Raw genomic sequence first — 57,671 nt, forward strand, 5'->3', positions numbered from 1 at the left:
GTAGCCAGCATCTCTTCTTGATAAAACAGTCCCACTAAATGTACTAATTTGTTCTGGCTCACCTGTTTTAAATATTGGGTTGAAAACTGGATGTTATTGAGGCTGTATTTATCAAGGTAAAGCATGTCATATAACTCTTTGGCACGCTGAAACTCTTCATCAGTGGTCAGTGGCCTAAACTGCCAATCTTTATCATTAAGCAGTTTGAAGTCTTTCGTTAAATCTCGGTTGAAGCTGAACGCCTGCCAATCATCAAGTAAATACACTTGTCGTGTTACCAAGCTTTGCCATTGCTGCTGCTCTAATCGCTGAATAAAGCGTGATTGTTGACGTTGGTTAATGGAGCGAAGCACCAAGGGAAAGGTGGGGTATTGATCGAGTGCGACGCGACGCAGTTCATCGAGATTTAAGGCTGCCCATTGTTCGCTATACATATTGGTGGACAAGCACTGATTGTTGAGAGTTTGGACTTGATCCAATCCAGCCAATGATAAGATTGGTTTAGTCATATTAATAAGTAACTTACATACCCATCGAACAGCCACATTTTTGACTTTGTGAAGCTCTTCTTCGGCGTAGCCACTAAGCAGTGTCATAGGGGACACGGCATAACAGTTGTTTGGTATTTTTGGTGTTACGGAGTAGGGAATGGCAACATCATCGATATAGTAGCAACCAAAGCTTGCTGTGCATTCATCAATGGGATTCGACTGCATAAGAGTGATAAAGGTTTTATGCCATTCTTGAGAGGAAAGCGTCATTAGTTCAATGCCTCTCCATTCCACTCAATATCAACGGTAGAAGCGTTGCTCCACTTCGTCTTGTTCTGCCTAGCTAACCGGAGTAATTCAAACATACTCCGGATTTGGCTCCCGACCGGTAAGTTATGCTGTTGCATCACATTCACTCCAGACCACCAATCTTGCCAAGTTCGAGCCTTGAACAGGGATAACCCTCCTTCAGCGATGAGTGTTATTGGCCCTAAATGATGCAGTCGCTGTTTGGAAGGGGCAGTAAATGCCATATTAGGGAGCAGTTGACTGCATCTAGACGAGAGTAGGTGCAAACCACTAGTGGCTCTTGGGTTACATTCAATCACGTAGAGTTCATCTTGTGATTTGATGAAGTCAAACGACACTTGCCCATGATAAGTATGACGTTTACCAAAAGTTGCGATAAATCTATCTAGTCGTTCGCACGAGATCGGCTGAAAAGCACTGGCGGCCGAGCTGTTTACACAGTATTTCGGTACATAAGCTTGGTGTGCTTTAAGTTCACCATGTTCAAAAATGGCATAGTTACACACCGGAGTCCCTTGGATTTTTTGTTGCTGAACCCAAGGAAAAAGGGGCGATATCGTGGCGGCAGAAATAGACTGAGTCGTCACATCTCTTATGACTTGCCCGCCAAACCGAGAGTAAACGGGCTTTAGAACGGTCCTCTTATTAATTTCAATCTCACTTTTATCAGCGACCAAACGAGTTTTTGGAAGTGTGATTTCTGGCAAACCCTGAAGCTGTTCAAAGACGGTCAACTTGTTGTGCAGGGCATTGAGTAGTCCCACATTGGGCAGAAAAAAATCTACTTCTGGGCATTGTTTGGCAACATGAGCCAAGTAATAAACTTCTTCACAAGTGGGTATCACTATATCAATACGCATCTGAGTAATGATTTTTAGGATCTGTTGTTGATAGGTGGGAAACGCAAATCGAGGTGAAGCGGTGGGTATATAAGACTCGATACCTCGCAAAAACGATCCCAGAGGCTTTTTTAGCGAATCGGTGAGAATTACTTCATGCCCATGATGCATACACATGGTTGCCCACTCTAGTGCAACTGGTGCTCGGGCTCCGGTGATTAAGACCCGCATATGTTCACCACACGTCGTTGTTTATTCATTGGCGTCCAAATAGGCGCAGGGCGGTAACTAAATCTGACAGGATCAAGCCGCAATTGGTCAAACAACTTTATCAAGGCTTGGTGTATAACCCGATGGTGGTGAACATCCGCTTCAATTTGAATGGCTTGTGACCCTGTTTGGGTGATTCGGTAATCCACGCGACCTTTGGCAGATAGTGTTATAGCGCGGTAGATGAGATCTGGTAACACCGTAACTGGGACGTGGTTTGCGTTTAGCGTGAGGCGATCACCACATCGTCCGGCAATCGTGCCAAGAGGTTCAAATACGCCATTATCCTGTTTATTCTCAATAATATCGTCGAGCTGATAACGAATAATGGGCTGAGTTTTACGACGAAAATCGGTGATAATTGGGCTGTAATGAGTACGTTCGGTATTCAGCCAATGTTTTTCGATGTAAATAACATCCTGATTCCAGCGCATTTGTCCATGCTGATCAGTACATGCAAGAAAACCTTCGGTACATTGATAGACTTCATGGAGTTCGCTGTCGAACCGTTGAGAAATAAAGTGACGGTCACTCTCAGTTAGGACTTCTGCACCAGAAATGATCCGCTGTGGTTGAATTTCGGGTTGACCAAATTGACCGCTGAACTGGGCGCAGAGCTGAAGAGCTTGCGCACTACCAACTAAAAGCGTGGGTTGGAACTCATCTAGCTCTTTTATCCATTCTTGGTAAGGTTTAGTTAAATCCGCATAAAAGAATGTGACAGGGCCTTTCGCGACGGATTTATACAGTGGGCTGTTGGCGCGCAAGGCTAGCGCAATTCGGTGCTTTTGCCATAGGTTGGGCAACAGGCGAGCCAATATATTGCCAGCCCACAGTTGCGTTTCCTGTTTGTCAGCAAGAAACAACCCGCGTATGCCTGATGTGCCCGAAGAAAGCCCAACAGTAACATCGCCAACTTTCGAAGCGGCGAAGTTGCGTGACTGTTCTGCTTCGAGTGCTTGTTGCATTAGCTGTTCAGCATCTAAGCCTTTCGTATTCAACTCTGAAAGGTTCTCCATCATGGTTTGCTTATTCATGATAGGGAAATCACTGAGTGGTGCACCTTGAAGTGAGCGGTAATACGGTGAATGACGGCATACCCAATCCAAGTGTTGCGTTAAGTGTTGTTGCTGCCATGTTTCGACTTGTTCCCTTGAGCCGAAGGGGCGGTAGCGGGTTCGCCAGAATTCTGAGATAAGCGTTCTCACTTCATCCATCCTTCTTTGATTAGCTGCTGGATAGTTTCCTGACAATGTGAAGGCACGAAGCGAACAAAGTGGTGGGTTTGTTGGTAGCAACTTCTCAACTCGGAGAGGGTGTTTTTATAGGCTTTTGTATCATCGCAAAGCATGTTCGCCAGCCAATGTTGATCGATATTTTCACTCAAGCTCTCGATTAACCAGCATGCATCGGCGAGTAAGAACAGCCAACTTTGGTCTCTTTTAACTAGCAAGCCCACTTGACCCGCAGCATGGCCTGGCAAGCTAACCATATAAATGAATCCGTCGTCGAACATGTCTTTACAGAGCAAATTAACACCTTGGCACTGAGGAATAATTTGGCTGATTGGTACGGAAAAATCACTATGAATGAATAAGTTAGATTCAAGTTGTGGAGGAAGTAGAGCTTTTAGGTATCCTTTTCTTACGCCTCCAATTCGACCACTCTTAGTAATTGCATCCACCCCTTTTTGTTGGCAATGCAATTGAGAGTGGGAAAACTCAGACACGGCAGCAATGTGATCAGCATGGAAGTGGGAGAGTACTAAGTGTTCAATATCATGAGGTTTGAGACTTTCTTTTGCTAACTGCGCAACAATTCCGTGTTCTTTGTTATAGCGACAAGGTGTTGTCCAAGCATAAAAACGTTCAGGGAAGGGACGAGTCGCGCTAAAAAAATGCTCGTGATATCCCGTGTCAAACAGGATGTTGCCTTGTGTTGGGTGCTGAATTAACGCAACGGCTGCCGGAAATGCTCTAGGCTTGATACCAGAACCTGGTTTGACAACAAAGCCTGGGTGTACGCAGTGTCCAACCTCAAAGATTTTTATTTTTAGACCAGTTTGCATACTGCTGTATTCCTTCTTGAATTGAAAAAAGCGGTTGGTAATTCAGTGTTTGTTTCGCCTTGCTGATATCCAGAGTTTGATGATAGTTAAACAATCCTGCGCTGTATGAGGTGAGCCTTGGTTCTGGCTGATGTGGTAAGTGCCTTCGTATTTGCTCACTGAGCTTTAATAATGGTGATACAACGCCGTATGGTAATGATTGTAACGTTACTTTTAGGTTTAACCCCTCACATAAAGCTTGCAGAACAGTCTCAATTGGCATTGGTTCGTTGTTGGAAATGTTGAACACATCACCATGCTGAAGTTGGCCTGCCTGAGTGCAAGCGAGCATCGCTGCATGGGCAACGTTGTCTACATAGGTCAGATCAACCACAGGATTTCTACCCGATGGCAGAAGCAGAGTGTTGTTTTTTATCGCCTTAAGCACTCTTGGGATAATCGCGCGATCATTGGGTCCAAAAATGCCACGCGGTCTTAAAATGATCGCTTTGCTTTGGCCTTTTACGGCTTCAATTTCCGATAGGTATTTTGTGTGTGCGTAATCATTACACCAGTATGAAGCTATGGCGTCGGTTTCTCGAATATTCCAACGGTCTTGATGGTCAAAGTAGACGCTGGTGGAGGAAATATGGATAAAACGCGAGATTTGATAGGTATTAGCCGCATTGACGAGGTTTTTGGTGGCATCTACATTGGCTTGATAAAACGCCTGCCACTTTCCCCATGGGCTTGAGAGAGCGGCACAATGGATGATTGCATCCATACCTTGGCATACCGCATGAACTGCTGAGTGGTCTCTTAAATCGACTATATGTCGGATAACATCGAATTGCTCGGCGAGTTGTTTAGCGATGACTGTATTTCGTGCTGTAAAGTGCAGTTCATGCTGCTGGTGAAACATTCTCAGAATTGCGCTACCCAACATCCCGCTGCCACCAGTGACCAATATCTTCATAGTTTTAGCACTCCCATCCCTAGTGACAACCCTGCGGCGGTGCCAGCTAATAACACATGTTTTCCTGCGGCTTCTGGCTGATTACGCAGCCAGTGTAAGTTAATTGGGAGTGAGGCGGCGACTTGGTTTCCCAAAGTCGAAAAGTGATTAACGGTTTTCTCTGTTGGTAGCCCGGTGAGTGAAGGCAGTTTTTTTAATCCATGCGCGCTGGCTTGATGAGGAAGAAAATAATCAATATCGCCGAGTGTTACCGGAGAGGCGTCAAACCCTTTTTTTAGAAACGCTGGTAAGGCTTTACGCACATGTTTAAAGAGTGCTTTGCCCTCCATCTCAAACTGGCAACTTTTTAAATAGGCTTGATGCTCGGAGGTATGCGGATTGATATGACTACCTCCGCCCTTAATTTGACAAAATGAATACCCGGTATGATGCGTTTCAAAGTGACTGGTGAGCAATCCATCATCGTCGTGTTCTTCGAGCAAAAATGCGGCGGCACCGTCCGCGAATAAGGTTGCAACTTCTGGTTTGAGCGTAAAATTTCGATTCAGTGTGATGCCAGTGGCGAGTTCGCTGGTGACAATAAGAATCCGACGGTACCGTTTTGCTAAGAATAGACTCTGAGCAAGATCAAGCGCAGAGAGAAAGGATAAACAGGTGCTGTTCAAATCAAAGCTTTCTAGCCATGTTGGAGCGTCTAACGCGGCGAGAACCGCTGAGGCGTCGTAGGGTAGAGACTGGTGGTGTGTGCCGCTAGCGTAGATAAGAAGATCAACGGAGCTTAAGGTATGTGTGTTTCCTAAACACTGCTCTATTGCCTGCATTGCCATGTAAATAGCGGTCTCTTTTGTATTGGCTACATGACGATATTCAACGTCGAATTTATTTCGGCAGGTCCCTGGCGCTAATTTTAGGAAGCGATCCATCTCTCGATCAGACCATTGATTCGTTGGCAGGTAGCTTCCACTGGAAACGATGTTAAAGCCCATTATTCTCTATACACTTATTAAAAACGTCGTTCAAAATAAACCACGTTGCATATTGAAGCTATGGCGAGCAAGATGAAAAATAAACAGAACAAAACAAATGGGAGTAAGAGCACGCTTTGGGTGCAATGCTGAGAATGAATTTTCAGGAATGAGCCAGGCTTTTATTTGCTGGCTCAATTTGAATAGAGTGAGGGTTACTTCTTAAATTTCGCCAAAATACGATCCAAATGGTTTGCAAATTCGCGTCGATCGGTTTGAGAAAGCGCGGCGGGCCCACCTGTCTGAATTCCGCTTGAACGCATGGTTTCCATAAAGTCGCGGATATTTAGGCGAGCTTTGATGGTGTCTTTTGTATAGAGCTCGCCACGAGAACTGAGGGCTTGAGCGCCTTTAGAGATAACCTCATCTGCAAGCGGAATATCTGACGTGATCACCAAATCGTTGGCTTCCACACGCTTGACGATTTCGTTGTCTGCGATGTCAAATCCCGCAGGGACTTGTAGCGAGTGGATGTTGTCTCTTTTCGGCACAGGGACAACGTGGTTAGCGACAAACGTACATTCAATCCCCGTACGCTCGGCGGCACGCACAATGGTTTCGCGAATAACTTTCGGACACGCGTCTGCATCTACCCATAACTTCATGATGACTTCTCACTGAGTTTCGCTTCTAACTCTTCAATACGAATGGCTAGCATTGTTACGGTGCGTTCTAGGGCTTCAAGACGATCATTATCGGTGTGGTGTTGTGCTGCGATTTCAACCTTGGGTACGCGTTGAGCACTCTTCCAACTTTTTATTGCGGTGATTAATGCTGGCATTGGAACTGGCGTTTTCAAGCGTGCTTTCACTAACGCTACGGTTGGCTCTTTTCCTTGTTGTTGCAACTGTTCCATTGCCGCTTCTAATTCTTTAGTAACGTCTTGAGTTAACATTTTTAATCCTTAACAACGATATATCTATCATCATACGTTGAGTGCGCTAATTTGGCGAATGGCATTTTGGAGAGTGTAGTGTGAGAGATCTCTTACATAGGTTGTGAGAGAAAACGATTTCGTAAGCGGAAAAAGAGAAGCTGAAGAGCTTAAGTTTCTGATAAATAATGATTTAACAACTTGTTAACCAATGTGAGAGCCAAATATTTATCTTGGATAGATTGTCTATTTTTGGAAAAGGCGTAAATTGAGAGTTGTCAGCAGGAAGCAGACATGGAACAGGAAAGCACCAAGGATTTGGTTATCGTCAGGAAGACGATTTGGTTGGTCAGGATGATTAATCAAGCATGGAGCGTAGGACATTGTAAGGATACGATCATCAATAGGATGTTGATGACTAAGGATAGACAATGGACCCCTCTAGGATTGAGGTTATGGACAGCATCAGGAAGATGCAAGGGACACCGCTCAAGGAACAAGTGACGTGTGCTAACGAGGAATGTTAGCAGTCAGGATGATAAGGACACCGCTAGGACGGCGACGTAAGGAATAAGCTGACGGAATCAGCCACTATTATGGATGATGCATGGAGCACTTTTAGTAGCCGGACTGCTGCGAGTAAGACCATGACCCCGATACTTATGTGTCGGGGTCTTTCTTATATAAAAACGATATCCAGTGTTCTCATTGAATTAAGCATCTCGATGTTATTTGGGGATATCAATATCACAAAATATATAAATTCCTAATAACACTTAATAAAAAACAACTCAGATCAATATCCTTTCCAACCTGTTGGTTTAACTTTCGGCTTCTCTACAAGGTGTTATGCCCGCAATCATTGAGCATGTTCAGCTCATCGAGTTTGTGATCTGCGGATAGATTAAGTTTGTTGTAATCAAGGAACAGATGTGGCCATAGTAACCAGAAGAATGCTTCTTCTACCCTACAATGAGTCGTTGCAACTAGAATTCGTCATGCTGAATTGCTGTGCGAAAAACCGTGCTGAATTGAATGGTCCGTATACAGTTGCGTCCGCCAAACAGATGTTTGAGAAAATACTGGATGATGAGAACATTTATAGTATGGCAGTGCTAGAGAGCACCAGTCGTGACTATATGGGGCACGTGTTTATTGCTAATCTCGATTCCGAACCTGAATTAGGGTTTATTTTTGATAAATCATATTGGGGTAAAGGGTTAGCAACAGAAGCACTAAAAGCATTTTTCCCCAAAGCGTGCCGTGAGTTGGGCTTGAATAAGGTGAAAGCTAACGTGAATAGCAATCATCAGGCTTCTATTGCGGTACTGAAAAAGCTGGGATTTGTTAAAACAAAAGAAAGTAAGGATGTATATGGTCCTTACTTTGAAATGGAATTTACAAGCGATGCGGTGGTAGGTGAAAGTTCTGCGGCCTGAAACCGACCATGGTTAACTCTCCTTGGTAGCAATCGTCACCAAGAGATGAAAACTCAAATTGATACACCGTATGCCAACGCCAGACTCCGTCTGGCGTTTTTAGTTTATGGGCACCAAAGGCGATGCTGATTAATTGGAGATCCAATTGCTCACATTTACGCGTGATGGCCGCTTTTGCGAGTTCGGCTTGGCGACGCTGTTGCCAAAACAGGTAACAGAAAAAGCAGAGCCCTAAAATTGCTAAAAGATCACCAATCATTCCTGAACCTTTCTTAGCTTTTTGTTGCTTGTTGTAAGCTTACTAGCGCATTTGCTAGTTCCTCTGATGGGTTTGAATGCAGCAAAGGCAATAACACCATTCTTAACTCTGGCAGCATCACTAAATCGGCAAATAACTGATTAAATAGGGCTTGATTACCGGTTTGAGCTAAACGCAGCAAAAACTGTTCTGCTACCTTTTCATTGGCGAGTAAGTGCCAAGCGCGACCCGCCACACCAATCAATACCTCCTGATGGCTTAAACGAGGGCTATGCAATATCGCATCTAATACTGGAGAGGCGACTTCTGTTGGCGCACCAGCAAGGGCTCGGATAAGTGCTGAAAGTAGGAAGAGATCAGGTTCGCTACTTGCGATTTCTTGCTGTGCCTTTTCCGCGATACGTTCTGCTAAACGCTCTTGAAGCTCTACATGCTCAAGCGCACCTAATAGGGCATAAAGTGGCTCATTTGGTAGGTGGTTCAACGCTTTGCGTATCATTACCCCGTTTTGCTCTTTGTCCAGGCGAGCGGCTATGTCTGTGATACCTTGCAGACCTACAGTTTGCCAATTATCCCAGCCTAAACCTCCAGAGAAGTAATGCTGGGTATGCTCGTAATATTGGCTGGTAGGAAGATTGAGGTTTGCGCGGACCTGGCTATGAAACACGGCCATTTTGTCTTCGGAAGGTTTGAACGTATATGGGTTATTAGACAGCTTTTGCTGTTGCTCTTCAGAGATATCATCATTGAGGCGTGTTCCCATGGCTTCCACTACGTATTTAATGAAATTGCCGATATCTGATTGCTTTAACAAACCGCGCTCGTCCAATTCAAACTTTAGAAACCAAATCCAAGGTTGCTTTTGTTCATTCCAATAAGCGATGGCAAGGTGTGCTTTACGCTGCATTGGGAATGGGTACGGTGCTTGACCTTTTTCTACATCGGCAAACTCTTTCTTAGCGATGGTTTTGATACGACGACCAAGATCGAAGATTTGATAATCACAGCGGCTGTTGTTCAACAGTTGAGTGAGGGTTTGAATGTTTTCCATTAAATACGACGTCCTAACGTTCTTTTCACAAGAAATGGTATCATTCTCGGCTAATTCAAGGTTCGAGATAGAATTAATGGTAACAAATACTCAATTGGTCGACTTACTTCACCAACTTGAAGCGCAGCTTAGAGAGCATAACTTATGGCAATATACTATGCCTTCAGAGCAAGCCTTACAAAGTGCGGAGCCATTTGCGATTGATACGTTGCATCCTCATGAGTGGTTGCAGTGGATTTTTATAGCCAGAATGCACGCACTAGTGGAAAACAATCAACCACTGCCAAGAGGGTTTTCTCTCGAGCCCTATTTTTCTGAAGCGTGGAAGCAGGAACCGCAGTTCGCAGAGCTGCTTGTTACAATCCGAACCATTGACGAACTGTGTAAGTAAACTAATGCTAGAACAAAAAATAGCGCGATCTTCAGAACCAGTTGAGCTGGAGATCGTTTATCAGGATGAATATTTTGTAGCGGTCAACAAGCCTGCAGGCATGTTAGTGCATCGCAGTTGGTTAGATAAACACGAAACTCAGTTTGTCATGCAAACTTTGCGCGACCAAATTGGTCAGCATGTGTTCCCATTACATCGTCTGGATCGTCCAACATCTGGTGTGCTCGTGTTTGCGTTGTCGAGTGAAGTCGCATCACAAGTCATGCCGATGTTTGCTGAACATAAAATGGAAAAGACATACCACGCAATAGTACGCGGTTGGATTGAGGAAGAGGGCGTTTTGGATTACGCGCTCAAAGTCGAGTTAGACAAGATTGCGGATAAGTTCGCTTCACAAGAAAAAGAGGCGCAAGAAGCGGTGACGGAATATAAGCCGTTGGCTAAAGTGGAGGTTCCCTATTCGACGGGTAAATTTCCTACAACGCGTTATTGCTTAGTTGAGATGAAACCTAAAACGGGGCGTAAGCACCAACTTCGTCGTCATATGGCACATCTACGCCATCCGATCGTGGGTGATACAACGCACGGGGATGGAAAGCACAACAAGCTGTATCGCACAGAGTTTGAATCTCATCGTCTGCTACTGCATGCTTCAGAGTTACGGTTCGTCCATCCATTTACCGATCAAGAGATTGTCATGACGGCCAATCTTGATGAAACTTGGCAGCAATTGTTCACTCGATTTGAGTGGGATGAATCGATGATTAACAGATAATCGGTGCAGTTAGATCTAGATAATGATTGGGTACAAATAAAAAGGGTTAGCATCAATGCTAACCCTTTTTTAAAATTTAAGACTTAACGTTTACTTTAGTTTTTCAAGATCCGCTTCGATCTCTGCGATCTTACTCGAAACGACTTTTTCTAAATGACGAAGGTCTGAAAGAATTTTCTCTTTTACATCAACCTCAGGTTGTTTCGTTGGCTTAGTGATTTTATTCAGTTCATCAATGACTAATGTGAGGTTACGGTTGATTTCCGTTACTTCTTTATATTTGTGACTGCCACTATCAACAAGAACATTTTTGATTTGGCGTGGGTATTTGAATTTAACGCTTTTAGCGAATAGTTCGCCTTTTTGCTTGTGGAAATAGATCTTGAGTACGTCTTTGTGTGCTTCTTGGCGTAGGGAATAACGTTCAATCTGCTTAGGGTCGTGAATACCCAAACCAGTGAGGTGGGGATACATAGGCTACCTCTATTACATCGAATTGATATTGATATAACTGTAGCAGCCTATGTATGAGCTAGATAGCTGATATTTAGCCAAAATGCTTAACTTGTGGGCAAGATCGCTCTCGCCCTGAACCGAAAAGATTGGCAGGTTTGATCTAAGCTGCGACCTCATCAGATAACTTTTCGATCAATCTCTCTCTTAGCTCATCCTGTTGTTCTTCACTTAATCTTCCCCCTGCATCACTGGTTAAAATAAACAAGTCTTCTGCTCGCTCACCAATGGTGGTGATTTTTGCACCATGAAGGTTGATATTTAAATCAGCAAACGTACGGCCTACTTTGGCCAACAGCCCTGGTGTGTCTAGCGCGACAAACTCCATTAAAGTGTGTTTTTTACCTTTGGTTGGTAAGAAGTCGACTTTGGTTTTCACGTTAAAGTGCTGAAGTTTGTTCGGAGTACGGCGCGTTTTAATCTTGGTTGGTCGGCCTGCCTCCAGTACATGAGTGAGGTGTTTAATCACCGCGGCGTGACGAGACTCATCGATCGCTTCGCCATGTTGATCGAGTACCATAAAGGTATCAATCACGTGCCCATCTTTGCTGGTCATGATTTGCGCGTCGTGTACATTAAAATTACGCCTGTCTAACTCCGCCACGACCGTCGCAAATAAAGCAGGCTGGTCTTTCGTATATACAAACACCTCAGTGCCGCCACGAGTGGCTTTTTTACTGATCAACACCAAAGGCTTAGTCGGATCTTCCATGCGAAGTAAGTGTTCGCAGTGCCACGCGATTTGCGTATGGGTATGACGAAGGAAGTAGTCAGCTTTGAAGCGTTGCCACAATACTTCAATTTCGCGCGCGGCAAACCCCTCTTTGCGCAGCATTGCGGAGGCCATTTGTTGATTGTGGCGAATTCGCTCACGCACATCGACAGGGTTCTCTAGGCCTCTACGTAAAGCACGTTGTGTGGAGTAATACAGCTCCGCAAGTAAAGTTCGTTTCCAAGCATTCCAAAGTTCTGGGTTGGTTGCACAAATATCTGCAACTGTCAGGCATACAAGATAATCGAGAGATTCTTCGTCTCTGACTTTTTTGGCAAACTCGGTAATGACATCAGGATCATAAATATCTCGGCGCTGTGCGGTGACAGACATTAATAGATGATGTCTTACCAACCAAGCGACAAGTTTCGCTTCGGGCTTCGATAAACCATGCTCAATGCAGAAGTCGTACGCTTCTCCTTCACCGATAATCGAGTGATCGCCGCCACGACCTTTCCCGATATCGTGGAAAATAGCGGCAATAATCAGCAGCTCTTTCTTTTGCATCCGAGGGTAGACGTCACAGCAAATAGGGTGCTTCGCATGATTTTCTGGGTCACTAAAAGTGTTGATGTGTTTAAGTAAGCGAATACTGTGTTCATCAACGGTGTAGGCATGGAATAAGTCAAACTGCATTTGACCAACAATCTGACTCCATTGCGGTAAATAGGCCGCCATAACCCCTAATCGGTGCATGAGGCTGAATGCTTTGTGAAGAGCATTAGGGTGACGACATAACGCCATGAACTTTTCACGCGCAGCAGGAATGGTGTGCAAAAACTTGTTGAGCCGACGGCGAGCGGTGCGCAGTTGACGCAGCGTTGGTGGGCTCACCCCTTCAATAGTTGAGTCGTTAGCAATATGTAAGAACATATCCAGAATAGTTTCTGGGCGAGCTTGGAACAATGCGGGTTTCCGCGCTTCAATTAAAGAACCGCGACGTTGAAAGTCCGTATCGAGAATCTCGGCACTTTCTGTCGCCCCACCATTAATGATCGCTTGGTCAAAGAGTTTGAGTAGCATTTTATTGAGCTCTGCCACACGACGAAGCGTGCGGTAGAACTCTTTCATCATCATTTCTACGCCTCGATTGCCTTCTCCGACGTAGCCTAGATTTTCCGCAACTTGTGCTTGATGGGCAAAGGTCAAGCGGTTGTCATAGCGGCGAAGCTCCATGTGCAGAGCGAAACGTACTCGCCAAAGGAAGTCCTGACATTCAACCAATTCTCGGTATTCTGCGTCAGTTAAAAATCCGTATCGGCTCATTTCTAACAATGAAGTCGCACCAAAGTGACGTCGAGCGACCCAGCTTAATGTATGAATATCGCGCAGCCCGCCAGGGGTTGATTTAATGTCCGGTTCTAAGTTGTAGGTCGTGTCGTGGTAACGTGCATGGCGTTCGCGCTGCTCTTGAATTTTAGCGCGGTAAAACGTCTCACTTGGCCAGAAGGAGTCTGATAACACGACTTTCTTCAGTGCCTGAAAGGTGTCCTCGCTTCCACACAGCAATCGCGCTTCTTGCAGGTTTGTCGCGACCGTTAGATCGGCTTTACCAATTTCAGCACATTCAGTAACGGTGCGAACAGCGTGTCCGACCTCGAGTTTTAAATCCCACAACAGCGTAATGAATTCGCTGATTTTTGCTTCTAACGCGGTTGGCAGTTTATTGTTCGACAGAATCAAAATATCGATATCGGAGAGCGGATGCAGCTCGCCTCGTCCGTAGCCACCAACGGCAACTAGGGAAATGTTGTAAATATCCTTGAAACCAAAATGTTGCCACAAACGATTGAGAAGCAGATCCATATATTCAGCTCTGGCTAAAACCAAGCTTGTTACCGGATGATGATTGAGAAACTCTTGGTTTTGATTAGAGCTAAACTTCTCTAATTCTTGTTTGAGTTCACCGATATTGATTTGTTCATCGGAAAAGGTAAGAGGGGACTGAAGTGTCATATTTGCCATCCGTGCAAGCTAATCTAATAACAATCTAACAAATTTGCGGCAGATAAAAAATATCCCCGCCGAAGCAGGGATATAGTAAACAACGAGTGGTTGTCAGCTTTACGCGTTTTTCATTAGGCGAGGAATCGTATCGTCGCTACGAAGCGTCAGTACTTCACAACCTTCTTTTGTTACTACAATGGTATGTTCCCATTGCGCAGAGTTCTTGCCGTCGCCCGTGTAAACAGTCCAGTCATCTTGTGCATCAACAGAGCAACCAAATTTACCTGCGTTAATCATCGGCTCAATAGTAAAGCACATGCCTTCTTTTAATACGCGGCGGTCTTTGTTCTTGTAATGAACCACTTGTGGCTCTTCATGGAACTCATCGCCGATACCGTGACCACAGAAGTCTTTCACAATAGAAAACTTGTTGCGAGGATTGTTCTTGTTGTTCTCTTTGATGTACTTCTCGATAGCTGTACCGATGTCACCAACCGTTGAACCTGGCTTAACGGTACGCATACCAACATACAGTGCTTCTTGAGCTACCATGCACAGACGTTTGTTTGCAGGCGAAACATCACCGACTAGGAACATCTTAGAAGTGTCACCATGGTACCCCTGAGGACGCACGCTCAGATCGGCATTCTCATCATTTGGAACGATTACGGTAATATCAACGTTTAAGATGTCACCATCTTTTAGTACCGCCGGCTTCATTTGGCCGTTGCTACCGATTTCGTCTTTTTCCGCTGGAATACCATGGCATACGATATGGTTGATTGAAGTACAGATCGACTTAGGGAAACCATGGTAATCAAGCGGAGCAGAGTATGCGCCTTTTTCTAGAGCGTACTCATGACAGATTTTGTTTAACTCTTCTGTCGTCACACCAACTTTGATGTGTGGTTCGATCATTTCTAGAATCTCTGCGGCTAGCTTGCCCGCAATGCGCATGCGTTCTATTTCTTCAGCAGTTTTAATCTTGATTGACATTGGCTTTCTCTACTTATTCCTATGCACGTAAACGTGCGAATGGCCGCATTCTATCAGACATCGGGGCGTTAACCCAAGTTAGATAGGAATATGCATCATTCTTAATTCGATCATATGTTTAAAGTTTTGCTTATAAATAGGAGAAAGTGGCTCGGTGAAGAAATAATTTTTACTAGCCACAGTGAGCTAAAATATGGTATAAAGCGCGCCGGAATAGAGGACTGTTCTCTTCGTTTAGCAAAGTTAAGCGGCGAAGCAAGCTTCATCCGAATAACCTTTTATCTTTAAATCACACACATTCCGTCACATATTCCGGGGTGCTGAGCAGAAGCTTGGTCGGAGTTATGGGGAATGTGGAGGCCTAACCCCATAGAGGATTTTAAAATGGCAACTGTATCAATGCGCGATATGCTAAAAGCTGGTGTTCACTTCGGTCACCAGACTCGTTACTGGAACCCAAAAATGAAGCCATTCATCTTTGGTGCTCGTAACAAAGTTCATATCATCAACCTAGAAAAAACTGTACCAATGTTCAACGACGCTCTAGCTGAACTAGCTAAAGTTGGCGAGAAGAAAGGTAAGGTTCTATTCGTAGGTACTAAGCGCGCTGCATCTGAAGCTGTTAAAGAAGCTGCAATCGCAAGCAACCAGTTTTACGTAAACAACCGCTGGTTAGGCGGTATGCTTACAAACTACAAAACAGTTCGTCAGTCTATCAAGCGTCTAAAAGAACTAGAGACTCAATCTCAAGACGGTACTTTTGACAAACTAACTAAGAAAGAAGCTCTAATGCGTACTCGCGAAATGGAGAAGCTAGAGAAATCTCTTGGTGGTATCAAAGACATGGGCGGCCTACCAGACGCTCTATTCGTAATCGACGCTGATCACGAACACATTGCAATTAAAGAAGCTAACAACCTAGGTATTCCAGTATACGCTGTGGTAGATACTAACTCTAACCCAGACGGCGTTGACTACGTAATCCCAGGTAACGACGACGCGATCCGCGCTGTACAGCTATACCTGAACGCTGCTGCTTCAGCAGTATCTGAAGGTCGTAACAAAGATGTAGCTGCAGTTGCTGAAAAAGACGGTTTCGTAGAAGCTGAATAATAGCGGCTCTGTGTCACACTTGGTCTATGTGAAACCTTTGTGTAGCATAAACTAAGTTATAGTTAGCAATGGGGGCCGACAATGTTAGGCCCCTGTTTTTTACCTTATTTCGAATCAAACGAGGAAGACAGAATGGCAACTGTAACTGCTGCTCTAGTTAAAGAACTTCGCGAGCGTACTGGCGCTGGCATGATGGAATGTAAGAAAGCGCTTGTAGAAGCAAACGCTGACATCGAACTAGCAATTGAAAACATGCGTAAATCTGGCGCAGCGAAAGCAGCTAAGAAAGCTGGTAACGTTGCAGCTGAAGGCGCAATCATCATCAAAGAAGAAAACGGCGTTGCTGTTCTTCTTGAAGTTAACTGCCAAACTGACTTCGTTGCTAAAGACGGTAACTTCACTGCATTCGCAGAAGAAGTTGCAGCTGCAGCTCTAGCTTCAAAAGCTTCTGTTGAAGAACTACAAGCACAATTCGAAGACGCACGTGTAGCTCTAGTAGCTAAAATCGGTGAAAACATCACTATCCGTCGCGTAGAATACGTTCAAGGCACTGCAATCGCTTCTTACCGTCACGGTGAGAAAATCGGTGTTGTTGTTGCTGGTGAAGGCGACGCAGAAACTCTTAAGCACGTTGCAATGCACGTTGCTGCTTCTAAGCCAGAGTTCGTTAACCCAGAAGACGTACCAGCTGACGTAGTAGAAAAAGAGAAAGCGGTTCAAGTTGAAATCGCAATGAACGAAGGCAAGCCTGCTGAAATCGCTGAGAAGATGGTTGTTGGCCGCATGAAGAAATTCACTGGCGAGATCTCTCTAACAGGTCAAGCTTTCATCATGGAGCCTAAGAAAACTGTAGGCGAAATGCTGAAAGAAAAAGGCGCTTCAGTTTCTACGTTCGTTCGCCTAGAAGTAGGTGAAGGTATCGAGAAGAAAGAAGAAATGAGCTTCGCTGAAGAAGTTGCAGCAGCTCAAAAAGGTTAATCCTTAGAGACTGTATAAAGATTAGACCGTAGCCAAGGCTGCGGTCTTTTTATGAGCAGTGAACGATTAGCCGTGATGAATAGCCATAACTGAAGTTGTGTCTATTCATGACTGTTAATCAACAACTCTCTTTGGAAGGTAAACTCCATGACTACGAACCCTAAACCAGCGTATCAACGTATTCTATTAAAACTGAGTGGTGAAGCTCTTCAAGGTGAAGACGGTTTTGGTATTGATCCTGCGGTCCTTGATCGTATGGCACAAGAAGTTAAAGAACTGGTTGAACTGGGTGTTCAGGTTGGTGTAGTTATCGGTGGCGGTAACTTGTTCCGTGGTGCAGGCCTAGCTGAAGCTGGTATGAACCGCGTAGTTGGTGACCACATGGGTATGCTTGCTACAGTAATGAATGGCCTAGCGATGCGTGATGCTCTTCACCGTGCATACGTAAATGCGCGCGTTATGTCTGCAATCCCTCTAAAAGGCGTATGTGACGACTATAATTGGGCTGATGCGATCCGTGAGCTTCGCCAAGGCCGAGTTGTCATCTTCTCTGCTGGTACTGGTAACCCGTTCTTTACAACGGATTCTGCTGCTTGTTTACGTGGTATCGAAATTGAAGCGGATGTTGTACTAAAAGCGACGAAAGTTGATGGTGTATTTACTGCTGACCCTGTAGCAAACCCAGACGCAGAGCTGTATGATAAGCTATCTTATGCAGAAGTTCTGGATAAAGAGCTGAAAGTTATGGACTTGGCGGCGTTTACGCTAGCTCGTGACCACAAAATGCCAATCCGCGTATTTAATATGAACAAGCCAGGCGCACTACGTCGCGTGGTTATGGGCGAAGCAGAAGGCACGCTCATCAACGAATAAGCTTGGCTTAAGGTGCCACTCCAAAGCGTTAGGGTGGTGCTTGCTTTGCTCAACCGTTTTAGGCTTTCTTCAGGAAAGATGACATTTTTAAGGTGAAACTGTGATTAACGAAATCAAAAAAGACGCGCAAGAGCGCATGGATAAAAGCGTTGAAGCGCTTAAGAACAACCTTTCTAAAATTCGTACAGGTCGTGCACACCCAAGCCTACTATCTGGTATTTCTGTAGAATACTACGGTGCAGCAACACCTCTAAACCAAGTAGCAAACGTTATTGCTGAAGATGCGCGTACACTTGCAATCACGGTTTTTGATAAAGAGCTGACGCCGAAAGTAGAAAAAGCGATCATGACGTCTGACCTTGGTCTAAACCCTATGTCAGCTGGCACTATCATCCGCGTTCCACTTCCACCGCTAACGGAAGAGCGTCGTAAAGACCTAGTTAAGATCGTTCGTGGTGAAGCTGAAGGTGGTCGTGTTGCTGTTCGTAACATCCGTCGTGACGCAAACAACGATCTTAAAGCGCTTCTAAAAGATAAAGAAATCTCTGAAGATGAAGACCGTAAAGCACAAGACGAAATTCAAAAGCTAACTGACGTTGCAGTTAAGAAGATCGATGAAGTTCTTGCTGCAAAAGAAAAAGAGTTGATGGAAGTTTAATACTCCCACACACATCACTGTTGGAAAACGCTGTGCTCACAGCTCAGCGTTTTTTTATGTTAGTCTATCCAACTGATGGAACTCAATTAACTCCCTATGCAAAATTCTCAAGCCTTCTCTGATTCCCTTCCTAAGCATATTGCCATCATTATGGACGGTAATGGCCGTTGGGCTAAGTCCAAAGGAAAACCTCGCGTATTTGGTCATAAAAAAGGCGTTAGTGCCGTTCGTAAGACCGTGGCTGCTGCTTCAAAACTAGGCATTAGAGCCATGACGCTGTTTGCTTTTAGTAGTGAAAACTGGCGTCGTCCGGAGGAAGAAGTGGGTCTTTTGATGGAACTGTTTATCACGGTCCTGTCTAGTGAAGTAAAAAAACTACACAAAAATAACTTACGGTTGCGCGTGATCGGTGATACCAGTCGATTTAGTGAGCGTCTACAAAAGAAAATTGTAGAAGCAGAAAACCTAACGGCAGATAACACGGGTATGGTGATCAACATTGCAGCCAACTATGGCGGTAAATGGGACATCACAGAAGCTGCTAAAACGTTAGCGCTAAAAGCACGTAACGGTGAAATTCGTGTAGAGGATATCAATGAGCAGCTAATCACTGAGCATTTGACCATGGCAGACCTACCGGAAGTGGATCTTTTAATTCGCACCAGTGGAGAGTGCCGCATCAGCAACTTTATGTTGTGGCAAATGGCTTATGCAGAAATGTACTTTACACCAGAGTACTGGCCAGAATTCGATGAAGACAGTTTGGTAGAAGCTGTGACTTGGTTTATCAACCGAGAACGTCGTTTTGGCTGTACAGGTGAACAAATAAAGGCATTGATGGCAGCTCAATAAGGACTAGTTAGTTTGAAACAGAGAATAATAACAGCACTAATTTTAGCTCCCCTGGTTATTTTAGGCATTTTTAAATTACCGCTAATGGGCTTTATTGCCGCTTTAACTGCAATAACGCTATTAGGTTTTTGGGAGTGGACTCAGTTTACAGGAAGCAACTCTCGCATTGCTGCCCTTGTGCCGGCAATCATTATTACCGGACTTAGTTTTCTATACATCTCGCCTGATGCATATAGCCTCAATCACTTAACGACACCTCATTATGTCGTCTTGGGTATTGGTTTTGTTTGGTGGATTATTGCTAGCTTAATGGCGATTACTTACCCCAAAACGACGAAATCTTGGCAAAGTAATTTTGTTTTACGTCATGTATTTGGTTTTCTGACATTAATCCCATTCCTTTGGAGTGTGATTATTCTCAGAGCGTATGACATCACTGTAGATCCATACCACGGCGCAAAGCTTGTGTTGTACGTTTGTTTCTTGGTATGGGCTGCAGATAGCGGCGCCTACTTTGCAGGCAAAAGCTTAGGCAAACGTAAGATGGCTCCTCATGTAAGCCCCAATAAAACTATTGAAGGGCTAATTGGTGGCATTATCACGGCATTAATCGTAGCGTGGGCATTTGCTGATTGGTTCGACATCCAGTTCACTAGCCCTGTCCATATGGTGCTGATTACGCTAGTGACTGTCGTTATTTCAGTGCTTGGTGATCTGGTTGAAAGTATGTTCAAACGTGTCTCAGGCATTAAAGACAGCAGTAACATTATCCCAGGGCACGGTGGTGTGCTAGATCGTATCGACAGCCTAACCGCAGCATTCCCAGTTTTTGCTCTTCTTTACTACGTATTCTAATTTATCAGGAGCGGCGTCGTCGCTCCTGAGCTTTCTAACGGTCTTACAACATGCAAAAGTTAACGATTCTTGGTGCTACTGGATCAATTGGTGCAAGCACGCTTAAAGTGGTCGAACAAAACCCAGATCTGTTTTCTGTCGTTGCCTTAGCGGCAAGCACTAACGTTGAAAAGATGATCGGTCTATGTCGTCAGTGGCAACCTAAGTATGCGGTCATGGCAGATAAAGCTGCGGCGTCTCAACTTCAAGCTGAGCTACACTCGGTTTCGCCAGGTACCGAAGTGCTAGGTGGTGTTGATGCGCTATGCCATATTGCTTCGCTGGACGAGGTCGACAGTGTAATGGCTGCTATTGTAGGAGCAGCTGGCTTATTGCCTACCATGGCTGCCGTGAAAGCAGGTAAGCGAGTCTTGTTGGCAAATAAAGAAGCACTTGTAATGTCAGGCCAGCTATTTATTGATGCTGTAGAAGAATTTGGCGCAGAGCTACTTCCCGTCGACAGTGAACACAACGCCATTTTCCAATGTTTACCACAGCAAGTACAAACCAATCTAGGTCGTTGCAATTTACAAGAACATGGCATTTCTCATATTTTGTTGACTGGATCTGGTGGTCCTTTCCGTTACACTGACATCGCAGAACTGGAACAGGTGACACCCGCTCAGGCGATTGCTCATCCAAACTGGTCGATGGGGCCAAAAATTTCTGTTGACTCTGCCACGATGATGAATAAAGGCCTTGAGTATATCGAAGCTAAGTGGCTATTTAATGCTGCTCGCGAACAACTGAAGGTGGTTATTCATCCTCAATCGGTAATTCATTCTATGGTTCAGTATCGTGATGGTTCGGTCTTGGCACAAATGGGAGAAGCGGATATGGCGACGCCAATTGCGCTCACAATGTCATACCCGTCAAGAGTGGAAGCTGGGGTTAAGCCGCTAGACTTCACGAAAGTTGGTGAGCTGACGTTTTTGCAGCCTGATTTTGCTCGTTACCCATGTTTAAAACTCGCAATTGATGCCTGTTATGAAGGTCAACACGCAACAACAGCATTGAACGCAGCTAATGAAGTCGCTGTTGATGCATTTTTAAATAACAGACTAGGTTTTACCGATATTGCTCGCATCAATGAGTCTGTGTTGAATAAAATCAACGCAAGCTGCAAAGCTGAGAATGCGAATAGCTTGGAAAGCTTGCTCGAGCTAGATAGAATGGCACGAACTATTGCCCTAGAAACCATACGCGAGCGTAGCTGATGACTGGTATATTGTGGAATCTCATTTCTTTTATCGTCGCACTGGGCATTCTTGTTGCCGTGCACGAATTTGGGCATTTTTGGGTTGCTCGCCGTTGCGGCGTTAAAGTTGAAAAGTTTTCAATCGGTTTCGGCAAGTCTATTTGGAGTAAAGTAGGCAAAGACGGAACGGAGTACAGCATCTCAATGATCCCTCTCGGCGGCTATGTGAAAATGGTTGATAGTCGTGTCGATGAGGTGCCAGAACATGAGAAGCACCTAGCGTTTGATAAGAAGCCGTTATGGAAGCGAACCTCTATTGTTGCGGCTGGCCCCATCTTTAATTTTCTTTTCGCAATTTTTGCCTATTGGCTGGTATTTCTAATTGGTATCCCGGCTGTTAAGCCTGTAATTGGTGAAGTTACGCCCAATTCGATTGTTGCGGAAGCTGGAATTGAATCTGGAATGGAACTTAAATCGATATCTGGTATCAAAACTCCGGATTGGGAATCAGTAAATATGGGATTGATTTCTCATATTGGCAATGATTTGATGACGGTAACACTAACGTCAGCGAATGAAGTTGGTTCAGAAGTAACGAAAACGCTCGATTTACGTGAGTGGAAGTTCGACCCAGAAACTCAGTCAGCGATGCTGTCGTTAGGTTTTGCTCCGTATACACCGGAGGTGTATCGAGTTATCGAGCAGGTCTCGCAAGGTGGAGCGGCGGAAAAAGCCGGTGTGCTTCCAGGTGATGAGGTTGTCGCAATTGGTCAACAACGCGTAACCGAATGGAAGCAAGTGGTTGAAGCGGTTCGTTCTAATCCTGATACACCGCTTGAATTGACGGTGTTACGTCAGGGTTATGAGCAAACATTGACGCTGACGCCCGGTAGCCGTGAGCTCGCTAACAAAGAAGTCGTTGGTTTTGCAGGTATTGCACCTAAAGTCGCAGAATGGCCAGAAAGTTATCGCTTCGATCTTCAGTTTGGTGTATTCGAGTCAATAGGTAAAGCAGTAGACAAAACTGGCCAAGTCATTGGTTTGACAATCAGCATGCTTAAGAAGCTGATTGTTGGAGACGTTGGTCTGAATAATCTGAGTGGACCAATATCAATAGCCAAAGGCGCAGGCGCGACAGCAGATTATGGTTTGGTCTACTTTTTAGGTTTTCTCGCTCTAATTAGTGTTAACCTAGGTATTATTAACCTCGTTCCTTTACCAATGTTGGATGGCGGTCATTTGTTGTTTTTTGCAATTGAAGCAGTCATTCGACGTCCTGTTCCTGAGAAAGTGCAGGAAATGGGCTTTAGAATTGGTGGTGCGATCATCTTCTCGCTCATGGCGTTAGCGCTATTTAATGATTTTACTCGTCTGTGATAGTTCAGAGACAAAAGCAGTAGCAAGGAATAATTAGAACAAGTATGGCGATTAAGCGAATTCTATTTGCAAGTTTACTGGCGACCAGTGTATCTGCAAATGGAGCAGAGAACTTCGTAGTTCAAGATATTGAAATCGATGGATTGCAGCGTGTAGCACTGGGTGCTGCATTGTTGAAAATGCCTGTACGTGTCGGTGATACCATTGGCCAAGGCGATGTTGCAGAAATTATCCGCGCCCTGTATGCATCTGGTAACTTTGAAGATGTGAAAGTGTTGCGTGACGGTGGTGTTCTGATGGTTCAAGTCAAAGAACGTCCTACCATTGCAAGCATCTCTTTTTCAGGTAACAAAGCAATCAAGGACGAGCAGCTACAAGAAAACCTGAACGCGTCTGGCGTTCGTGAAGGTGAAGCGCTTGACCGCACCACGCTAAGCAACATTGAAAAAGGCTTAGAAGACTTTTACTACAGCGTAGGTAAATACAACGCAACAGTAAAAGCGGTGGTTACTCCACTACCACGTAATCGTTCTGACCTTAAGTTTGTCTTTACTGAAGGTGTGTCGGCAAAAATTCAGCAAATCAACTTTATCGGTAATGAAGTGTTCAGTGATGAAGAACTGCTTTCGCGCTTTAACTTAAATGTTGATGTGCCGTGGTGGAATTTCCTTTCTGATGAAAAGTATCAAAAGCAAGTCCTTGCAGGTGATATTGAAGCACTCAAATCATTCTACCTGGATCGTGGTTACTTAAAATTTAACGTTGATTCGACACAAGTTGCAATCTCTCCTGACAAGAAAGGGGTATACATTACTCTTGGTCTAGAAGAGGGCGAGGTTTACACCGTTAAGGACGTGAAGTTCCGTGGTGATTTGATTGGTGAGGAAGCGACGTTCGAAAGACTTGTGCCATTTGAAGACAATGAGACATACAACGGCTCGTTGGTTACTTCAATGGAAGAAGGAATTAAGCGTGTGCTTGGTGAGTCCGGTTATGCTTATCCTCAAGTGAACACCATTCCTGAGTTTGACGACGAGAATCAAGAAGTTTCTTTGGTCGTTAACGTAGATCCGGGTAACCGAATTTATGTTCGTGATATTCGCTTCACGGGTAATAACTCAACCAAAGATGAAGTCCTTCGTCGTGAAATGCGTCAGATGGAAGGCAGTTGGTTGAACTCGAAATCGATTGAAACGGGTAAAACTCGTCTAAATCGTTTGGGCTACTTTGAAAATGTTGAAGTACAGACGGTTCGAGTTCCTGGTAGTGATGATCAAGTTGACCTAGTTTACTCTGTCAAAGAAGCGAACTCTGGTAGCGTTAACTTCGGTGTTGGCTACGGTACAGAATCGGGTGTGAGCTTCCAGGTTGGCCTGCAACAAGATAACTTTATTGGTAGCGGTAACCGTGTTGGTATCAATGCGATGATGAATGACTACCAGAAAAACATCAGTCTAGATTACCGTGATCCGTACTGGAACTTAGACGGTGTAAGCTTAGGTGGTAAGGTTTTCTATAACGAATTTGAAGCGAAAGAAGCCAATATCGTTGACTATACCAACGAAAGCTATGGCGCGAGCTTAACGTGGGGCTTCCCATTCGATGAGTTGAACCGTTTTGAATTCGGTGTCGGTTATACGCACAACAAGATCGGTAACTTATCGCCTTACTTGCAGGTAGAGCAGTTCTTACGAGCACAAGCAGACAACATTGATTCTAGTGGGGCGTTGAACACAAACGACTTCGACTTCAATATCTCTTGGACACGTAATAACTTAAACCGTGGTTACTTCCCAACGGCAGGTAACCATCAGCGTGCATTCTATAAAATGACCGTACCTGGCTCTGACGTTCAATACTTCAAAATGCAGTACGATGTTCGCCAGTATGTGCCATTGACTAAAAAGCACGAGTTTACCCTCTTGTTCCGTGGCCGCTTAGGTTACGGTAATGGTTACGGTCAAACGGATGGTAACGATAACTTGTTCCCATTCTACGAAAACTACTACGCAGGTGGCTTTACATCGCTTCGTGGCTTTGGCTCAAACTCTGTTGGTCCTAAAGCGGTTTACCGTGATACATCTGGTTCAAACAATGGCGCAGATACAGCAACAGATGACTCTGTTGGTGGTAACGCCGTAGCGCTAGCAAGTGTTGAGTTGATTGTCCCAACACCATTTGCATCAGAAGAAGTGCAAAACCAAATTCGTACCAGTATCTTCTTTGATATGGCAAGTGTTTGGGATACGGAGTTTGACTACCGCGATTCAGGTGCGGAATATGGTGACCGTTACTACTACGATTACTCAGATCCAACCAACTACCGCTCTTCTTACGGTGCGGCGTTGCAGTGGATGTCTCCAATGGGGCCACTAGTCTTCTCACTAGCGAAACCAATTAAGAAATTTGATGGCGATGATGAAGAGTTCTTCACATTCACTATCGGTAGAACTTTCTAAAGAGGAAAATATTTTGAATAAAATGATCAAAGCGGCTGGGATTGGCCTTCTTGTACTGAGCTCTTCAATGTTTGCAAATGCGGCAGAAGCTGCACAGAAAATTGCTTACGTAAATACAGCTCAAGTTTTTCAAGCTCTTCCTCAACGTGAAGTTGTACTACAAAAAATGCAGAAAGACTTCAAAAGCAAAGCTGATGAACTGAAGTCAATCCAAGCACAAGCTAAAACAAAGATTGAGAAGCTACAACGTGACGGCGAGCTTTTGGGTCAAGACGAAGTTGAAAAGCTACGTATCGATATCGCGAAGCTAGACAGCGAGTACAAAGTGAAAGCACAAGCACTTGAAAAAGCAAGTGCGCGTCGTGAAGCTGAAGAAAAAGCGAAGCTTTTCAAAACGATTCAAGATGCAGTTAAGAAAGTCGCAGACAAAAATGGTTACGATCTTGTGATTGATATCTCTGCTTTGCAGTACGGCAAGCCAGAATACAATATTTCTGAAGACGTAATTAAAGCTCTAAAATAAGAAGTTATGAAGACATTAACATTAGCCGAATTGGCGACAATTACCGGGGGTGAGCTGTTTGGTGACGAGTCTCTCGTTGTAAGCCGTGTTGCTCCAATGGATAAAGCACAAGAAGGTGACGTAACCTTCTTGTCTAACCCAAAATACGCAAAACACCTTTCTGAGTGCCAAGCTACCGTTGTTATGGTAAAGGCTGAGCATAAAGATCAATGCGTTGGAAGTGCGCTAGTGGTTTCAGACCCTTATGTCGCATTTGCTCGTGTGGTCCAAGCGATGGATACCACACCAACACCGGCAGACGATATTGCACCAAGTGCTGTGATTGCCGCTGACGTTAAGATGGGTGAGAACGTTACAATCGGCGCTAATGCTGTGATTGAAACGGGCGTAGAACTCGGCGATAACGTAAGCGTTGGCGCTGGTTGTTTTATCGGTAAGAACGCCAAGCTAGGGAATAACACCAAGCTTTGGGCTAATGTCACTATCTACCATGAAGTGTCATTGGGTGATGACTGTCTCGTTCAATCGGGTACCGTCATTGGCTCTGATGGCTTTGGTTACGCTAATGACAAAGGCGAGTGGATTAAAATTCCTCAGCTTGGTTCAGTGCGTATCGGTAACCGCGTTGAGATTGGTGCTTGTACTACGATTGACCGCGGTGCACTCGAAGATACTATCATTGAAGACAATGTCATTCTGGATAACCAACTTCAAATCGCGCACAACGTGCAGATCGGATATGGTACCGTGATGCCTGGTGGTACTATTGTCGCAGGCAGTACAAAAATTGGTAAGTACTGCCAGATTGGCGGCGCGTCTGTTCTGAATGGCCATATCACTATCGCAGATGGTGTGGCGATTACAGGTATGGGCATGGTAATGCGCAGTATCGAAGAAAAAGGCCTTTACTCATCAGGTATTCCACTACAAACGAACAGAGAGTGGCGTAAGACCGCAACTCGAGTTCACCGTATTGATGAGATGAATAAGCGCCTAAAAGCGGTTGAAAAACAGCTGGAACAGAAAGAAGAAATTTAGAACAAGTTATCTTTCGCTCTGTATTTAACACGAAGGCTAACAAGCTCTAGTTCCATATTCTGTACGAAGACTCGCGAAATGCGGGTCTTTTTCTTCTATAATGACGCGCTCTAAGTAGATTTAACTCCAAGATGGTGCGTATTTTGCTAGTATATTGTAAAGCGATTCGGCTTTACGACCTGTTGCCACGTTTGCCATCTTGGCGGCAAAAAATTGATATAGGAAGACGACTTTGACTACTGAAAAGAAAACGATGAACATCTCTGAAATTCAAGAGCTACTACCTCATCGCTACCCATTCTTATTGATCGACCGAGTGATAGACTTCCAAGAAGAGAAGTACCTTCACGCGATTAAAAACGTGTCGGTTAACGAACCTCAGTTCACAGGTCACTTTCCTCAACTACCAGTATTCCCAGGTGTTTTGATTTTAGAAGCAATGGCTCAGGCAACAGGCTTACTTGCATTTAAATCATTTGGTGCACCAACAGAAAATGAACTGTACTACTTTGCAAGCGTAGACGGCGCGAAATTCCGTAAACCAGTGGTTCCGGGCGACCAATTGGTTATTGAGGTAGAATTTCTGAAAGAACGTCGTGGCATTGCTGCATTTAGCGGTGTAGCAAAAGTTGACGGCGAAGTAGTATGTTCTGCAGAACTGAAGTGTGCTCGTCGAGAGTTTTAATATGATTCATGAAACCGCTAAAATCCACCCGGCAGCGGTGGTAGAAGAGGGCGCCAAAATTGGTGCTAACGTAACAGTAGGTCCTTTTACGTACATCACCTCTACGGTTGAAATTGGTGAAGGCACAGAAGTGATGTCTCACGTTGTGATCAAAGGTCACACAACTATTGGCAAAGATAACCGTATTTTCCCACATGCTGTCATTGGTGAAGAAAACCAAGACAAAAAATACGGTGGTGAAGACACAACTGTGGTTATCGGTGATCGTAACGTCATTCGTGAAGCGGTCCAAGTTCATCGCGGCACAGTGCAAGACAAAGCAACCACGATCATTGGTGATGACAACTTATTATGTGTGAATGCACACGTTGCGCACGATGTTGTTATTGGTAACCATACTCATATCGGTAATAACTCGATTCTTGGTGGTCACGTTACAGTTGATGATTATGCCGGTGTGATGGCACTGTCTGCGATTCATCCGTTTTGTACAGTGGGCGCTTACGCTTACATTGGCGGCTGTTCAGCTGTGGTGCAAGATGTCCCAGCTTATGTACTCGCGCAAGGTAACCACGCTACTCCATTCGGCTTGAACCTTGTTGGCTTGAAGCGTAATGGCTTTGAGAAACCAGAGATTCGTGCGCTACAAAAAGCGTATAAAGAAATCTACCGTTCAGGTAAGACGCTAGAAGAAGTGAAGCCTATTCTAGCTGAAATGGCTCAAGAGTGGCCAGCAGTGAAGCGTTTCTCAGATATTCTGGAAACGACGGAACGTGGCATTATTCGTTAATTGGCGAATGAACCAATAAATAAAAAGATCGTGACCGAATTTGAGGTTACGATCTTTTTGTGTTTTATGGATAAGGCAAACCGTTATCCATAGCGCACAGGAAAAATAGCGAAGTAGATATGGAAAGACCATTACGTATTGGCATCATTGCCGGAGAATTGTCTGGCGATACGCTAGGTGAAGGCTTTATCAAAGCAGTAAAGCAACAATATCCAGACGCAGAGTTCGTAGGCATTGGCGGTCCGAAAATGATAGCCCAAGGTTGCGAGTCTCTGTTTGATATGGAAGAGCTTGCGGTGATGGGATTAGTCGAGGTTTTAGGCCGCTTACCGAGACTTCTTAAAGTGAAAGCTGAGCTCGTTCAGTATTTTACTCAGAATCCGCCTGATGTTTTCATCGGGATCGATGCTCCTGACTTCAACTTACGCCTGGAGCTTGACCTCAAGCAAGCGGGCATTAAAACCGTTCATTACGTGAGTCCGTCTGTTTGGGCTTGGCGTCAGAAGCGCATCTTTAAAATAGAAGCGGCAACGAACTTGGTACTAGCATTTCTTCCGTTTGAGAAAGCGTTCTACGACAAATTTAATGTACCTTGCGAGTTCATTGGTCATACCTTGGCTGATGCCATCCCACTAGAATCAGAACAAGCGCCTGCACGTGAGTTGCTTGGTTTAGAACAAGATAAAAAGTGGCTTGCTGTCCTGCCAGGCAGTCGTGGTAGCGAGTTAAAAATGCTCTCAGAGCCATTTATTGAAACCTGCAAGTTACTCCATAAAAAATTTCCAGAACTGGGGTTTGTTGTCGCGCTTGTTAATCAAAAACGCCGTGAGCAGTTTGAACAAGCATGGAAAGTGCTCGCACCAGAATTAGACTTCAAGTTAGTTGATGACACCGCACGCAACGTCATCACCGCATCCGATGCCGTGATGCTGGCCTCCGGTACCGTAGCGTTGGAGTGTATGCTTCTCAAGCGTCCAATGGTGGTGGGTTATCGTGTGAATGCATTTACTGCTTTTTTAGCTAAACGTCTATTGAAAACGAAGTATGTGTCATTGCCGAATATCTTGGCGGATGATGAGCTCGTCAAAGAATATCTACAAGATGAGTGCACACCAGACAATTTGTTTACTGAGGTTTCTCGCTTATTGGAAAGCGACAATAAACCGATGTTAGATAAGTTTACGGAAATGCATCATTGGATTCGTAAAGATGCGGACCAACAAGCCGCAAACGCGGTTCTAAAACTGATTGAGAAATAGAGATTTATCATGGCTGTTAAACCAAAAGCGACCAAAACCAAAGTTGAACTCCCTCCGTTTGAATATCCGCAAGGTTACCAGCTTGTGGCCGGAGTCGACGAGGTAGGACGTGGCCCTTTGGTGGGAGACGTCGTCACCGCTGCGGTTATCCTTGATCCTAACAATCCTATTGAAGGGTTGAACGATTCGAAAAAATTGACCGAAAAGAAACGCATGGCGTTGCTTCCTGAAATCAAAGAAAAAGCATTGGCGTGGGCGGTCGGGCGTTGTTCTCCTGAAGAAATCGATCAACTGAATATTTTGCAGGCGACTATGGTTGCGATGCAGCGTGCAGTGGCGGGGTTACAGGTTCAACCTGATTTGGTGTTGATTGATGGTAACCGTTGTCCGGAGCTGCCAATGGATGCTCAAGCTGTAGTAAAAGGCGATCTACGTGTTGCCGAAATCAGTGCGGCTTCAATTATTGCCAAAGTCGTGCGTGACCAAGAGATGGAAGAGTTGGATAAACTTCATCCACAATTTGGCTTCGCGAAGCACAAAGGTTACCCAACTAAAGTGCACTTTGAAGCGATTGAGCAACACGGAGTGATCAGTGAACACCGCAAGAGTTTCAAGCCAGTAAAAAAAGCGTTAGGCATAGAATAATCAAACGATCTAATTGGTGTTATAAACCCAACCTCTTTAGGTTAGAATCCCCAACAAAATAGAGTTACACGGTACCTGTTAATGTCAGATCCCAAATTCATCCACCTGCGTGTTCATAGTGACTTCTCGATGGTGGATGGCCTCAACAAAGTTCCGCCAATTGTAAAGAAAGTTGCTGAGCTCGGTATGCCCGCAATGGCGTTGACCGACTTTACCAACCTATGTGGTTTGGTGAAGTTTTACGGTACGGCGCATGGCAGTGGTGTTAAACCGATCATTGGTGCTGACTTTAAAATGCAGTCGGACGAGTTTGGTGAAGAGCTGACACAAGTGACTTTGCTTGCGGCGGATAATGTAGGTTATAAGAACCTGACGTTATTGATATCAAAAGCGTACTTACGTGGACATGTTCAACACTACCCAGTGATTGACAAAGCCTGGTTGGCTGAAATGTCTGAAGGCCTGATTGTATTATCCGGCGGTAAAAGCGGGGAAATTGGTCGCGGCCTTTTGAAAGGCAACCGTCAAATAGTGCAAGGGTGTGTTGATTTCTATAAACAGCATTTTCCAGATCGCTTTTATCTTGAGCTACTTCGTACCGGTCGTCCAGATGAAGAAACTTATCTTCACTTTGCGGTTGAATTGGCAGAGCAGCAGGACTTGCCAGTAGTGGCGACCAATGAAGTTGTATTCCTGAGTCCTGACCTATTTGATGCTCATGAAATACGCGTAGCGATTCACGATGGTTACACATTAGAAGATCCGCGTAGGCCAAAAAACTACAGTCCGCAGCAATATCTTCGTACAGAAGAAGAAATGTGTGAGCTGTTTGCTGATATTCCTGAAGCGTTAGAAAACAGTGTCGAGATAGCGAAGCGTTGTAACGTGACTGTGCGCTTAGGTGAGTACTTCCTACCAGCTTTCCCAACCGAAGGGATGAAAGAGACTGAGTTCCTAGTCATGAAATCCCGAGAGGGGTTGGAAGAGCGTTTAGAGTTCCTATTTCCAGATGAGGAAGAGAGAAAACGTCGCCGCCCTGAATATGATGAACGTCTTCAGATAGAGCTAGATGTTATCAACCAAATGGGGTTTCCTGGTTACTTCTTGATCGTAATGGAGTTCATCCAGTGGTCAAAAGATAATGGAATTCCTGTAGGTCCTGGACGTGGTTCCGGTGCTGGTTCTTTGGTGGCTTACGCACTAAAAATCACCGATCTGGATCCACTAGAATATGACTTGCTGTTCGAACGTTTCTTGAACCCAGAACGTGTTTCGATGCCCGATTTCGACGTCGATTTCTGTATGGATAAACGTGACCAGGTTATTGACCACGTTGCGGAAATGTACGGTCGCGACGCGGTATCTCAGATCATCACGTTTGGTACCATGGCGGCAAAAGCGGTAATCCGTGACGTTGGTCGCGTATTGGGCCACCCATTTGGTTTTGTTGATCGTATTTCAAAGCTGATCCCGCCCGATCCAGGCATGACGCTAGATAAAGCGTTTAAAGCTGAACCTGCACTACCTGAATTGTATGAGGCCGATGAGGAAGTTAAAGAACTCATCGACATGTGTCATATTTTGGAAGGCTGTACGCGAAACGCCGGTAAACACGCTGGTGGTGTTGTAATTTCACCTACAACAATTACCGATTTTGCGCCAATTTATGCAGACGCTGAAGGTCACTTTCCGGTTACTCAATTTGATAAAAACGATGTTGAGACCGCTGGCCTAGTTAAGTTTGACTTCTTGGGTTTACGTACCTTAACCATTATTGACTGGGCGTTAGGACTGATTAACCCACGCCTAGAGCGAGAAGGGAAAGAACCGGTTCAAATTGAATCCATACCGTTAGAAGACCCTGCCTCTTTCCGTTTGTTGCAAAACTCTGAAACGACAGCAGTATTCCAGCTTGAATCTCGAGGCATGAAAGAGCTGATCAAACGACTTCAGCCAGACTGTTTCGAAGACATTATCGCATTGGTAGCACTCTTCCGTCCGGGTCCTTTGCAATCGGGCATGGTAGATAACTTTATCGACCGTAAACATGGTCGAGAAGCGATCTCTTATCCAGATGAAAAGTGGCAACACGAGTCGCTAAAAGAGACGCTTGATCCAACCTACGGCATCATCCTGTATCAAGAGCAGGTAATGCAGATTGCGCAGATCTTAGCAGGTTACACGCTAGGTGGTGCGGACATGCTTCGTCGTGCAATGGGTAAGAAAAAGCCAGAAGAGATGGCAAAACAACGTGCTATCTTTGAAGAAGGTGCGATAAAGAACGGTATCGATGGCGAGTTGGCGATGAAAATCTTCGACTTGGTAGAGAAGTTCGCCGGTTATGGTTTTAACAAATCGCACTCTGCTGCTTATGCATTGGTTTCTTATCAAACTCTTTGGCTGAAAACACATTATCCTGCCGAATTTATGGCTGCGGTAATGACAGCCGATATGGATAATACGGAAAAAGTCGTTGGCTTGGTCGATGAGTGTTTCCGTATGAAGCTTACCGTGCTGCCACCAGACATCAACTCTGGCCTATATCGCTTTAATGTTGATGAAAATGGCGCAATTGTTTACGGTATTGGTGCGATAAAAGGGGTTGGTGAGGGCCCTATCGATGCGATTCTTGAGGCGAGAAATAAAGGTGGTCACTTTAAAGACCTATTTGATTTCTGTGCTCGAGTTGATCTAAAACGCGTCAATAAACGAGTGATAGAGAAGCTGATTTACGCGGGCGCGTTGGATCGACTAGGCCCACACCGTGCGGCGATGATGGCGTCACTCAATGATGCGGTAAAAGCAGCAAGTCAACATCACCAAGCTGAGGCGTTTGGTCAAACGGATATGTTTGGTGTGCTAACGGATGCACCTGAAGAAGTAGAGCATAAGTATACGCAGGTTCCGCCTTGGCCAGAAAAAGTGTGGTTAGAGGGCGAGCGTGATACCCTAGGTCTATATTTGACAGGGCACCCAATTAACGCCTACGTAAAGGAACTAAACAAATACACCAGTTGTCGACTAAAAGACGCAACGCCCACTCGCCGCGACCAATCTGTCACGGTAGCCGGCCTGGTTATTGCCGCTCGTGTAATGACGACTAAGCGTGGTACACGAATTGGCATTATGACACTGGATGACCGAAGTGGTCGCATGGAAGTGATGTTGTTCTCAGATGCACTGGATCGATACGCTGAACTTCTCGAAAAAGACAGAATTTTGGTCGTTTCTGGACAGGTCAGCTTTGATGACTTCAACGGTGGCCTTAAAATGTCGGCGCGTGAAGTTATGGATCTCGGCAGTGCGCGCGAGAAATACGCTCGTGGTTTGTCGGTATCGATAGATGCAAATCAGATCAACGATCAGTTTTTTGAGCAGTTCAGCCGTATTTTAGAACCGCACAAAGCCGGAACCGTACCCGTCAATGTATACTACCAGCGTGCCGACGCCAGAGCGCGGTTAACATTGGGCACCGAGTGGCGAGTTACGCCAAGTGATACATTACTCGACGATTTAAAACAGTTGCTTGGCAAAAGCCAGGTAGAACTCGAATTTAACTAAAAATTCAGCGCAATATGTTAGACGCTGAGTAAACAAGGATTCATAGATGAGCCTAAACTTTCTTGAATTTGAAAAGCCAATTGCAGAACTAGAAGCGAAAATTGAAGCATTACGTGATGTCTCTCGTCACGGTGGTGATTCTGCGATTGACCTGGATAAAGAAATCGAACAGCTTGAGAAGAAAAGCTTAGAGCTGAAGAAAAAAACCTTCAGCGACCTAGGCGCATGGGAAACAGCTCAACTGGCTCGTCACCCACTACGTCCTTACACGCTGGATTACATCCAACACGCCTTTGAGGAGTTTGATGAATTAGCGGGTGACCGCGCATTTGCAGACGACAAAGCGATTGTGGGTGGCATGGCTCGCCTTGAAGGCCGCCCTGTGATGATCATTGGTCACCAAAAAGGTCGTGAGACCAAAGAAAAGGTGAAACGTAACTTTGGTATGCCGAAACCAGAAGGCTACCGTAAGGCTCTACGCTTGATGGAAATGGCAGAGCGTTTCAACATGCCGATCATCACATTTATTGACACGGCTGGCGCGTATCCAGGTGTGGGCGCAGAAGAGCGTGGTCAATCTGAAGCTATCGCGAAAAACCTAAAAGTGATGTCTGGTCTTAAAGTGCCAGTAATCTGTAACGTTGTTGGTGAAGGCGGTTCTGGTGGTGCACTAGCAATCGGTGTAGGCGACTACGTGAACATGCTTCAGTACTCTACGTACTCAGTAATTTCTCCTGAGGGTTGTGCTTCAATCTTATGGCGTGATTCAGACAAAGCGCCACAAGCGGCAGAGGCAATGGGTCTAACTGCTCCGCGTCTTAAAGAGCTTGAATTGATCGACGAAATCATTGAAGAGCCACTAGGCGGCGCTCATCGCGATCATGTTCAAATGGCAGCGAATATGAAAGCGACACTACTTCGTCAGCTAGAAGATCTAGAACAATTGGATGAAGAGACGCTACGTGAGCGTCGTTACCAGCGTCTAATGAGCTACGGTTACTGTTAATTTCGGTGATTGCTATTAAGCGTTAGCTGATATCTCAAGTGATAACAGTTAAAATAGAAAGGGTTGGATGAGAGTCCAGCCCTTTTTTTGTACCTATCGGATCGCTTATGGAATCGCTTTACCCGCATTTTGCTCAAGTTCTCGGCCGCTACTATCAATTAGGCACTAAGGTTGTCTTGGCGTTTAGCGGAGGAGTGGATTCACGTCTTTTACTCGAATTACTCACTCGCTACCAACAAGCGCACTCTGTAGAGTGTCACGCTGTGTATGTGCACCATGGTTTAAGCTCGAATGCCGATAATTGGGCCGATAAATGCTTACTTTGGGCACAACAAGTGGGGATATCGTGCTCGATCGAGCGAGTGAGCTTAGACATCAGCAATGGTGAAAGTATTGAACTTCTTGCTCGTGAAGCTCGCTACCAAGCCTTAACTAAGTACATTCAAGAAGGTGATATACTGTTGACTGGTCAACATGCCGACGATCAAATAGAGACTTTTCTCCTTGCGCTTAAGCGCGGCAGCGGGCCTAAAGGGTTATCTTCGATGGCGGAGAGTATGCCGTTTTCTTGCGGATCTCTAGTTCGACCATTGCTTACTATCAAGCGGAAGACCATCGAAGAAGCCGCTACTAAATTAGGCTTGGAGTGGGTGGAAGACGAAAGCAATCAAGATACCCGTTATGATCGTAACTTTCTTCGTCATTGTGTTATTCCTGAATTGTCTGGTCGCTGGCCGAGTATCCATCAAGCGGTTCAGCGCAGTGCAAGTTTATGTGCTCAACAAGAAGCGCTATTGGATGAACTATTGAGCGCGGTGTTTGAACGCGCTTTACAAACGGATCTAAGTTTGAGTATTGAAGAACTGGCTAAGCACAGTGAATTAGCGCGTGCGCGCTTGATTCGTATGTGGCTGGCTAAGCTTAATACTAGTATGCCGACTCAGGTACAACTCAATCTTATCTGGAATGAAGTCGCATTAGCTCAGCAAGATGCCAACCCCAAACTACAACTTAAACAAGGTGAAGTGCGCCGTTTTCGAAATCGTCTCTATTGGGTAACGGAAACGGCTGATGTCACTAAGTGGCAAAGTACGATTCAAGTTGATGCGACTTTGTCGCTGCCTGAGGGACTCGGGGAGCTGACCTTAACGACGAGTTCTAGTAACGCAACGATTGCGCTACCGAGTCAGCCAGAATTGCTTCGCGTGACCTTCAATCCGGAAGGTTTATCAGCGCATCCAACCACGCGTAATCACAGTCGAAAACTGAAGAAGTTATTCCAAGAATACAATGTGCCAAGCTGGCTGCGTCGTCAAATTCCGATTTTAATGTACCAAGACCGAGTCGTTGCTGTGGCAGATCTGTTCGTTGATCAGGCGTTTAATGGTCAAGATTGTGAACTTATTTGGCGCAGGTAATGAAAATTCATGCCACAATGTCGATTATAAAATATAAAAATCCTTAAATAATAATTGATTAGGTGAAGCAATGAAGAAAACAATCATGGGTGCAATGGTGGCGTTAACCATGTTCAGTGGGCAAGCTCTAGCTGCGGGAGATGTCGCAGCAGGTCAAGCAAAGTCGGGAGTATGCGCGGCGTGTCATGGCGCTGATGGTATTGCTGTCATTCCGGGTTACCCAAATCTGAAAGGGCAAAATGAGCAATATATTATCAGTTCAATTAAAGCTTATAAAAATAAAGAGCGAACAGGTGGGCTTGCTGCTGTGATGCAAGCTCAAGCTTCATTGTTGTCTGATGAAGATATCGCTAACCTAGCGGCTTACTACGCAAGTTTGAAGTAAACGCGAGTCTGAAAAAGCTTGGACGATTGGGCATTGAGCAGTCCTCATTGAGTTTTATCAACTCACGATATTCGCTATGTTAATTTGCTCAGCCTGGATTTTCGCTGGTGGATCAGAGACAAACATTGAATGTTGCGAAACGCTAAACGATAATAAGCGCAATCGATTGAAGCTTAAGGGATGAACATGAAAAAAATTGAAGCGATTATCAAGCCATTTAAACTGGATGATGTTCGAGAAGCGCTAGCTGAAGTTGGCATTACAGGGATGACCGTCTCTGAAGTGAAAGGCTTTGGTCGCCAAAAAGGTCACACCGAGCTTTACCGTGGTGCAGAGTACATGGTGGACTTTCTACCTAAAGTGAAGCTCGAAATCGTTGTAACGGAAGATGTGGCTGATAAATGCGTAGAGACAATCATTGAAACCGCGCAAACTGGTAAGATTGGTGATGGTAAAATATTCGTCACTGATATTGAGCGTGTGGTTCGTATTCGTACTGGTGAAGAAGACGAAGACGCGATCTAAGGTTTCTTGTCACCTGTTTCGTATTTATTATGCTAAAAGGGAGCCAAGTGGCTCCTTTTTTGTTGTTTGCTTATTAGTGAAATCATTTAACCCGAGATTGGTTGTTCTAGATTTCGGGTACCTACATTCAGGTTTGTCGTATGTTTAAGCGTTTTTTTCTGGCGTTAGCTTTTCTTATTATGGCGGTATTGGTCGGCTTCCAGGTTATTTTCACCGTACCAGATCAGCCGCAAATCATTACTCAAACAGGCTCAGAGTTGACGCAGGATATTAGGTGTATCGAATTTAGCGGCTCAAAAGCTCTGGATCAGGGCGGTGAAATCAATGTACTTGTCTGGAATATCTACAAACAGAACCGAACGAATTGGCAAAGTGCACTCAATGAATTCTCTGCTGATAAGCAGTTGCTCTTATTGCAAGAAGCCAGCATGACACCATCTTTTAAGCAATGGTTGGTGGATGGCAACTGGGTCAGCAATCAAGTGAGTGCTTTTAAGGCGCTGGGTAGCGGTGCCGGTGTAATTAGTATTGCTCAAGGGCAACCAGAAAAAGCCTGCGCTTACACCTCTAAAGAGCCGTGGCTTCGCTTACCTAAGTCTGCATTATATAGCCAGTATCACTTGAGTAATGGCGAGAAACTCGCAGTGGTGAATGTACATGCGATTAACTTCACCGTGGGTACAAAAGAGTATGTATCTCAGTTAACGGCGCTTGAAATGCTTTTAAAGCATCATGTGGGGCCAATTCTATTTGCTGGAGACTTCAATAGCTGGAGTGAATCTCGCGTTAATGCGATGAGGCAGGCCTTAAAGGCTGCGGACTTACAAGAGGTGACGTTCTTGCCGGATCATCGAGTCCAATTTATAACAGGGTTACCACTGGACCATGTGTTTTACCGAGGTCTGACGCTTAAGTACGCAAAAGCGCCGCAGAGCGACGCTTCCGATCATAACCCATTGTTATTGTCATTTACGTTAAATAACTAGCTTAGGTTACCACAATATAAAGTGCCCAAATAACGTAGAAGAATACCCATGGCAGGCTTGCTATCACCAAAGCTTGGCCACGTTCAAACTCCGTCCACGTCAGTACAACGCCGTAGCCGAGCACAATGTACCAAGGCAGAAGCAAAGGTAACGAGCTAGCGAAATGAGACCATTCGTTAGTAAGAGGCAGCTTTAATAGACCATTGAGGCTATTTAAATCGGCAGCGTAAGTCATTACCTGACCATGCTTGAGTAGCAAGCTCGCGTAGCTTGCTACATCGCCCAATACTGCTGGGAATAAGATAGCACACGATGCGGCAAACCATTTCCAGTAACCGTATTGTTGTTTGCTTGCCTTTGTTGCAAGAAAGAACCAAAGCGCGAGCAATAGTAAGGTGGCAAAGCGGTTGAATACATCATTGATGATCGCGCTTGCCATTAGCGTGTTTGGTTCTAATAGCTCAATCTGCTTCGGGTCGATTTGCTGAAATTGCGCAGCAAGTTGGTCACTGAGCCACGTGAAATCGACATTCGAAAAGTAAGCACCCCAGAATAAAAACGGACTAAGCATCAGGAAGATGAACGGTTGCCATCCCCATCCACCGCGTTGATAAAGCGCAAGAAAACAAGATGTTGGAGAACGAAAAATGTCCAACAGCATCACAAGTGGATTGCTTGATGGGTTCATACACTTACCTTCGTTACGTCAACGTACAACTTAAGCTTTTGACCTGGTTGTAAGTATTTTTTCTTGTGTAGCGAGTTCCATTTCACGATGTCGTTCGTTTTTACTTTGAACTTGCTTGCAATGCCGCTAATGGTGTCGCCAGAGCGAACGTTGTAGAAAACGGTACGGATCACAGAACCTTTGTCTGAATCCTTCCAAATCACTAGCTTTTGACCCACACGCAATGGATCTTTAGGGCCCATACCATTCCATTTTGCTAACGATTTATACGACACTTTATTGTTACGTGCGATTGACCACAAACTTTCTCCAGACTGAACGACATGGGTGAGTTTGAGTTGACCACGAGCACGAGATTGAGTCTTGCTTAATCGGTTTTGTGCCGTTAATGCGTATTTTGCATCGTCTTTTGTTGATGTAGGAATCAACAGGTATTGACCAATACGAATGTTGTTATTCGATAGGCCGTTGGCACGTCGAATGACTTTCGTGGTTGTGCCGTATTTATTAGCTAGCACGCTTAAAGAGTCACCAGATTTCACCTTGTAGCGAGCGACCTTCATCCCTTTACCGCGATTTTTCTCCACCTTGGTGAGAAAAGTCTCTTTTTTCTCTACGGGAATCAAAAGTTGGTGCGGCCCCTCAGGCGCTGTCGACCACTGGTTGTATGCTGGGTTGTAACTCTGCAACTCTTTTACGCTAATGCCGGCATAATCTGCGGCAATAGCCAGATCTAACTGCTCTTCTGGATCAACAAGCGTTAGAACAGGCTTGTTTGGAATTGCAGGAATATTAAGTCCGTACTTGTCTTGGTTTGCGATAACGTCAGCCAAGGCCAATAGCTTAGGAACGTAACTGCTGGTCTCTTTTGGTAAGTCTAATGAGAAGAAATCGATAGGTTTACCGAGCTTTTTATTCTTACGAATTGCGCTAGAAACTCGGCCTCCACCGCTGTTATAAGCGGCGATTGCATGTTCCCAGTTACCATCAAAACGCTCGTTTAGTTGTACTAGGTAGTCCAGCGCTGCATCCGTTGCTGCTGCCACATCTCTGCGACCGTCATACCAGTAGTTTTGCTCTAATCCCATCATTTTTCCGGTGCCTGGGACAAATTGCCACAACCCAGCCGCGCTACCATGTGAGTAGGCAAAGGCATCGAATGAACTTTCCACTACAGGAAGTAATGCAAGCTCCATTGGGAGTCCGCGCTCTTCGATACGTTTTGTGATCATGTATAGAAAAGGAGTCGCACGCTTAGATACCGTGTAAAGGTGATTTGGGTGCTTTAAATACCACGTACGGTAGTAGTCCACTTTCTTGTGGTTTGGGATATCCATGTCCAGCTGCATGGCGATACGTTGCCACACATCTTCTTGTTCTTGGGGGGAGAGAACTTTAGGCGCGTCGTTAGCGGATTTTTTTGCTAGTGACGATTTATTGCCCGGTTGAGCTTTTACTGCATTTTGCTTTGCAGTCTGCTCAGATTTATTGGTTTCTGGTGTAGAAGACGTTGAATCTGACTGAGTCAATTGACAGCCAGATAATAACAACGCCAACACCCAAGTATACTTCAAACGCATGGATTCAGCCTATTTAGGGCCTGTTTATCTTCACCTGCCTGTCGCGCAACGTAATGTGCGTGGCAGTCGCAAGATAATAGACATCTTTTAAACACTAACTAATTTATAGAGGCAAAGAGCTTCTAATTATGCAATGGGGAGAAATTCAAATAGATTTATATCAACCCCAAACGTAAGAGAAGCGCCAGTGGCGCTTCTCGAAAAATCAGTCCCTGATAATACTGGGGTCTTGCAAACTTACAAGCAGAAAATGGTTAAAATTCGTTCTTCCACTCGCGTAAAGCAGTAAAAACCGAGCATGGATCGCTATTTTTAATGCGACTAGCAACAGATTGAACCACGTCAGGGTTAGAGGTTCGCAAGAACGGATTAATCCACTTTTCTTTGCGTATTGTTGTTGGAAGTGTCGGAATGTTGAGTGCTCGCAGTCGGTTTACATCGTCGCGATATTGGCGAAGTTGCTCATTGTCAGGTTCAACCGCTAGAGCAAACGCCACGTTACTCGCGGTGTATTCATGCGCGCAGAAGACTTGAGTTTCTTCTGGTAGAGACGTTAGTTTGCTCAGTGATTCAAACATTTGCTCAGGCGTACCTTCAAAAATACGACCGCAGCCAGCAGAAAAGAGCACATCACCGCAAAACAGTTTTCCGTCCCCAACGTAACCGATATGGCCCAAAGTATGGCCGGGTAACCCAAGTACTAAGAAAATCTCACCAAACAACTCCAGCTTGTCGCCTTCTTCCATTGGTGTCGTTAGGGTTGGAATTGGCTCTGATTTTGGGCCCACAACGGCGACGTCAGGAAATGCACGCACTAAGTCTGGAACGCCACCAATGTGATCGTTGTGGTGGTGCGTAATTAAAATCGCTTCTAAAGTTAATTCGTTAGCCTGCAGAAATTCTAATACTGGCTTCGCATCGCCCGGATCAACGACTGCGCAGCGCTTATCGCTATTTTGTATCAGCCAGATGTAATTATCATTAAATGCGGGTATGCTTTTGATCTCTAACACGATTCGTTCTCCGTCACCCATTTTAGTCAGGTGGTTAATGAAACCAGCACTCAGCAACAAAACTATACCACACCCGTCGACTTGGTCAGCAATGAACAACGGTCCGTGGGTGCTTGAGTCAATCCAGACCCGACTTGATGAATGGTGCCCGAAACTCTTCGGCTACCATATGCTCAAACTGGGCGGGTTGAGCTGTGAGCTAACCAGCTGTAATTGTAACATTCAACACCAAGTCAACGTAGATATCCAGAACCCGTTGCATAATGTGATTGCAGATGGTTACGAATTACCCTTTTTGGAAAAAAGCTTTGATGTTGTGATACTCGCTCATCAGCTCGACTATGCAAGCGATCCACACCGTTTGTTGCGTGAAGTCGATAGAGTGATGATGGATGATGGCTATGTAATTATTACTGGATTCAACCCATTAAGCTTGACTGGATTAGCGAGTTTGCTTCCATGGCGTAAACATAATTTGCCTTGGAGTGGACGAATGTTTACGTCGAACCGCATCAAAGATTGGTTAGGGTTACTTAATTATCAAGTGATTCATTGTGATCGTTATGCGCTGTTTCCGATGAAACGTTACCGTACGATGTGGACATGGTTGGAAAATAGTCTTGGTGATTGGGCATCACCCGCTGGGAGTTTGTATTACATAGTCGCGCGGAAACGGACATACCCTCTCAAGCCTATCAAACCGCATTGGCGCTTGAAGAAAAAGCTCACACCACTTGGGGTGATGAATCGAGAGGGTAACACTATGAGGAAAGAATCTCGCTAAGAGGGTTGGTAACCTGTATCTTCCTCAGTTGGGTTTTCTGCAGCAGTCCGGGCTAGCTCATCACACATTTCGTTCTCACGATGGCCCGCGTGGCCTTTTACCCAATGCCATTCAACTTGATGGCGTGCGGTTTCTTTGTCTAGAGCTTGCCATAAATCGGCATTCTTCACGGGTTTTTTATCCGCTGTTTTCCAACCACGCTTCTTCCAGTTATGGATCCACTGAGTAATACCTTGGCGCACATATTGGCTGTCAGTCGTTAAAGTGACTTTACAAGGTTGTTTTAACGTCTGTAGCGCGACGACAGCCGCCAACATTTCCATGCGGTTGTTGGTAGTTAACGTATAGCCTTTGGAAAGTGTCTTTTCTACGTCTTTGTAACGCAATACTATGCCGTAACCACCTGGTCCTGGGTTACCTAAACAAGAACCGTCAGTGAAAATCTCAACGTGTTTGGTCATATTTTTTGGTACTATTAGCCGAAACATTTAATAAAGCATAGTCTGACATACATAACCTTATGAATACCAGCAGCAATTCTGAATATAACCGCATTGTCGTTCTCGATACCGAAACCACAGGTATGAACCGCGAGGGTGGTCCTCACTACATGGGACACCGCATTATTGAAATCGGTGCCGTGGAGATCATCAACCGTAAGCTGACTGGTCGTCACTTCCACGTTTATTTAAAACCCGATCGTGAAATCCAACCAGAAGCGGTTGAAGTTCACGGTATTACGGATGAATTCTTGGTTGATAAACCGGAATACGCGAGCGTGCACCAAGAGTTTCTTGAGTTTATTAAAGGCGCAGAACTTGTTGCCCACAACGCGCCCTTCGATACCGGCTTTATGGATTACGAGTTTGGCATGCTCGATCCTAACATCGGCAAAACGGACGACTACTGCAAGGTGACCGATACCCTTGCTATGGCGAAGAAAATCTTCCCTGGTAAGCGAAACAACCTTGATATCTTATGTGAACGTTACGGTATTGATAACTCGCACCGTACACTCCACGGAGCTTTGCTCGATGCGGAGATTCTAGCCGACGTTTACCTCTTTATGACGGGTGGTCAAACGAGTCTAGAATTTAACGCGAATAAACAAGAGGGTGGAGTAGAAACCATTCGTCGTATTGAAGGAAGAAAAGCGCTAAAGGTTTTGCGCGCAAGTGCCGATGAACTAGAAGCTCACCAAAAAAGATTAGAGTTGGTGAACGACTGTATTTGGCATCAATAGGAGAAGCTATGTTGAGGGCTTTGTTGGTCGCGTTTTTAGCGATATGGAGTAGTCTCTCGAGTGCTGCGAGTGAATCTACAATGTCTTTGTTAGACAATCGCTTTCGAGTTGATCCAACCATCGAGCAGATCACGTTTTTGGTTTATCGTGAGCAAAGTTCTCAGCCAGTTGTTTTAGTCCGTCCTGACGGTAAAAAATACTATGCTTGGGGCTCTTACGACAATGTACGTTGGTATCAAGAAGCCTCACTCGATATTATTTCCGTTGATAACCCGATGCCAGGTCCATGGCAGGCTGTGGGGAAAGTTACGCCTAAAAATAACATCCGCTTAATTTCTCACCTAAAGCTCAGTACGGATCTGTTCCCAAACCGATTATATAATGGGGAAGCGCTTAAGTTTACAGCTCGTCTGACCTCCGACGGCAAACCTCTTGTATTGCGCGACTTCCTTGATCGCGTGAATCTGCGCGTGACATTTACCAAGTTTGTCGAAAATGAAGATGAGCTGATCAAAGAAGCACGTCCAGTGCCGATGGTTGTGGGTGAGTTTTCTGATGACGGCCGAGGCTTGGATGAAAAAGCAGGGGATGGAGTGTTCACGGTTCAGCTCCCAATAGACGTTGAGCCTGGTAAGTACCGTGCGCGCATCACGTCTGGCAATGGCGTATTCTTACGAGCGCAAGAGCAAGTCATCTTGGTTTATCCGAACCCAATCTCTCGTACTTTTATTCAGGCTCGTAATCCCGATAAGCCACACCAATTAGTGGTGAGTGGCGAGCAAGGTATGATTGCACCAGGCTCTATTGCAGTCACAGTGAAAAAGGACGCTCCCGATGGTTTCATTAGTTACAGCCAAGGACAGGTCTCTAAAGATGGAATGAGAGTTACGTTGAACCTCAATAACGATGCTGAGCTTGGTAAGTACGCATGGCGCGGCGAGATCTTTGCCACTGATTTTGCAACTCAGCGCTCGTTGGTGTTTCCTATCCCAGAGCAAACCTTCAGTGTTGTTGATGAAGTTGATCTAGAAGCTGCTCGAATTGCAAAAGAAGCTGAATTAGCCGAACAGCGCCGTATTGAAATGGAAAAGCAAATTATCGCTGAGCGAGAGGCTGAGCGTAAGCGCAGCATGATTATTATCGCGGTGGGTAATTTGATAATGCTGCTGATTGTGATCATTGCATGGATAGTCTGGCGCAAAATTAAAGCGAAGCGCGATGCCATGCCAGAGATGCAATTAGAAGTACCAAAGAAATAGTAGTAACACATAAAGCGAGAAACGGAGCCAATCGGCTCCGTTTTTTTATCAAGTTACCAAGTTGGAAGAAGAAAAATGGATAAATTATGAATATTTAAGTTTACTGTATTCAAATATATGTTTGGGATTATTATATAAATAATATATCATTTTTACTTTCTAAATTGGTTGCATTTTTAATGTGACTAACTTTCAAAACAATCAATTAAAGATAAAGAAATAATGAATAAAATTTTAGCTTTTTTTTGTGCAGTGATAATTGTAGGTTGTTCTTCTATTGATAATGGTGTTAATAATCCAGATTCGGGAAGTAATAATTTAAAATCACTTGATACCTTCACTTTCGATCCCTTAAGTAAAATCCAAAAAGTAGAAATACCAACTTATTATGATGGCTTGTTTGATACAGCAAGACCCTATTTAGATGAAAAGTACCCTTACACCTATGTCAGTAAACCTCAAGCATACATAATTGATGACGAGATTATTTCTTTTGCTCCTTGGTTTCCTGTCGAAGGAAGGTTTACGGTTTTTCCAACCGCTCACTATATAGTTATAACTCAAGAAACCGAGAGTGGCTTAGTCTCCGCACGATTTAATCATGAACAAGTAATTAAGCTGTTAAGTGAAGAGTATAAAATTACTGAGCATACAAGTCCGTTTTTTCATTATGTTCTAGAGGTTTCTCCAAGTGAACAAGCCAATTTTGTAGAAGATATCCATAAAAAATTGAGTAGACTTCCTTCAGAATAAGGATTGTTGGTTGAATTTTGGTCAATAAAGTCAGGGGTTCTGGCTTTATTGATTGCATGGAGTTCTATTTATATTGATTTGGGCTTTGTAATAGGTAGTACGCCATAATAACAAGAGCCGATCTTTTAGGGTTTCTGGATAAATATTCAGCTGTGCGTGATAAATAAGAATAAGTAAACGCGAGGTCTCTGATGAAATACAAAAAGCGTCAGAAGTATAAATACACTCTCCATTCTGAAGAAAAGATTGAGACTCACATTTCAGTGAGTAACGCGTATGACAGCCCTTTTCTTAGTTTGTCCAAACAAGGCGTGTTAACGATTAAAAAGGGCTATGCATGGGATGGAGCGAGTGGGCCAGCGTTAGACACAAAAAACATTATGAAAGCTTCTTTAGTGCATGATGCTCTTTACCAACTCATGAGGGAAGAGGTGTTGCCTCAAAGTGCTCGAAAGCATGCGGATACGTTGTTGAGAGAAACATGTTTAGAAAAAGGAATGTCTAGCTTCAGAGCAACTTATATCTATTATGGCGTCAGAGTTGTCGGCGGGTTCTTTTCTAGACCCGATACTTTGTGTGCTTAATGGGAACATCTTTCCAACGTATAACTGTTTATTTATACAGTTTAGTTATGTAAGCTCCAAGGTGATACAAAGGAGTAGTACATAATGACAATAAGATATGAAGAGCATGTGCCAAGCCCGAAAGAATACTGTGATATGCGTATAAAAGCCGGGCTATCACCTAAATCGTTGAAAGCTGCTGAAATTGGCCTACCCAATTCGTTATATGGCGTATCTGTTCGGGATGAAGGAAAGCTCATTGCAATGGGTCGGGTTGTTGGTGACGGGGCGTGTAACTTCGAAATTGTCGACGTTGCCGTTGATTCTGATTATCAAGGTAACGGTTTAGGTAGAAAAGTCATGGAATACATCGACGGTTATCTTTCTTCTGTTGCACTTGAAGGCTCTTACGTTTCTATGATTGCTGATGAACCGGTCTTTTACGAAAAGCTTGGTTATAGGCTGGTGGCTCCTAAAAGCCAAGGGATGACAAAAAAGTTTAAGCCAAAGGCATAACACGTATTCAGCTGTGAAGATAAGCACTAGAAAACAGGAGTTTAATTTCCTGTTTTCTATATTAAATTTGTATTTAAGCCACTTCTGGAATTGGTTTGGGTGGCTGCTCTAAATCAGGCTCTTTTTGAACAGTAGGAATTTGTCCCTCACCCACAGCACTGATGTAACAGCCACTAAGTTTAATGGCAAGGTACATATCAGCTCGCAGTAAGATGCCTCCTTCACTGGTGCTGATACCAGTAAGCTCACACCATTGACGAAGACGTCGTTTCCTTCCTGCTAGGATTAAGCGTACGCCTCTCTTTTTCAAAGTATTGTGAATATCTGCCAGTGTTGCCATCACACTGAGATCCAAGTGAGTAAAGCTCGACACGGCGTCGATGACAACGCAACTTGCGTCTTTGTGATGCTCTGCCTGCTCTAACACTCTACGTTTAAAGTAAGGAGCGTTGAAGTAAGTTAGCGGTGAGTTAAAGCGGTAAATCACCATTCCAGGAATAGGCGATGCTTTTCCTGAGTCGTCGATGGTCCGAATGGTACCTTTTTCATCCAGGCCAAGTAGCTGATCACTCGGCCGCATGACAATACGTAAAAATTGAAACAGCCCTAGCAGTACCGCCAAAGTGATCCCCGGTATTACACCCACGATCAACACAGAAATAAAAGTAATGATGGCCAGATAAAATGCATCTTTGTCACGAGATTTTAATTTCCAAATTGCTTTAAGATCGAGCAGCGATAGGGACGCAATGATCAATACAACACCAAGTGAAGCGATAGGGATGAACTGCAAAGGCTCGTAAATAAATACCGCAATAATGGCAATAGTGATTGCAGCGACAATCGAAACTAATTGAGATTTACCGCCATTTGCATCATTGACGGCTGTGCGTGAGTCAGCGCCGCTTATCGCGAAACCTTGCGAAAACGCTGAGGCAATGTTGGCAAAACCCAACGCCTGAAACTCTTTATTAGCATCAATATCATAACCGTTTTTAGCAGCGAAACTGCGGGCGGTGAGCATCATGCTAACAAAACTGACAATCGCAAGGTTGAGAGCCGGGACCACTAGTTCACGAACTTCACCTAGCTCAAACTCCGGTGTTTGAAACTGAGGGAAGCCACCTTGAGTGAGTCCGACAACCGATACGCCCATCTCTTGTAAATGGAAAAACCAAACTGACGCAGTAGTTACGAGGATCGCCAGCATGGCAGCAGGCCAAGTTGGTCGGTAGCGTTTGGTGAGCAAATAAACGACAACCGTCACGATACTCAGAGTTACAGTAGGCCAATGAAGCTCGGTTAGTCGTTGTGGAGCTTCCCATAAACGTTCCAGTAAATAACGTTGCTCGTATTTCAAACCGACTACTTTCGCAAACTGACCAACGATAATTGTGAGAGCAACACCGTTGAGTAGACCCAAAAGAATCGGACGAGAAAGGAAATCTGCAAACACCCCTAGCTTGAAACGACTTGCCAGTACACACCAAATCCCCGTCATCGCTGTCATGGTCATAACCAACTGCCAATGTTTTGTGGGGTCACCTGCGGCAAGTGGTGTCACAACAGCAGCGATCACTGCACAGGTTGCTGCATCGGGTCCGACAATGAGTTGCCGAGATGTGCCCATCATGGCGTAAACCAACATTGGCAGTACACACGAATACAGACCGACAATTGCGGATACACCAGTTAACTGTGCATAAGCTATGGCAACTGGCAGTGCAACCGCGACAACAGACAAGGCGGCTCTGAAGTCGTTAACAAACCATTCTTTTTGATAATGCTTAAGCTGAACAAGCCCTGGGAACCACTGTGCGAGTAATATTTTAGCCAACGGATTTACCATATATGTGAGTGAGTTACTTAAAGTATACACCGCTTAGTTGGAACGTCTGTGAGTTAGTTATCACTGGAAATCGGGGGAAAGATTGGAGTGCGTGGCTTTTATTGCGATTGCGCAGGGGCTTCGTGGTGTGAGGTGTTATGAATGCGATTCTGGAAGCAATAAAAAACGGGAGCTGATACTCCCGTTTGTGGTCTCAGATTCTAGAGTTACGCGACACTATCCATCTGAGGGTATAGCGGCTTTGCGGCAAGCAGTTCCGGCTCAAAATCGTCAACGTTGATTGTATCTAGACGATGCTGTTCCGCTTCTCTGAGTAGATCGGCTTCTTCTTGCGTGATAAAGCCTTGCTCTAGCCCTTCCTGAGCAATCATATCCAAACGTAAGAATGGGCGACGCTTACCCTGCGCTTTACATACTTTGTCAAACACAGGCTCAGCTTGAAGAATGACTGATAGTGCAAGTTCAATCTTACCTGCTGCGTTGTGCTCGGTTGGTTCAAGGTATTGACCGCGACCAATGCGTGATCGCGTTGCACTTGGCGTTTGTAGAATGCGCGCCACTTTACTGTCTAGTTTATCGCTTGGTGCTTTGCGTACGCGACCAAATGGCATGATTAATACGCGTAGCGCACGGCCAATTACTTTGTTCGGGAAGTTTGCTAAGAATTCATCTACTGCCACTTCCGCTTGTTTCAAACTGTCTTGTAGACCCCAGTGTACTAATGGTAAATCTTCGACTGGACGGCCATCTTGCTCAAAACGTTTCAACGTCGCAGAGCTCAAATATAGCTGGCTTAGAATGTCACCAAGACGTGCTGATAGACGCTCTTTACGCTTCAAAGAGCCACCTAGCACTGCCATTGAGATATCCGATAGCAGAGCAAGGTTTGCACTGTAACGGTTCAATTGTTGGTAGTAACGCTTGGTTGCATCTTTGGTTGGTGATGAAGAGCCCAGACCGTCGCTCAAACCAAACCAGATACTGCGCACTAGGTTACTCATTGTAAAGCTCACGTGACCAGCAAGCGCTTTATCAAATTTCTCGACAGCATTACTTGCTTCAGAATACGCCGCGTTCATTTCTTCAAGAACGTACGGATGGCAACGGATTGCGCCTTGGCCAAAGATGATCATTGAGCGTGTTAGAATGTTAGCACCCTCAACCGTTACCGCGATTGGCGCACCTTGGTAACCACGAGCTAGGAAGTTAGAAGGTCCCATACAGATACCTTTACCGCCTACGATGTCCATTGCATCGATGATGCTTTGCTGGCCGCGGTGCGTACAGTGATACTTCACGATAGCTGAGATTACTGATGGCTTTTCACCTAAGTCGATACCCGCAACGGTTAAGTTGCTTGCTGCATCCATCACGTAAGCATTACCACCCAAGCGTGCTAATGGTTCTTCAACTCCTTCCATATGGCCGATCGGCTGTTTGAATTGACGGCGAATACGTGAGTAAGCACCGGTTGCCATTGCCGCAGTTTTGATGCCACCTGTTGAGTTTGAAGGTAGCGTGATACCACGTCCAACCGACAGACACTCAACCAGCATACGCCAACCTTGGCCCGCCATTTTTTCGCCACCGATAATGAAATCGATAGGAACAAAGATGTCTTTACCGCGCGTTGGACCATTTTGGAATGGCACATTGAGTGGGAAGTGTCGGTTACCAATCTCAACACCTTTGACATCAGTTGGGATAAGCGCACAAGTGATGCCAAGATCTTCTTTGTCGCCTAGCAAACCTTCAGGATCGCGAAGTTTGAATGCTAAGCCTAGTACCGTTGCGACTGGCGCTAGGGTGATGTAGCGCTTGTTCCAAGTCAGGCGCATACCCAGTACTTCTTTTCCTTCCCATTCGCCTTTACAGACCACACCGTAATCTGGAATAGATCCAGCGTCAGAACCCGCTTCTGGACTTGTTAGGGCGAAACAAGGGATTTCCTTACCTTCAGCTAGACGCGGTAAGTAATGATTTTTCTGATCTTCAGTACCGTAGTGTTGCAGTAGCTCACCTGGGCCCAAAGAGTTAGGAACACCAACGGTAGACGATAGAACGCCAGAAACACCCGTTAATTTTTGTAGTACCAAAGATTGCGCGTATGCTGAGAATTCCAGACCACCGTACTTTTTCTTAATGATCATGGCGAAGAACTTATGATCTTTCAGGTATTGCCAAACTTCTGGCGGTAAGTCCGCGAGTTCATGGGTCACTTGGAAATCACTCACCATGGCGCACACTTCATTCACAGGGCCGTCTAAAAAGGCTTGTTCTTCCGCACTTAACTTAGGTGCTTGAATTGCGTGTAGCTTTTGCCACTCTGGTTTGCCTTTAAATAGTTCGGCTTCCCACCAGACGGTACCTGCGTCTAACGCTTCTTTTTCGGTTTGAGACATAGCTGGCAGCACTTTCTTGAAAAGCACTAACGCTTTGCGGCTAATTAAAGACTGACGTACGCCAGGAACCGCGAGCACAGCTGCGGCGAGAACGTAAATAGCCCAACCAATAACGCCGACAGTACCAGCTACTGTAAGAGCCAGCATGGCTGCGGTGAGTAAGCTAATAGATTTCACGAGAGACATGCGGTGGTAGAGCGTAATGCCTAGCACGATCGCCATCGTGATGATTGAGAGCAAGATGTCCATATGTATTTTCCTTTTCAGACTTTATAAGTTTTGTACGTCTGTATGTTAGGTAAGAGGTCTAACCAGTTGGTTTAAGTGTAATCAAAATATTAAGGAAATGTAAAACATAAGATTGGATAAAAAGTGATCTAAGTAGAGTTAAAATTCTAAAGTTGAGATTTGAGTGATGGTTTCATGAGCAAGTTGACAAGTTTATTACCATCACTAATCTAAATCTGTTGGTTCACTATCGACACTAATTCTCGTTTGTGGGTAAACTCAGAGTAATCAAACCCGAGTTCAGGTTTATGAAATGTCCGATACCAAATTGGTATCAGAACAATTTGCTCAGTGAGTCAAGAGCTGACTGAAGCCGAAATAATAAAGAGAACGTCTTATGTACCATGATCTGATTAGAAGTGAATTAAACGAAGCTGCTGAAGTGCTCAACAAATTTTTAAGCGATGACCATAACATTGCGCAAATCGAAGCAGCGGCGAAAATGATTGCTGACTCATTCAAACAAGATGGTAAAGTATTGTCATGTGGTAACGGTGGTTCTCACTGTGATTCAATGCACTTTGCCGAAGAGCTAACAGGCCGTTACCGAGAAAATCGTCCTGGCTATGCTGGTATTGCTATTTCAGATCCAAGCCACCTTTCTTGTGTGAGTAATGACTTTGGTTATGACTTCGTGTTTTCACGTTATGTAGAAGCGGTTGGTCGAAAAGGTGACGTACTGTTTGGTCTGTCGACTTCAGGTAACTCAGGTAACATCCTGAAAGCGATTGAAGCAGCACAAGCGAAAGGCATGAAGACGATTGCGCTAACAGGTAAAGATGGCGGCAAAATGGCAGGCCTTGCAGATATTGAAATCCGCGTGCCACACTTTGGTTATGCAGACCGCATTCAGGAAATTCATATTAAGATTATTCATATCATCATTCAGTTGATCGAAAAAGAGATGGAATAATCGTTTACGGCCACCGTTTCGAGCTGTGTTGTTAGGGAGTTTTTTAAACCATGTGTGAATTGCTCGGTATGAGCGCTAATGTTCCAACGGATATTTGTTTCAGTTTTACTGGGCTCATGCAGCGTGGAGGCCGAACCGGCCCACACCGTGACGGATGGGGGATCACCTTCTACGAAGGGAAGGGCTTTCGAACCTTCAAAGATCCCAAGCCAAGTTGTGAGTCTAAAATAGCAGAGTTGGTACAAAATTATCCCATCAAAAGTCGTGCGGTCGTTAGTCATATCCGACAGGCGAATCGTGGTGGTGTTAATTTAGAAAATACTCATCCCTTTACACGTGAGCTGTGGGGTAGGTATTGGACGTTTGCGCATAACGGTCAGCTCTCTGGCTATCAAGACTTGCATACAGGTCGACATCGACCTGTCGGTGAAACAGATAGTGAACTGGCATTTTGCTGGTTATTGAAGCAAATGGAAGATCGATATCCTGAGCCACCAAAGGATATGGAGTCGGTATTCTTATATGTTGCTAAATGTTGTGATGAGCTAAGAGAGAAGGGTGTATTTAACATGCTTCTGAGTGATGGTGAGTATGTAATGACGTATTGCACCAATCATTTGTATTGGATCACAAGACGCGCACCGTTTGGAAAAGCCGCGTTGCTTGATGAAGATGTGGAAATTAACTTCCAAGAAGAAACAACGCCACACGACATCGTTTCTGTGATTGCAACTCAACCTTTGACGGGCAACGAAGCTTGGCAGCGTATGAAACCTGGCGAATACGGCTTGTTTCACCTAGGTGAACTAGTCAAAAATAATGCCTCTGAACTGGTAAATGTGCCGTTTGCGGCGGCTAAGCCGGGCAATCAAGCGCCAACCGAACCGTTAGAGTGATGGTCTCTTACTCTGAATATAAAAATAAAGCTCGCTTAATCGCGAGCTTTATTTTTATGCGTTTTAAACCGAGGGCGGATACGGATGAGCATTCTTACTTTCTAGAGTGCTGGTAGTAGAGTCCTAGTCTCGCTAAGGCTTGCTGTAAAGACGTAACTGATAGAAATTTCTCATAAAACACCTCGTCAGTCTGAACGGTGAAGAACGAACCAGATTCAGAATCTACTTTCCGAGTGTTATGTTACTCAAGTGGTTATGGGATTTTTTAGAATGTTGGGTTTTAGGTTTCTAGTCTCACCATGGTTTTCTTGAATCAAGTTTATAAGTATTAAAACAACCAAGAGCAGCCCTCAGGCTGCTCTTTTGTGCTTGGAGTTTATTATTCAGGGCTACTCATCTGAGGCGTACCCATGTACGCCAAGCTCTGCGCCATCTAAATAGGCTTTACCATCCTTCATGATCAACCGCTCGTCTACCAGCCACTTAGCCACCATAGGGTAGATTCGGTGCTCCTGCGCCTGAACACGTGCCGCAAGTACACTAGCATCATCGTCTTCGAACACAGGAACTTTTGCTTGCAGTATGACAGGGCCACCATCAAGCTCTTCCGTTACAAAGTGCACACTCGTACCATGTTCTTTATCGCCAGCATCAATTGCTCTCTGGTGTGTGTGTAGCCCAGGATATTTTGGTAGAAGAGAAGGGTGGATATTGATCATCTTACCCATGTAATGAGAAACAAATGCGCTGCTCAGAATGCGCATGTAACCAGCAAGAATAATCACGTCTGGTTGGTATTCATCTATTTGACTCATTAGCTCTGCATCAAAGCTTTCACGCGAGCTGAATGCTTTAGGGTCGACAAAGTGACCGTCTACATCAAACTTTTTTGCACGTTCTAAACCAAAAGCATCTGCTTTGTTAGAGAACACGGCTGCCACTCGTGCGTTTGGCATGCTGTCTTCGCAAGCTTCCAAGATAGCTTGCAGGTTACTTCCGTTACCCGAGATGAGGACCACAATGTTTTTTAGGGTATGGTTTTTCATGATGTCGAGAGCGCCTTGGTATTGTAGGTTGGAGTTATGTAGCTTCTAAACTACCTACTAATAGAATGGTTTTTAGTGTTCTAGATAGCAAAATGAGGACCTAGTCATCTAGTGTCCTCATTCTTCTTATCTTTTGAGCTCGATTTGCAAATTATTGGATTTCAACTTGCTCTTCGTTCGCGTCTGCTTGTGCGATTTGACCAATCACCCACGCGTTTTCGCCTTCTTCTTTAAGAAGAGCAACTGCTGCATCTGCCTGGTCTTTCGGTAGTGCGACGATTAGACCTACACCACAGTTGAATGTGCGGTACATTTCGTGTGTGTCGACGTTGCCTTTCTCTTGTAGCCACTTGAAGATAACTGGCCATTCCCAACTGTTACCATCGATAACTGCTTTCGTGCCTTCAGGCAGTACGCGTGGGATGTTTTCCCAGAAACCACCACCAGTGATATGAGAAATCGCATGGATGTCGTGTTTCTCAATCATCTTAAGTGCTGACTTGATGTAAATTTTTGTTGGTTCTAGTAGGTGCTCACCAATAGTGCGGCCTGCTAGCTCTTCGCTCTTATCTGCACCAGATACTTCTAGGATCTTACGGATAAGGGAGTAACCGTTTGAGTGTGGGCCGCTTGAGCCAACAGCGATAAGTGCATCACCAGCAGCGACTTTCGTGCCGTCAATCACGTCTTCTTTTTCTACTACGCCAACACAGAAACCAGCTACGTCGTAGTCTTCGCCTTCATACATGCCCGGCATCTCCGCAGTTTCGCCACCAATTAGGGCACAACCTGCTTGAACACACCCTTCTGCGATACCTGAAACAACATCCGCTGCGGTATCAACGTCTAGTTTGCCTGTTGCGTAGTAATCTAGGAAAAACAGTGGCTCTGCGCCTTGCACGATAAGATCATTTACACACATTGCCACTAGGTCGATGCCAATCGTGTCGTGCTTGTTCATATCCAGTGCTAGGCGAAGTTTTGTGCCAACGCCATCAGTACCAGAAACCAGTACAGGTTGTTTGTATTTAGTTGGCAATTCGCATAGCGCGCCAAAACCACCGATACCACCCATAACTTCAGGGCGACGAGTGCGTTTTACCGCACCCTTAATACGATCCACAAGCGCGTTGCCTGCATCAATATCTACACCAGCGTCTTTATAGCTAAGAGAAGAGTTGTTACCACTCACAGGGAAGTCCTCGGTATTAAGTTGGATATGAAAACGGCGCTATTCTAACAGTGCTTAAACATAGATAGCAAACGTTTGCGTCTGTTTTTTTCTTTAGTGATTTATCCTGATATCCCTGTGAAAATCATGTATAATCTGAAGGTTTGTTTAAATATTGCCAACTATAGCCGGAGATGGACATGAAAGTTGTTGAAGTAAAGCACCCTCTAGTAAAACATAAAATTGGTCTAATGAGAGAAGGTGACATCAGCACAAAACGTTTTCGTGAGTTAGCGACTGAGGTCGGTAGCCTACTTACTTACGAAGCAACGTCAGACTTTGAAACAGAAAAAGTGACCATTGATGGTTGGAACGGTCCGGTAGAAGTAGACCAGATTAAAGGTAAAAAAGTAACCGTAGTGCCAATCCTACGTGCAGGTCTAGGCATGATGGATGGAGTTCTTGAGCACATGCCAAGCGCACGTATAAGTGTTGTGGGTATTTACCGTGATGAAGAAACGCTTGAGCCAGTTCCTTACTTCAACAAGCTTGCTTCAAACATCGAGGAGCGTATTGCGCTTGTTGTTGACCCAATGCTTGCAACAGGTGGTTCTATGATTGCTACTATCGATCTCCTAAAAGAGAAAGGTTGTAACCAAATCAAAGTGCTGGTACTTGTTGCTGCACCAGAAGGTATTGAAGCGCTAGAAAAAGCACACCCAGATGTTGAGCTATACACTGCGGCAATCGATGAGAAGCTTAATGACAAAGGCTACATCGTTCCGGGTCTAGGCGATGCAGGTGATAAGATCTTCGGTACTAAGTAATTCTTTGATGTATTACTATGACTGAACAGAAAAAGGCTTGGTGAAAACCAAGCCTTTTTTGTATCTACAAGAGGAGAAGAGTAAGACACGCCACCTAATAAAGCGGCGCAAACGAACTATTTCGCGCTTTCTTCTTCCATTTGTGCGTTATCCACAACGTGGTTTTCACCTAAATCGTTTGGTAGCACAAGGTTAAGAATAATTGCCACGATACCGCATAGGCTCACACCTTGTAGACTGAACTCACCAATACCGAAAGCCATACCACCAATGCCAAACACAAGTGTTACGGCAACAATTACTAGGTTACGAGACTTATGTAAATCAACGTTATTCTTGATCAGTGTGTTGAGGCCTACCGTTGCGATGGAGCCGAACAGCAGAATCATGATGCCGCCCATAACAGGAACTGGAATCGTTTGAAGAACCGCACCTAGCTTACCTACCAATGCAAGTACGATTGCGGTGATTGCTGCCCAAGTCATGATCACAGGGTTAAATGCTTTGGTTAGCATTACCGCTCCTGTTACTTCACTGTAAGTGGTGTTTGGTGGAGCACCCACCATCGAAGCTGCGATAGTTGCCACCCCGTCACCTGCGATTGTGCGGTGAAGGCCTGGTTTTTTCAGGTAGTTTTTACCTGTAACGTTTGAGATAGCAAGCATGTCACCTACGTGCTCAACCGCAGGTGCGATAGCGACAGGAATCATGAACAAAATTGCGTTGATATTAAACTCTGGCGCGGTGAAGTTTGGCATGGCTAGCCAAGCCGCTTGTTCTACGGGAGTGAAATCAACCACACCGTAGAATAGAGAAACAGAGTAACCAGCAAGAATACCACCAACAATAGGAACGAGCTTCAAAAAGCCTTTTGCAAAAACGCTGAGTACAATGGTTGTGAGCAGTGAGACCGCCGAGATAATGATCGCAGCATCACCATTAACTAGCTGTGCAGCTCCATCACCAGTTTTACCTACCGCCATGTTCACTGCTGTTGGGGCAAGGCCAAGGCCGATAACCATGATCACAGGGCCAACGACAACGGGCGGGAGAATTTTATGGATAAATCCAACACCACGCACTTTGATCATCGCCCCTAGAGCCACATAAACTAAGCCCGCTGCCATCAAGCCGCCCATCGTTGCACCGATACCCCAAGTTTGGATACCGAACATAATAGGAGCAATAAACGCAAAAGAAGAGGCAAGGAAGATGGGAACAGAACGTTTAGTCATTAATTGGAAGAGGAGGGTACCGACACCGGCACCAAAGAGGGCTACGTTTGGATCAAGGCCAGTTAGGAGCGGCACAAGCACCAAAGCACCAAAAGCGACAAAGAGCATTTGAGCGCCTTGTAACGCGTTTTTCATAATAATTCCCTATTTTCAAGATACGCAGACAAATCCGGCGAATACTATCATCCTGCAATCGTTTGCAATGTTGCATAGATCAAACTTTCGATTGAATTTTTCCCATAAATAGCACTTTTGAGAGTTGCTTGCTTGCAAATTATCCTCTTTTACGTGTCTTGCGTGAAGATGAAAAATGGACAGCCTAACTTGTTGAGATAGCTTAATAAGCAATGAGTTTATTATAAAAAATAGCACTGAAGTGCTGGTTGAGGCCCGAGTTAACAAAGCTGGTCATAATACAGACAATTTACTCAGTACTTGCCTTGCTCAA

Annotated in this window: 55 protein-coding genes (1 of these 55 only partly in view); 33 read left to right on the forward strand and 22 right to left on the reverse strand. The window is 44.9% G+C overall.

Annotation, left to right across the window (positions count from 1 at the left end; all coding sequences use genetic code 11):
• The 8 genes from R7P80_RS07455 to R7P80_RS07490 all read right to left on the reverse strand — a co-directional run.
• Positions 1–761, reverse strand: the 5' portion of a protein-coding gene (locus R7P80_RS07455; protein ID WP_053349824.1) for a hypothetical protein. Its footprint begins 313 nt before the window's first position; 761 of the gene's 1,074 nt are visible here — the first part of the coding sequence; its start codon is at positions 759–761; its stop codon lies off the left edge, out of view.
• Positions 761–1,870, reverse strand: coding sequence for an ATP-grasp domain-containing protein (locus R7P80_RS07460; protein ID WP_213898539.1), 1,110 nt, complete (start codon positions 1,868–1,870; stop codon positions 761–763). Before R7P80_RS07460 ends, R7P80_RS07455 begins: the two co-directional genes overlap by 1 nt.
• Positions 1,858–3,126, reverse strand: coding sequence for a F390 synthetase-related protein (locus R7P80_RS07465; RefSeq protein WP_171343216.1), 1,269 nt, complete (start codon positions 3,124–3,126; stop codon positions 1,858–1,860). Before R7P80_RS07465 ends, R7P80_RS07460 begins: the two co-directional genes overlap by 13 nt.
• Positions 3,114–3,977 (reverse strand): MBL fold metallo-hydrolase, encoded by an 864-nt coding sequence (locus R7P80_RS07470; protein ID WP_017636031.1) that lies wholly within the window; start codon positions 3,975–3,977, stop codon positions 3,114–3,116. Before R7P80_RS07470 ends, R7P80_RS07465 begins: the two co-directional genes overlap by 13 nt.
• Positions 3,946–4,932: an NAD-dependent epimerase/dehydratase family protein gene (locus R7P80_RS07475; protein ID WP_225491509.1), complete on the reverse strand. Its 987-nt coding sequence runs from the start codon at positions 4,930–4,932 to the stop codon at positions 3,946–3,948. Before R7P80_RS07475 ends, R7P80_RS07470 begins: the two co-directional genes overlap by 32 nt.
• The gene (locus R7P80_RS07480; protein ID WP_213871635.1) at positions 4,929–5,918 is read right to left on the reverse strand and encodes a ketoacyl-ACP synthase III; all 990 of its coding nucleotides are present in this window, start codon (positions 5,916–5,918) and stop codon (positions 4,929–4,931) included. Before R7P80_RS07480 ends, R7P80_RS07475 begins: the two co-directional genes overlap by 4 nt.
• A 194-nt stretch (positions 5,919–6,112) precedes the next feature.
• A complete protein-coding gene (locus tag R7P80_RS07485) occupies positions 6,113–6,562 on the reverse strand; it encodes a YaiI/YqxD family protein (RefSeq protein WP_005380310.1) in 450 nt (149 codons plus the stop codon).
• Positions 6,559–6,852, reverse strand: a complete 294-nt coding sequence (locus R7P80_RS07490) for a hypothetical protein (protein WP_151515056.1) — start codon at positions 6,850–6,852, stop codon at positions 6,559–6,561. The genes R7P80_RS07485 and R7P80_RS07490 overlap by 4 nt, the downstream gene beginning before the upstream one ends.
• Positions 6,853–7,784: 932 nt before the next feature.
• Between R7P80_RS07490 and R7P80_RS07495 the strand changes: the two genes are divergently transcribed.
• Positions 7,785–8,270, forward strand: coding sequence for a GNAT family N-acetyltransferase (locus R7P80_RS07495; protein ID WP_198556843.1), 486 nt, complete (start codon positions 7,785–7,787; stop codon positions 8,268–8,270).
• Here R7P80_RS07495 and R7P80_RS07500 read toward each other — a convergent pair.
• Positions 8,230–8,529 carry a DUF3301 domain-containing protein gene (locus tag R7P80_RS07500; RefSeq protein ID WP_005380315.1) on the reverse strand — a complete coding sequence of 100 codons (300 nt, stop codon included), beginning with the start codon at positions 8,527–8,529 and terminating at the stop codon, positions 8,230–8,232. The two genes, R7P80_RS07495 and R7P80_RS07500, sit on opposite strands and share 41 nt — an antisense overlap.
• A 13-nt stretch (positions 8,530–8,542) precedes the next feature.
• Complete coding sequence (locus R7P80_RS07505) at positions 8,543–9,580, reverse strand: DUF3549 family protein (RefSeq protein WP_005385340.1); 1,038 nt, start codon at positions 9,578–9,580, stop codon at positions 8,543–8,545.
• A gap of 76 nt (positions 9,581–9,656) precedes the next feature.
• Between R7P80_RS07505 and R7P80_RS07510 the strand changes: the two genes are divergently transcribed.
• Together R7P80_RS07510 and truC are read left to right on the forward strand one after the other, a co-directional pair.
• The gene (locus tag R7P80_RS07510; protein WP_005385342.1) at positions 9,657–9,971 is read left to right on the forward strand and encodes a YqcC family protein; all 315 of its coding nucleotides are present in this window, start codon (positions 9,657–9,659) and stop codon (positions 9,969–9,971) included.
• A 4-nt stretch (positions 9,972–9,975) separates the two neighbouring features.
• Entirely contained in the window at positions 9,976–10,746 is a 771-nt protein-coding gene (gene truC / locus R7P80_RS07515) for a tRNA pseudouridine(65) synthase TruC (protein WP_213967769.1), read from the forward strand.
• Between the two features lie 90 nt (positions 10,747–10,836).
• Here the strand turns inward: truC and R7P80_RS07520 are convergent, their stop codons facing one another.
• The 3 genes from R7P80_RS07520 to map all read right to left on the reverse strand — a co-directional run bounded on the left by R7P80_RS07520 (position 10,837) and on the right by map (position 14,974).
• On the reverse strand, positions 10,837–11,220 hold the full coding sequence (locus R7P80_RS07520; RefSeq protein WP_005380322.1) for a DUF3461 family protein: 384 nt from the start codon (positions 11,218–11,220) through the stop codon (positions 10,837–10,839).
• A 142-nt stretch (positions 11,221–11,362) separates the two neighbouring features.
• Positions 11,363–13,987, reverse strand: coding sequence for a bifunctional uridylyltransferase/uridylyl-removing protein GlnD (gene glnD, locus R7P80_RS07525; RefSeq protein ID WP_017636037.1), 2,625 nt, complete (start codon positions 13,985–13,987; stop codon positions 11,363–11,365).
• A 108-nt stretch (positions 13,988–14,095) separates the two neighbouring features.
• Complete coding sequence (gene map / locus R7P80_RS07530) at positions 14,096–14,974, reverse strand: type I methionyl aminopeptidase (RefSeq protein WP_005380326.1); 879 nt, start codon at positions 14,972–14,974, stop codon at positions 14,096–14,098.
• A gap of 384 nt (positions 14,975–15,358) precedes the next feature.
• Here map and rpsB point away from each other — a divergent pair, with 384 nt between their 5' ends.
• The 21 genes from rpsB (at position 15,359) to R7P80_RS07635 (ending at position 38,197) form a co-directional block, all read left to right on the forward strand.
• Positions 15,359–16,087, forward strand: a complete 729-nt coding sequence (gene rpsB, locus R7P80_RS07535; RefSeq protein WP_005380327.1) for a 30S ribosomal protein S2 — start codon at positions 15,359–15,361, stop codon at positions 16,085–16,087.
• A 132-nt stretch (positions 16,088–16,219) separates the two neighbouring features.
• Positions 16,220–17,065, forward strand: coding sequence for a translation elongation factor Ts (tsf, locus tag R7P80_RS07540; RefSeq protein ID WP_005380328.1), 846 nt, complete (start codon positions 16,220–16,222; stop codon positions 17,063–17,065).
• A 147-nt stretch (positions 17,066–17,212) separates the two neighbouring features.
• Positions 17,213–17,938 (forward strand): UMP kinase, encoded by a 726-nt coding sequence (pyrH, locus tag R7P80_RS07545; protein WP_005380329.1) that lies wholly within the window; start codon positions 17,213–17,215, stop codon positions 17,936–17,938.
• 100 nt (positions 17,939–18,038) lie between these two features.
• On the forward strand, positions 18,039–18,596 hold the full coding sequence (frr, locus tag R7P80_RS07550; protein ID WP_005380330.1) for a ribosome recycling factor: 558 nt from the start codon (positions 18,039–18,041) through the stop codon (positions 18,594–18,596).
• A gap of 96 nt (positions 18,597–18,692) precedes the next feature.
• On the forward strand, positions 18,693–19,448 hold the full coding sequence (locus R7P80_RS07555) for an isoprenyl transferase (protein WP_005380331.1): 756 nt from the start codon (positions 18,693–18,695) through the stop codon (positions 19,446–19,448).
• A 12-nt stretch (positions 19,449–19,460) separates the two neighbouring features.
• Complete coding sequence (locus tag R7P80_RS07560; RefSeq protein WP_005385351.1) at positions 19,461–20,303, forward strand: phosphatidate cytidylyltransferase; 843 nt, start codon at positions 19,461–19,463, stop codon at positions 20,301–20,303.
• A gap of 50 nt (positions 20,304–20,353) precedes the next feature.
• Positions 20,354–21,559 (forward strand): 1-deoxy-D-xylulose-5-phosphate reductoisomerase, encoded by a 1,206-nt coding sequence (ispC, locus tag R7P80_RS07565; RefSeq protein ID WP_005385353.1) that lies wholly within the window; start codon positions 20,354–20,356, stop codon positions 21,557–21,559.
• Positions 21,559–22,917, forward strand: coding sequence for a sigma E protease regulator RseP (rseP, locus tag R7P80_RS07570; protein WP_149191555.1), 1,359 nt, complete (start codon positions 21,559–21,561; stop codon positions 22,915–22,917). Before ispC ends, rseP begins: the two co-directional genes overlap by 1 nt.
• Before the next feature lie 44 nt (positions 22,918–22,961).
• Positions 22,962–25,376 (forward strand): outer membrane protein assembly factor BamA, encoded by a 2,415-nt coding sequence (gene bamA, locus R7P80_RS07575; RefSeq protein WP_005391802.1) that lies wholly within the window; start codon positions 22,962–22,964, stop codon positions 25,374–25,376.
• 13 nt (positions 25,377–25,389) lie between these two features.
• Positions 25,390–25,899: an OmpH family outer membrane protein gene (locus R7P80_RS07580; RefSeq protein ID WP_005391804.1), complete on the forward strand. Its 510-nt coding sequence runs from the start codon at positions 25,390–25,392 to the stop codon at positions 25,897–25,899.
• 6 nt (positions 25,900–25,905) lie between these two features.
• On the forward strand, positions 25,906–26,937 hold the full coding sequence (gene lpxD, locus R7P80_RS07585) for a UDP-3-O-(3-hydroxymyristoyl)glucosamine N-acyltransferase (protein ID WP_171343218.1): 1,032 nt from the start codon (positions 25,906–25,908) through the stop codon (positions 26,935–26,937).
• Positions 26,938–27,169: 232 nt separating this feature from the next.
• Entirely contained in the window at positions 27,170–27,622 is a 453-nt protein-coding gene (gene fabZ, locus R7P80_RS07590; protein WP_005380349.1) for a 3-hydroxyacyl-ACP dehydratase FabZ, read from the forward strand.
• Between the two features lies 1 nt (position 27,623).
• On the forward strand, positions 27,624–28,412 hold the full coding sequence (gene lpxA / locus R7P80_RS07595; protein WP_005380357.1) for an acyl-ACP--UDP-N-acetylglucosamine O-acyltransferase: 789 nt from the start codon (positions 27,624–27,626) through the stop codon (positions 28,410–28,412).
• Between the two features lie 119 nt (positions 28,413–28,531).
• Positions 28,532–29,671: a lipid-A-disaccharide synthase gene (gene lpxB / locus R7P80_RS07600; protein ID WP_047102603.1), complete on the forward strand. Its 1,140-nt coding sequence runs from the start codon at positions 28,532–28,534 to the stop codon at positions 29,669–29,671.
• 9 nt (positions 29,672–29,680) lie between these two features.
• Positions 29,681–30,316, forward strand: coding sequence for a ribonuclease HII (rnhB, locus tag R7P80_RS07605; protein WP_033905509.1), 636 nt, complete (start codon positions 29,681–29,683; stop codon positions 30,314–30,316).
• An 81-nt stretch (positions 30,317–30,397) separates the two neighbouring features.
• Positions 30,398–33,877 carry a DNA polymerase III subunit alpha gene (gene dnaE / locus R7P80_RS07610; protein ID WP_225491508.1) on the forward strand — a complete coding sequence of 1,160 codons (3,480 nt, stop codon included), beginning with the start codon at positions 30,398–30,400 and terminating at the stop codon, positions 33,875–33,877.
• A gap of 46 nt (positions 33,878–33,923) precedes the next feature.
• Entirely contained in the window at positions 33,924–34,883 is a 960-nt protein-coding gene (accA, locus tag R7P80_RS07615) for an acetyl-CoA carboxylase carboxyl transferase subunit alpha (RefSeq protein ID WP_005380365.1), read from the forward strand.
• 107 nt (positions 34,884–34,990) lie between these two features.
• Positions 34,991–36,301 carry a tRNA lysidine(34) synthetase TilS gene (tilS, locus tag R7P80_RS07620; RefSeq protein WP_149191554.1) on the forward strand — a complete coding sequence of 437 codons (1,311 nt, stop codon included), beginning with the start codon at positions 34,991–34,993 and terminating at the stop codon, positions 36,299–36,301.
• 70 nt (positions 36,302–36,371) lie between these two features.
• Positions 36,372–36,686 carry a c-type cytochrome gene (locus R7P80_RS07625; RefSeq protein ID WP_033905507.1) on the forward strand — a complete coding sequence of 105 codons (315 nt, stop codon included), beginning with the start codon at positions 36,372–36,374 and terminating at the stop codon, positions 36,684–36,686.
• Between the two features lie 186 nt (positions 36,687–36,872).
• Positions 36,873–37,211, forward strand: coding sequence for a nitrogen regulatory protein P-II (gene glnB, locus R7P80_RS07630; RefSeq protein ID WP_005380372.1), 339 nt, complete (start codon positions 36,873–36,875; stop codon positions 37,209–37,211).
• Between the two features lie 140 nt (positions 37,212–37,351).
• Positions 37,352–38,197, forward strand: a complete 846-nt coding sequence (locus tag R7P80_RS07635; RefSeq protein ID WP_149191553.1) for an endonuclease/exonuclease/phosphatase family protein — start codon at positions 37,352–37,354, stop codon at positions 38,195–38,197.
• Position 38,198: 1 nt separating this feature from the next.
• On the opposite strand, the gene R7P80_RS07640 is transcribed toward R7P80_RS07635, so the two are convergent.
• From R7P80_RS07640 to gloB, 3 genes are all read right to left on the reverse strand, one after another.
• Positions 38,199–38,885 carry a YIP1 family protein gene (locus tag R7P80_RS07640; protein WP_005380375.1) on the reverse strand — a complete coding sequence of 229 codons (687 nt, stop codon included), beginning with the start codon at positions 38,883–38,885 and terminating at the stop codon, positions 38,199–38,201.
• Positions 38,882–40,465: a LysM peptidoglycan-binding domain-containing protein gene (locus tag R7P80_RS07645; protein WP_225491507.1), complete on the reverse strand. Its 1,584-nt coding sequence runs from the start codon at positions 40,463–40,465 to the stop codon at positions 38,882–38,884. The genes R7P80_RS07640 and R7P80_RS07645 overlap by 4 nt, the downstream gene beginning before the upstream one ends.
• Before the next feature lie 254 nt (positions 40,466–40,719).
• A complete protein-coding gene (gloB, locus tag R7P80_RS07650; protein ID WP_017636045.1) occupies positions 40,720–41,478 on the reverse strand; it encodes a hydroxyacylglutathione hydrolase in 759 nt (252 codons plus the stop codon).
• A gap of 37 nt (positions 41,479–41,515) precedes the next feature.
• Between gloB and R7P80_RS07655 the strand changes: the two genes are divergently transcribed.
• Positions 41,516–42,262, forward strand: coding sequence for a class I SAM-dependent methyltransferase (locus tag R7P80_RS07655; protein ID WP_017636046.1), 747 nt, complete (start codon positions 41,516–41,518; stop codon positions 42,260–42,262).
• Here the strand turns inward: R7P80_RS07655 and rnhA are convergent.
• Positions 42,259–42,723 carry a ribonuclease HI gene (gene rnhA / locus R7P80_RS07660; protein WP_005380384.1) on the reverse strand — a complete coding sequence of 155 codons (465 nt, stop codon included), beginning with the start codon at positions 42,721–42,723 and terminating at the stop codon, positions 42,259–42,261. The two genes, R7P80_RS07655 and rnhA, sit on opposite strands and share 4 nt — an antisense overlap.
• A gap of 59 nt (positions 42,724–42,782) precedes the next feature.
• On the opposite strand from rnhA, the gene dnaQ reads away from it, so the two are divergent.
• From dnaQ to R7P80_RS07685, 5 genes are all read left to right on the forward strand, one after another.
• Entirely contained in the window at positions 42,783–43,505 is a 723-nt protein-coding gene (gene dnaQ / locus R7P80_RS07665) for a DNA polymerase III subunit epsilon (protein ID WP_005380385.1), read from the forward strand.
• Positions 43,506–43,513: 8 nt separating this feature from the next.
• Positions 43,514–44,764 (forward strand): TIGR03503 family protein, encoded by a 1,251-nt coding sequence (locus R7P80_RS07670; RefSeq protein ID WP_025768253.1) that lies wholly within the window; start codon positions 43,514–43,516, stop codon positions 44,762–44,764.
• Positions 44,765–44,986: 222 nt separating this feature from the next.
• Positions 44,987–45,517 carry a hypothetical protein gene (locus R7P80_RS07675; protein ID WP_005380387.1) on the forward strand — a complete coding sequence of 177 codons (531 nt, stop codon included), beginning with the start codon at positions 44,987–44,989 and terminating at the stop codon, positions 45,515–45,517.
• A gap of 191 nt (positions 45,518–45,708) precedes the next feature.
• Positions 45,709–46,101, forward strand: coding sequence for a DUF1353 domain-containing protein (locus R7P80_RS07680; RefSeq protein ID WP_017633769.1), 393 nt, complete (start codon positions 45,709–45,711; stop codon positions 46,099–46,101).
• Between the two features lie 84 nt (positions 46,102–46,185).
• Entirely contained in the window at positions 46,186–46,596 is a 411-nt protein-coding gene (locus tag R7P80_RS07685) for a GNAT family N-acetyltransferase (protein ID WP_005391824.1), read from the forward strand.
• A 73-nt stretch (positions 46,597–46,669) separates the two neighbouring features.
• Here the strand turns inward: R7P80_RS07685 and R7P80_RS07690 are convergent, their stop codons facing one another.
• On the reverse strand, positions 46,670–48,445 hold the full coding sequence (locus R7P80_RS07690; protein WP_206953328.1) for a SulP family inorganic anion transporter: 1,776 nt from the start codon (positions 48,443–48,445) through the stop codon (positions 46,670–46,672).
• Positions 48,446–48,651: 206 nt separating this feature from the next.
• Positions 48,652–51,096: an acyl-CoA dehydrogenase FadE gene (gene fadE, locus R7P80_RS07695; protein WP_005385392.1), complete on the reverse strand. Its 2,445-nt coding sequence runs from the start codon at positions 51,094–51,096 to the stop codon at positions 48,652–48,654.
• Positions 51,097–51,472: 376 nt separating this feature from the next.
• Here fadE and lpcA point away from each other — a divergent pair, with 376 nt between their 5' ends.
• Together lpcA and R7P80_RS07705 are read left to right on the forward strand one after the other, a co-directional pair.
• Positions 51,473–52,048: a D-sedoheptulose 7-phosphate isomerase gene (lpcA, locus tag R7P80_RS07700; protein ID WP_005380392.1), complete on the forward strand. Its 576-nt coding sequence runs from the start codon at positions 51,473–51,475 to the stop codon at positions 52,046–52,048.
• A 50-nt stretch (positions 52,049–52,098) separates the two neighbouring features.
• Positions 52,099–52,944, forward strand: coding sequence for a class II glutamine amidotransferase (locus R7P80_RS07705; RefSeq protein ID WP_005380394.1), 846 nt, complete (start codon positions 52,099–52,101; stop codon positions 52,942–52,944).
• 389 nt (positions 52,945–53,333) lie between these two features.
• On the opposite strand, the gene purN is transcribed toward R7P80_RS07705, so the two are convergent.
• On the reverse strand, positions 53,334–53,990 hold the full coding sequence (purN, locus tag R7P80_RS07710; RefSeq protein ID WP_005394347.1) for a phosphoribosylglycinamide formyltransferase: 657 nt from the start codon (positions 53,988–53,990) through the stop codon (positions 53,334–53,336).
• A gap of 151 nt (positions 53,991–54,141) precedes the next feature.
• Positions 54,142–55,182: a phosphoribosylformylglycinamidine cyclo-ligase gene (purM, locus tag R7P80_RS07715; RefSeq protein WP_005389861.1), complete on the reverse strand. Its 1,041-nt coding sequence runs from the start codon at positions 55,180–55,182 to the stop codon at positions 54,142–54,144.
• A 179-nt stretch (positions 55,183–55,361) separates the two neighbouring features.
• Between purM and upp the strand changes: the two genes are divergently transcribed.
• Complete coding sequence (upp, locus tag R7P80_RS07720; protein WP_005380401.1) at positions 55,362–55,988, forward strand: uracil phosphoribosyltransferase; 627 nt, start codon at positions 55,362–55,364, stop codon at positions 55,986–55,988.
• 116 nt (positions 55,989–56,104) lie between these two features.
• On the opposite strand, the gene R7P80_RS07725 is transcribed toward upp, so the two are convergent.
• Positions 56,105–57,358 (reverse strand): uracil-xanthine permease family protein, encoded by a 1,254-nt coding sequence (locus R7P80_RS07725; RefSeq protein ID WP_005389855.1) that lies wholly within the window; start codon positions 57,356–57,358, stop codon positions 56,105–56,107.
• Between the last annotated feature and the right edge of the window lie 313 nt (positions 57,359–57,671).

The organism is Vibrio sp. 2092 (assembly GCF_033339635.1).
Taxonomy (GTDB): domain Bacteria; phylum Pseudomonadota; class Gammaproteobacteria; order Enterobacterales; family Vibrionaceae; genus Vibrio; species Vibrio alginolyticus.

Coding starts and splice junctions, on each gene's coding strand:
- R7P80_RS07460 (WP_213898539.1), bottom strand. CDS start 1,870: ATGCGGGTCTTAATCACCGGAGCCCGAGCACCAGTTGCACTAGAGTGG.
- R7P80_RS07465 (WP_171343216.1), bottom strand. CDS start 3,126: ATGGATGAAGTGAGAACGCTTATCTCAGAATTCTGGCGAACCCGCTAC.
- R7P80_RS07470 (WP_017636031.1), bottom strand. CDS start 3,977: ATGCAAACTGGTCTAAAAATAAAAATCTTTGAGGTTGGACACTGCGTA.
- R7P80_RS07475 (WP_225491509.1), bottom strand. CDS start 4,932: ATGAAGATATTGGTCACTGGTGGCAGCGGGATGTTGGGTAGCGCAATT.
- R7P80_RS07480 (WP_213871635.1), bottom strand. CDS start 5,918: ATGGGCTTTAACATCGTTTCCAGTGGAAGCTACCTGCCAACGAATCAA.
- R7P80_RS07485 (WP_005380310.1), bottom strand. CDS start 6,562: ATGAAGTTATGGGTAGATGCAGACGCGTGTCCGAAAGTTATTCGCGAA.
- R7P80_RS07490 (WP_151515056.1), bottom strand. CDS start 6,852: ATGTTAACTCAAGACGTTACTAAAGAATTAGAAGCGGCAATGGAACAG.
- R7P80_RS07495 (WP_198556843.1), top strand. CDS start 7,785: ATGCTTCTTCTACCCTACAATGAGTCGTTGCAACTAGAATTCGTCATG.
- R7P80_RS07500 (WP_005380315.1), bottom strand. CDS start 8,529: ATGATTGGTGATCTTTTAGCAATTTTAGGGCTCTGCTTTTTCTGTTAC.
- R7P80_RS07505 (WP_005385340.1), bottom strand. CDS start 9,580: ATGGAAAACATTCAAACCCTCACTCAACTGTTGAACAACAGCCGCTGT.
- R7P80_RS07510 (WP_005385342.1), top strand. CDS start 9,657: ATGGTAACAAATACTCAATTGGTCGACTTACTTCACCAACTTGAAGCG.
- truC (WP_213967769.1), top strand. CDS start 9,976: ATGCTAGAACAAAAAATAGCGCGATCTTCAGAACCAGTTGAGCTGGAG.
- R7P80_RS07520 (WP_005380322.1), bottom strand. CDS start 11,220: ATGTATCCCCACCTCACTGGTTTGGGTATTCACGACCCTAAGCAGATT.
- glnD (WP_017636037.1), bottom strand. CDS start 13,987: ATGACACTTCAGTCCCCTCTTACCTTTTCCGATGAACAAATCAATATC.
- map (WP_005380326.1), bottom strand. CDS start 14,974: ATGTCAATCAAGATTAAAACTGCTGAAGAAATAGAACGCATGCGCATT.
- rpsB (WP_005380327.1), top strand. CDS start 15,359: ATGGCAACTGTATCAATGCGCGATATGCTAAAAGCTGGTGTTCACTTC.
- tsf (WP_005380328.1), top strand. CDS start 16,220: ATGGCAACTGTAACTGCTGCTCTAGTTAAAGAACTTCGCGAGCGTACT.
- pyrH (WP_005380329.1), top strand. CDS start 17,213: ATGACTACGAACCCTAAACCAGCGTATCAACGTATTCTATTAAAACTG.
- R7P80_RS07555 (WP_005380331.1), top strand. CDS start 18,693: ATGCAAAATTCTCAAGCCTTCTCTGATTCCCTTCCTAAGCATATTGCC.
- ispC (WP_005385353.1), top strand. CDS start 20,354: ATGCAAAAGTTAACGATTCTTGGTGCTACTGGATCAATTGGTGCAAGC.
- rseP (WP_149191555.1), top strand. CDS start 21,559: ATGACTGGTATATTGTGGAATCTCATTTCTTTTATCGTCGCACTGGGC.
- bamA (WP_005391802.1), top strand. CDS start 22,962: ATGGCGATTAAGCGAATTCTATTTGCAAGTTTACTGGCGACCAGTGTA.
- lpxD (WP_171343218.1), top strand. CDS start 25,906: ATGAAGACATTAACATTAGCCGAATTGGCGACAATTACCGGGGGTGAG.
- lpxA (WP_005380357.1), top strand. CDS start 27,624: ATGATTCATGAAACCGCTAAAATCCACCCGGCAGCGGTGGTAGAAGAG.
- lpxB (WP_047102603.1), top strand. CDS start 28,532: ATGGAAAGACCATTACGTATTGGCATCATTGCCGGAGAATTGTCTGGC.
- rnhB (WP_033905509.1), top strand. CDS start 29,681: ATGGCTGTTAAACCAAAAGCGACCAAAACCAAAGTTGAACTCCCTCCG.
- dnaE (WP_225491508.1), top strand. CDS start 30,398: ATGTCAGATCCCAAATTCATCCACCTGCGTGTTCATAGTGACTTCTCG.
- accA (WP_005380365.1), top strand. CDS start 33,924: ATGAGCCTAAACTTTCTTGAATTTGAAAAGCCAATTGCAGAACTAGAA.
- tilS (WP_149191554.1), top strand. CDS start 34,991: ATGGAATCGCTTTACCCGCATTTTGCTCAAGTTCTCGGCCGCTACTAT.
- R7P80_RS07625 (WP_033905507.1), top strand. CDS start 36,372: ATGAAGAAAACAATCATGGGTGCAATGGTGGCGTTAACCATGTTCAGT.
- glnB (WP_005380372.1), top strand. CDS start 36,873: ATGAAAAAAATTGAAGCGATTATCAAGCCATTTAAACTGGATGATGTT.
- R7P80_RS07635 (WP_149191553.1), top strand. CDS start 37,352: ATGTTTAAGCGTTTTTTTCTGGCGTTAGCTTTTCTTATTATGGCGGTA.
- R7P80_RS07640 (WP_005380375.1), bottom strand. CDS start 38,885: ATGAACCCATCAAGCAATCCACTTGTGATGCTGTTGGACATTTTTCGT.
- R7P80_RS07645 (WP_225491507.1), bottom strand. CDS start 40,465: ATGCGTTTGAAGTATACTTGGGTGTTGGCGTTGTTATTATCTGGCTGT.
- R7P80_RS07655 (WP_017636046.1), top strand. CDS start 41,516: ATGAAACCAGCACTCAGCAACAAAACTATACCACACCCGTCGACTTGG.
- rnhA (WP_005380384.1), bottom strand. CDS start 42,723: ATGACCAAACACGTTGAGATTTTCACTGACGGTTCTTGTTTAGGTAAC.
- dnaQ (WP_005380385.1), top strand. CDS start 42,783: ATGAATACCAGCAGCAATTCTGAATATAACCGCATTGTCGTTCTCGAT.
- R7P80_RS07670 (WP_025768253.1), top strand. CDS start 43,514: ATGTTGAGGGCTTTGTTGGTCGCGTTTTTAGCGATATGGAGTAGTCTC.
- R7P80_RS07675 (WP_005380387.1), top strand. CDS start 44,987: ATGAATAAAATTTTAGCTTTTTTTTGTGCAGTGATAATTGTAGGTTGT.
- R7P80_RS07680 (WP_017633769.1), top strand. CDS start 45,709: ATGAAATACAAAAAGCGTCAGAAGTATAAATACACTCTCCATTCTGAA.
- R7P80_RS07685 (WP_005391824.1), top strand. CDS start 46,186: ATGACAATAAGATATGAAGAGCATGTGCCAAGCCCGAAAGAATACTGT.
- R7P80_RS07690 (WP_206953328.1), bottom strand. CDS start 48,445: ATGGTAAATCCGTTGGCTAAAATATTACTCGCACAGTGGTTCCCAGGG.
- fadE (WP_005385392.1), bottom strand. CDS start 51,096: ATGGACATCTTGCTCTCAATCATCACGATGGCGATCGTGCTAGGCATT.
- lpcA (WP_005380392.1), top strand. CDS start 51,473: ATGTACCATGATCTGATTAGAAGTGAATTAAACGAAGCTGCTGAAGTG.
- R7P80_RS07705 (WP_005380394.1), top strand. CDS start 52,099: ATGTGTGAATTGCTCGGTATGAGCGCTAATGTTCCAACGGATATTTGT.
- purN (WP_005394347.1), bottom strand. CDS start 53,990: ATGAAAAACCATACCCTAAAAAACATTGTGGTCCTCATCTCGGGTAAC.
- upp (WP_005380401.1), top strand. CDS start 55,362: ATGAAAGTTGTTGAAGTAAAGCACCCTCTAGTAAAACATAAAATTGGT.
- R7P80_RS07725 (WP_005389855.1), bottom strand. CDS start 57,358: ATGAAAAACGCGTTACAAGGCGCTCAAATGCTCTTTGTCGCTTTTGGT.